The 55,315-nt window shown below is 71.7% G+C and carries 53 protein-coding genes and 1 pseudogene (1 of these 54 cut by a window edge); 21 read left to right on the plus strand and 33 right to left on the minus strand.

Annotated elements, in window-relative coordinates:
* Positions 1–578: 578 nt before the first annotated feature.
* A complete protein-coding gene (gene trpS / locus ACIQHQ_RS31875; RefSeq protein ID WP_402618596.1) occupies positions 579–1,613 on the plus strand; it encodes a tryptophan--tRNA ligase in 1,035 nt (344 codons plus the stop codon).
* A gap of 46 nt (positions 1,614–1,659) precedes the next feature.
* Here the strand turns inward: trpS and proC are convergent, their stop codons facing one another.
* From proC to ACIQHQ_RS31900, 5 genes are all read right to left on the minus strand, one after another.
* Positions 1,660–2,472, minus strand: coding sequence for a pyrroline-5-carboxylate reductase (proC, locus tag ACIQHQ_RS31880; RefSeq protein WP_402618599.1), 813 nt, complete (start codon positions 2,470–2,472; stop codon positions 1,660–1,662).
* 110 nt (positions 2,473–2,582) lie between these two features.
* Positions 2,583–3,362, minus strand: coding sequence for an ABC transporter permease (locus ACIQHQ_RS31885; protein WP_402618602.1), 780 nt, complete (start codon positions 3,360–3,362; stop codon positions 2,583–2,585).
* Positions 3,359–4,180, minus strand: a complete 822-nt coding sequence (locus tag ACIQHQ_RS31890; RefSeq protein ID WP_402618605.1) for an ABC transporter ATP-binding protein — start codon at positions 4,178–4,180, stop codon at positions 3,359–3,361. Before ACIQHQ_RS31890 ends, ACIQHQ_RS31885 begins: the two co-directional genes overlap by 4 nt.
* 60 nt (positions 4,181–4,240) lie before the next feature.
* Complete coding sequence (locus ACIQHQ_RS31895; RefSeq protein WP_402618607.1) at positions 4,241–5,068, minus strand: class I SAM-dependent methyltransferase; 828 nt, start codon at positions 5,066–5,068, stop codon at positions 4,241–4,243.
* A gap of 233 nt (positions 5,069–5,301) precedes the next feature.
* Positions 5,302–5,895: a dihydrofolate reductase family protein gene (locus ACIQHQ_RS31900; protein WP_402618609.1), complete on the minus strand. Its 594-nt coding sequence runs from the start codon at positions 5,893–5,895 to the stop codon at positions 5,302–5,304.
* A gap of 71 nt (positions 5,896–5,966) precedes the next feature.
* On the opposite strand from ACIQHQ_RS31900, the gene ACIQHQ_RS31905 reads away from it, so the two are divergent.
* On the plus strand, positions 5,967–6,545 hold the full coding sequence (locus tag ACIQHQ_RS31905) for a TetR/AcrR family transcriptional regulator (protein WP_402618612.1): 579 nt from the start codon (positions 5,967–5,969) through the stop codon (positions 6,543–6,545).
* A gap of 60 nt (positions 6,546–6,605) precedes the next feature.
* On the opposite strand, the gene ACIQHQ_RS31910 is transcribed toward ACIQHQ_RS31905, so the two are convergent.
* From ACIQHQ_RS31910 to ACIQHQ_RS31920, 3 genes are read right to left on the minus strand one after another with little or no spacing between them, the layout of a single operon-like run.
* A complete protein-coding gene (locus ACIQHQ_RS31910; RefSeq protein ID WP_402618615.1) occupies positions 6,606–7,118 on the minus strand; it encodes an EamA/RhaT family transporter in 513 nt (170 codons plus the stop codon).
* Positions 7,119–7,161: 43 nt separating this feature from the next.
* Positions 7,162–7,473 (minus strand): hypothetical protein, encoded by a 312-nt coding sequence (locus tag ACIQHQ_RS31915; RefSeq protein ID WP_402618618.1) that lies wholly within the window; start codon positions 7,471–7,473, stop codon positions 7,162–7,164.
* Positions 7,474–7,531: 58 nt separating this feature from the next.
* Entirely contained in the window at positions 7,532–7,852 is a 321-nt protein-coding gene (locus ACIQHQ_RS31920) for an SH3 domain-containing protein (protein ID WP_402618621.1), read from the minus strand.
* A gap of 181 nt (positions 7,853–8,033) precedes the next feature.
* Between ACIQHQ_RS31920 and ACIQHQ_RS31925 the strand changes: the two genes are divergently transcribed.
* On the plus strand, positions 8,034–10,160 hold the full coding sequence (locus ACIQHQ_RS31925; RefSeq protein ID WP_402618624.1) for a serine/threonine-protein kinase: 2,127 nt from the start codon (positions 8,034–8,036) through the stop codon (positions 10,158–10,160).
* Positions 10,161–10,224: 64 nt separating this feature from the next.
* Here the strand turns inward: ACIQHQ_RS31925 and ilvD are convergent, their stop codons facing one another.
* The 4 genes from ilvD to ACIQHQ_RS31945 form a co-directional block, all read right to left on the minus strand.
* Positions 10,225–12,078 (minus strand): dihydroxy-acid dehydratase, encoded by a 1,854-nt coding sequence (gene ilvD, locus ACIQHQ_RS31930; protein WP_402618627.1) that lies wholly within the window; start codon positions 12,076–12,078, stop codon positions 10,225–10,227.
* Between the two features lie 141 nt (positions 12,079–12,219).
* The gene (locus ACIQHQ_RS31935; RefSeq protein ID WP_402618630.1) at positions 12,220–12,852 is read right to left on the minus strand and encodes a TetR family transcriptional regulator; all 633 of its coding nucleotides are present in this window, start codon (positions 12,850–12,852) and stop codon (positions 12,220–12,222) included.
* A complete protein-coding gene (locus tag ACIQHQ_RS31940) occupies positions 12,849–13,673 on the minus strand; it encodes a sugar phosphate isomerase/epimerase family protein (RefSeq protein ID WP_402618633.1) in 825 nt (274 codons plus the stop codon). The genes ACIQHQ_RS31935 and ACIQHQ_RS31940 overlap by 4 nt, the downstream gene beginning before the upstream one ends.
* An 82-nt stretch (positions 13,674–13,755) precedes the next feature.
* Positions 13,756–14,688 carry a Ppx/GppA family phosphatase gene (locus tag ACIQHQ_RS31945; protein ID WP_402618636.1) on the minus strand — a complete coding sequence of 311 codons (933 nt, stop codon included), beginning with the start codon at positions 14,686–14,688 and terminating at the stop codon, positions 13,756–13,758.
* Positions 14,689–14,759: 71 nt separating this feature from the next.
* Here ACIQHQ_RS31945 and ACIQHQ_RS31950 point away from each other — a divergent pair, with 71 nt between their 5' ends.
* Both ACIQHQ_RS31950 and ACIQHQ_RS31955 read left to right on the plus strand, forming a co-directional pair.
* Complete coding sequence (locus ACIQHQ_RS31950) at positions 14,760–15,557, plus strand: hypothetical protein (RefSeq protein ID WP_402618639.1); 798 nt, start codon at positions 14,760–14,762, stop codon at positions 15,555–15,557.
* 14 nt (positions 15,558–15,571) lie between these two features.
* Positions 15,572–15,706 carry a hypothetical protein gene (locus tag ACIQHQ_RS31955; RefSeq protein ID WP_402619135.1) on the plus strand — a complete coding sequence of 45 codons (135 nt, stop codon included), beginning with the start codon at positions 15,572–15,574 and terminating at the stop codon, positions 15,704–15,706.
* 149 nt (positions 15,707–15,855) lie between these two features.
* On the opposite strand, the gene ACIQHQ_RS31960 is transcribed toward ACIQHQ_RS31955, so the two are convergent.
* A complete protein-coding gene (locus ACIQHQ_RS31960) occupies positions 15,856–17,565 on the minus strand; it encodes a hypothetical protein (RefSeq protein WP_402618642.1) in 1,710 nt (569 codons plus the stop codon).
* A 196-nt stretch (positions 17,566–17,761) separates the two neighbouring features.
* On the opposite strand from ACIQHQ_RS31960, the gene radA reads away from it, so the two are divergent.
* Positions 17,762–19,156 (plus strand): DNA repair protein RadA, encoded by a 1,395-nt coding sequence (gene radA, locus ACIQHQ_RS31965; RefSeq protein ID WP_402618644.1) that lies wholly within the window; start codon positions 17,762–17,764, stop codon positions 19,154–19,156.
* Positions 19,157–19,251: 95 nt separating this feature from the next.
* On the plus strand, positions 19,252–20,376 hold the full coding sequence (gene disA / locus ACIQHQ_RS31970) for a DNA integrity scanning diadenylate cyclase DisA (RefSeq protein ID WP_402618647.1): 1,125 nt from the start codon (positions 19,252–19,254) through the stop codon (positions 20,374–20,376).
* Between the two features lie 75 nt (positions 20,377–20,451).
* Here disA and ACIQHQ_RS31975 read toward each other — a convergent pair whose 3' ends face one another.
* On the minus strand, positions 20,452–21,306 hold the full coding sequence (locus ACIQHQ_RS31975; protein WP_402618650.1) for a hypothetical protein: 855 nt from the start codon (positions 21,304–21,306) through the stop codon (positions 20,452–20,454).
* Positions 21,307–21,886: 580 nt separating this feature from the next.
* Between ACIQHQ_RS31975 and ACIQHQ_RS31980 the strand changes: the two genes are divergently transcribed.
* The 5 genes from ACIQHQ_RS31980 to cseC all read left to right on the plus strand — a co-directional run bounded on the left by ACIQHQ_RS31980 (position 21,887) and on the right by cseC (position 26,485).
* Positions 21,887–22,831: an A/G-specific adenine glycosylase gene (locus tag ACIQHQ_RS31980; RefSeq protein WP_402618653.1), complete on the plus strand. Its 945-nt coding sequence runs from the start codon at positions 21,887–21,889 to the stop codon at positions 22,829–22,831.
* Positions 22,832–23,115: 284 nt separating this feature from the next.
* A complete protein-coding gene (locus ACIQHQ_RS31985; RefSeq protein WP_030251439.1) occupies positions 23,116–23,655 on the plus strand; it encodes a SigE family RNA polymerase sigma factor in 540 nt (179 codons plus the stop codon).
* Positions 23,643–24,296, plus strand: a complete 654-nt coding sequence (locus ACIQHQ_RS31990) for a hypothetical protein (RefSeq protein ID WP_402618655.1) — start codon at positions 23,643–23,645, stop codon at positions 24,294–24,296. Before ACIQHQ_RS31985 ends, ACIQHQ_RS31990 begins: the two co-directional genes overlap by 13 nt.
* 129 nt (positions 24,297–24,425) lie before the next feature.
* Complete coding sequence (gene cseB, locus ACIQHQ_RS31995) at positions 24,426–25,127, plus strand: two-component system response regulator CseB (protein WP_402618658.1); 702 nt, start codon at positions 24,426–24,428, stop codon at positions 25,125–25,127.
* 8 nt (positions 25,128–25,135) lie between these two features.
* Positions 25,136–26,485, plus strand: coding sequence for a two-component system sensor histidine kinase CseC (gene cseC, locus ACIQHQ_RS32000; RefSeq protein WP_402618660.1), 1,350 nt, complete (start codon positions 25,136–25,138; stop codon positions 26,483–26,485).
* 13 nt (positions 26,486–26,498) lie between these two features.
* Here cseC and ACIQHQ_RS32005 read toward each other — a convergent pair whose 3' ends face one another.
* From ACIQHQ_RS32005 to ACIQHQ_RS32015, 3 genes are all read right to left on the minus strand, one after another.
* Entirely contained in the window at positions 26,499–26,945 is a 447-nt protein-coding gene (locus ACIQHQ_RS32005; protein ID WP_033310356.1) for a VOC family protein, read from the minus strand.
* A 65-nt stretch (positions 26,946–27,010) separates the two neighbouring features.
* Positions 27,011–27,445: a helix-turn-helix transcriptional regulator gene (locus ACIQHQ_RS32010; protein WP_402618664.1), complete on the minus strand. Its 435-nt coding sequence runs from the start codon at positions 27,443–27,445 to the stop codon at positions 27,011–27,013.
* Between the two features lie 109 nt (positions 27,446–27,554).
* Complete coding sequence (locus ACIQHQ_RS32015) at positions 27,555–29,138, minus strand: MDR family MFS transporter (protein ID WP_402618666.1); 1,584 nt, start codon at positions 29,136–29,138, stop codon at positions 27,555–27,557.
* A 135-nt stretch (positions 29,139–29,273) separates the two neighbouring features.
* Between ACIQHQ_RS32015 and ACIQHQ_RS32020 the strand changes: the two genes are divergently transcribed.
* Positions 29,274–29,870, plus strand: coding sequence for a TetR/AcrR family transcriptional regulator (locus tag ACIQHQ_RS32020; RefSeq protein WP_402618669.1), 597 nt, complete (start codon positions 29,274–29,276; stop codon positions 29,868–29,870).
* 22 nt (positions 29,871–29,892) lie between these two features.
* Here the strand turns inward: ACIQHQ_RS32020 and ACIQHQ_RS32025 are convergent, their stop codons facing one another.
* Positions 29,893–30,597, minus strand: a complete 705-nt coding sequence (locus tag ACIQHQ_RS32025) for a M23 family metallopeptidase (protein WP_402618672.1) — start codon at positions 30,595–30,597, stop codon at positions 29,893–29,895.
* 439 nt (positions 30,598–31,036) lie between these two features.
* Between ACIQHQ_RS32025 and ACIQHQ_RS32030 the strand changes: the two genes are divergently transcribed.
* Together ACIQHQ_RS32030 and ACIQHQ_RS32035 are read left to right on the plus strand one after the other, a co-directional pair.
* On the plus strand, positions 31,037–31,669 hold the full coding sequence (locus tag ACIQHQ_RS32030; protein WP_402618675.1) for an HAD family acid phosphatase: 633 nt from the start codon (positions 31,037–31,039) through the stop codon (positions 31,667–31,669).
* Between the two features lie 60 nt (positions 31,670–31,729).
* On the plus strand, positions 31,730–34,789 hold the full coding sequence (locus ACIQHQ_RS32035) for an NACHT domain-containing protein (RefSeq protein WP_402618678.1): 3,060 nt from the start codon (positions 31,730–31,732) through the stop codon (positions 34,787–34,789).
* 111 nt (positions 34,790–34,900) lie between these two features.
* Here ACIQHQ_RS32035 and ACIQHQ_RS32040 read toward each other — a convergent pair whose 3' ends face one another.
* Positions 34,901–37,426 (minus strand): ATP-dependent Clp protease ATP-binding subunit, encoded by a 2,526-nt coding sequence (locus tag ACIQHQ_RS32040; RefSeq protein WP_402618680.1) that lies wholly within the window; start codon positions 37,424–37,426, stop codon positions 34,901–34,903.
* 441 nt (positions 37,427–37,867) lie between these two features.
* Between ACIQHQ_RS32040 and ACIQHQ_RS32045 the strand changes: the two genes are divergently transcribed.
* Complete coding sequence (locus ACIQHQ_RS32045; RefSeq protein ID WP_402618683.1) at positions 37,868–38,608, plus strand: SCO3374 family protein; 741 nt, start codon at positions 37,868–37,870, stop codon at positions 38,606–38,608.
* Positions 38,609–38,617: 9 nt separating this feature from the next.
* On the opposite strand, the gene ACIQHQ_RS32050 is transcribed toward ACIQHQ_RS32045, so the two are convergent.
* From ACIQHQ_RS32050 to ACIQHQ_RS32095, 10 genes are all read right to left on the minus strand, one after another.
* Positions 38,618–38,953 carry an Lsr2 family protein gene (locus ACIQHQ_RS32050; RefSeq protein WP_402618686.1) on the minus strand — a complete coding sequence of 112 codons (336 nt, stop codon included), beginning with the start codon at positions 38,951–38,953 and terminating at the stop codon, positions 38,618–38,620.
* Between the two features lie 265 nt (positions 38,954–39,218).
* The gene (locus ACIQHQ_RS32055; RefSeq protein ID WP_283967923.1) at positions 39,219–39,752 is read right to left on the minus strand and encodes an amino-acid N-acetyltransferase; all 534 of its coding nucleotides are present in this window, start codon (positions 39,750–39,752) and stop codon (positions 39,219–39,221) included.
* Between the two features lie 9 nt (positions 39,753–39,761).
* Positions 39,762–40,232 (minus strand): BlaI/MecI/CopY family transcriptional regulator, encoded by a 471-nt coding sequence (locus ACIQHQ_RS32060; protein ID WP_402618690.1) that lies wholly within the window; start codon positions 40,230–40,232, stop codon positions 39,762–39,764.
* 145 nt (positions 40,233–40,377) lie between these two features.
* Positions 40,378–40,566, minus strand: coding sequence for a hypothetical protein (locus tag ACIQHQ_RS32065; RefSeq protein ID WP_402618692.1), 189 nt, complete (start codon positions 40,564–40,566; stop codon positions 40,378–40,380).
* Between the two features lie 18 nt (positions 40,567–40,584).
* The gene (locus ACIQHQ_RS32070) at positions 40,585–41,244 is read right to left on the minus strand and encodes a hypothetical protein (protein ID WP_402618695.1); all 660 of its coding nucleotides are present in this window, start codon (positions 41,242–41,244) and stop codon (positions 40,585–40,587) included.
* Positions 41,245–41,504: 260 nt separating this feature from the next.
* Positions 41,505–42,302 (minus strand): type III pantothenate kinase, encoded by a 798-nt coding sequence (locus ACIQHQ_RS32075; protein WP_402618697.1) that lies wholly within the window; start codon positions 42,300–42,302, stop codon positions 41,505–41,507.
* A 14-nt stretch (positions 42,303–42,316) separates the two neighbouring features.
* Positions 42,317–43,291 (minus strand): carboxylating nicotinate-nucleotide diphosphorylase, encoded by a 975-nt coding sequence (gene nadC / locus ACIQHQ_RS32080; protein ID WP_402618699.1) that lies wholly within the window; start codon positions 43,289–43,291, stop codon positions 42,317–42,319.
* A gap of 5 nt (positions 43,292–43,296) precedes the next feature.
* Positions 43,297–45,006 carry an L-aspartate oxidase gene (locus tag ACIQHQ_RS32085; RefSeq protein WP_402618702.1) on the minus strand — a complete coding sequence of 570 codons (1,710 nt, stop codon included), beginning with the start codon at positions 45,004–45,006 and terminating at the stop codon, positions 43,297–43,299.
* A complete protein-coding gene (panC, locus tag ACIQHQ_RS32090; protein ID WP_402618705.1) occupies positions 45,003–46,004 on the minus strand; it encodes a pantoate--beta-alanine ligase in 1,002 nt (333 codons plus the stop codon). Before panC ends, ACIQHQ_RS32085 begins: the two co-directional genes overlap by 4 nt.
* Entirely contained in the window at positions 46,001–46,930 is a 930-nt protein-coding gene (locus tag ACIQHQ_RS32095; protein WP_402618707.1) for a Rossmann-like and DUF2520 domain-containing protein, read from the minus strand. The genes panC and ACIQHQ_RS32095 overlap by 4 nt, the downstream gene beginning before the upstream one ends.
* Before the next feature lie 180 nt (positions 46,931–47,110).
* Between ACIQHQ_RS32095 and ACIQHQ_RS32100 the strand changes: the two genes are divergently transcribed.
* Positions 47,111–48,295, plus strand: a complete 1,185-nt coding sequence (locus ACIQHQ_RS32100; RefSeq protein WP_402618710.1) for a threonine aldolase family protein — start codon at positions 47,111–47,113, stop codon at positions 48,293–48,295.
* A 4-nt stretch (positions 48,296–48,299) separates the two neighbouring features.
* On the opposite strand, the pseudogene ACIQHQ_RS32105 reads toward ACIQHQ_RS32100, so the two are convergent.
* Positions 48,300–48,491, minus strand: a pseudogene (locus tag ACIQHQ_RS32105) (hypothetical protein); the annotation flags it as partial.
* A 159-nt stretch (positions 48,492–48,650) separates the two neighbouring features.
* On the opposite strand from ACIQHQ_RS32105, the gene ACIQHQ_RS32110 reads away from it, so the two are divergent.
* Entirely contained in the window at positions 48,651–49,796 is a 1,146-nt protein-coding gene (locus tag ACIQHQ_RS32110) for a DUF5937 family protein (RefSeq protein WP_402618713.1), read from the plus strand.
* An 18-nt stretch (positions 49,797–49,814) separates the two neighbouring features.
* Here ACIQHQ_RS32110 and ACIQHQ_RS32115 read toward each other — a convergent pair whose 3' ends face one another.
* The gene (locus tag ACIQHQ_RS32115; RefSeq protein WP_107460327.1) at positions 49,815–50,483 is read right to left on the minus strand and encodes a response regulator transcription factor; all 669 of its coding nucleotides are present in this window, start codon (positions 50,481–50,483) and stop codon (positions 49,815–49,817) included.
* Positions 50,484–50,535: 52 nt separating this feature from the next.
* Positions 50,536–51,726, minus strand: coding sequence for a sensor histidine kinase (locus tag ACIQHQ_RS32120; RefSeq protein WP_402618716.1), 1,191 nt, complete (start codon positions 51,724–51,726; stop codon positions 50,536–50,538).
* Positions 51,727–51,844: 118 nt separating this feature from the next.
* Between ACIQHQ_RS32120 and ACIQHQ_RS32125 the strand changes: the two genes are divergently transcribed.
* Positions 51,845–52,837, plus strand: coding sequence for an SAM-dependent methyltransferase (locus tag ACIQHQ_RS32125; protein WP_402618719.1), 993 nt, complete (start codon positions 51,845–51,847; stop codon positions 52,835–52,837).
* A gap of 3 nt (positions 52,838–52,840) precedes the next feature.
* Here ACIQHQ_RS32125 and ACIQHQ_RS32130 read toward each other — a convergent pair whose 3' ends face one another.
* On the minus strand, positions 52,841–53,992 hold the full coding sequence (locus ACIQHQ_RS32130) for an NADH-quinone oxidoreductase subunit D (RefSeq protein ID WP_402618722.1): 1,152 nt from the start codon (positions 53,990–53,992) through the stop codon (positions 52,841–52,843).
* Positions 53,993–54,023: 31 nt separating this feature from the next.
* Between ACIQHQ_RS32130 and ACIQHQ_RS32135 the strand changes: the two genes are divergently transcribed.
* The gene (locus ACIQHQ_RS32135; protein WP_402618725.1) at positions 54,024–54,554 is read left to right on the plus strand and encodes a PH domain-containing protein; all 531 of its coding nucleotides are present in this window, start codon (positions 54,024–54,026) and stop codon (positions 54,552–54,554) included.
* Positions 54,551–55,315 carry the 5' portion of a PH domain-containing protein gene (locus ACIQHQ_RS32140; protein WP_402618728.1) on the plus strand. It continues 570 nt past the right edge of the window, so only the first 765 of its 1,335 coding nucleotides appear in the window; its start codon is at positions 54,551–54,553; its stop codon lies off the right edge, out of view. The genes ACIQHQ_RS32135 and ACIQHQ_RS32140 overlap by 4 nt, the downstream gene beginning before the upstream one ends.

Below are 55,315 nucleotides of genomic sequence, written 5' to 3' on the forward strand. Positions count from 1 at the left end.
ATCTTTTCTCGACCCGATTTCCTCGGTGCTTTCCAGGTTTCCGCTTTCGCGTTTCCCTTTCCGGCGGTTCCGACTCTATCAGATCCTTTCGGGCCCGATCCTCAGTCGGCGGGGTTTGTCTTCGCGGCTGTTGGGCCGTTCCGACGAGTGAGACTTTAGCGGATTCCCAGGCTCCCGAGCCAATCGGGGGTCTCGTCCTTTCGAACGTGGATTCCTCATTCCGTAAATACACACGCCAATGAAACGACGACAGACGTACTGCACGTCGAATAGTGGTTGGTACCTGCGGATTGGCTGCCCGGGGACCGACCGGGGTCGGCGCTCACGTCGGGCAACTCGGAGAACAGTACGGACGGGGTCTGAGCGTGTCAACTCAAGGGCGGACGGCACTCCGGGGGCGTACTCTGAGCCGCATGACGACGCGTACGTGCACCCAGCTGTGGTGGGCCGCCTGACGGCGGCCGTCCCCACGTATGCACGCGACGGCCGCCGCTTCGGCGGCCGTTTTCGTTTCTCCCTCCGGCACTACGGAGGGGCGGCCGCCCGAAGGCGGCGGTCCCGACCTAGGAGGAGGAGAGATGACACGGGTCTTCAGCGGGGTCAAGCCGACGGGACATCTGACGCTGGGGAACTACCTGGGGGCCATGCGGCGGTGGGCCGCGGTCGATCAGCACGAGGCCGACGCCTTGTTCTGCGTCGTCGATCTGCACGCCCTGACCGTGGACCACGATCCCGCGCGGGTGCGCAGGCTGAGCCGGCAGTCGGCGACGCTGCTGCTGGCGGCCGGACTGGATCCGGAGCTCTGCACGGTGTTCGTGCAGAGCCATGTGGACGAGCACGCCCGGCTGTCGTACGTACTGGAATGCGTGGCCACCGACGGTGAGATGCGGCGGATGATCCAGTACAAGGAGAAGGCCGCGCGGGAGCAGCGGCGGGGCGGGAGTGTGCGGCTGTCGCTGCTGACGTATCCCGTGCTGATGGCGGCGGACATCCTGGCGTACGGGGCCGACGAGGTGCCGGTGGGGGACGACCAGGTGCAGCACGTCGAGCTGACGCGGGATCTGGCGGTGCGGTTCAACCAGCGGTACGGGCATACGTTCGTGGTTCCGCAGGCCACGCGGCCGTCGGTGGCGGCGCGGGTGATGAATCTGCAGGATCCGGCGTCGAAGATGGGCAAGAGCGATGACGTCGGGCCCGGCATCGTCTACTTGCTGGACGAGCCGGACGTGGTGCGCAAGAAGGTGATGCGGGCCGTGACCGACAGCGGGCGGGAGGTCGTGTACGACCGGGAGGCCCGGCCGGGGCTCGCCAACCTGCTGGAAATCCTCGCGGCCTGCACGGGCGGGGAGCCCGAATCGTTGAGTGGTGCGTACACGTCGTACGGGGCCCTGAAGAAGGATGCCGCGGAGGCCGTGGTCGAGGTGCTCCGGCCCCTGCGGGTCAGGCACCAGGAGTTGTGCGCCGATCCCGGTTATGTGGAGGGGGTGCTGCGGGACGGTGCGGAGCGGGCCCGGGGGATGGCCCGGCCGACGGTGGATGCCGCGTATCGCGCGATCGGGCTGCTGCCCGCCCTTACGGAGGCGGCCGGTGCCGGGGCCGGGGCGGCGGTGTGAGATGACGTCGCCGCGGGGGGGCGAGAACGGGCCCGCCCCCCGGTGGTCAGCTGTTGTTTCCGGAGGCCAGGGCGCGGCTGCGGTCGCGGGCGGCTTCGAGTGCGGCGATGAGGGCGGCCCGTACGCCGTGGTTCTCGAGTTCGCGGATGGCGTTGATCGTCGTGCCGGCGGGGGACGTGACGTTCTCGCGCAGCTTGACCGGGTGTTCGCCGCTGTCGCGGAGCATCGTCGCGGCGCCGATGGCGGACTGGACGATCAGGTCGTGGGCCTTGTCGCGGGGCAGACCGAGGAGGATGCCGGCGTCGGTCATGGCTTCGACCAGGTAGAAGAAGTAGGCCGGGCCGGAGCCGGACAGGGCGGTGCAGGCGTCCTGCTGGGACTCGGGGACGCGGAGCGTCTTGCCGACGGCGCCGAAGATCTCCTCGGTGTGGGCGAGGTGGTCGGCGGTGGCGTGGGTGCCGGCGGAGATGACGGACATCGCCTCGTCGACGAGTGCGGGGGTGTTCGTCATGACGCGGACGACCGGGGTGCCGGGGGCGAGGCGTTCCTCGAAGTAGGCCGTGGGGATGCCGGCGGCGCCGCTGATGACCAGACGGTCGGCGGGAACGTGGGGGGCGAGCTCGTCGAGCAGCGTGCCCATGTCCTGCGGTTTGACCGTGAGGATCAGGGTGTCGGCGGTCTTGGCGGCTTCGGGGTTGGTGACCGGGGTGACGCCGTAGCGGGTGCGGAGTTCCTCGGCTCGTTCCGGGCGGCGGGCGGTGACCAGGAGGTCGGCCGGGGTCCAGCCGGCCCGGATCACTCCGCTGAGCAGGGCTTCGCCGATCTTGCCGGTGCCGAGGACTGCGACTTTCTGGGTCATGGCTTTCGGTGCCCTCCGGGGGTTGCGTCGTCCGGTTCATCCTCGCACTCGGGGGTGCCGGGTGCGGGTCGTGTCCGGTGGGCGGGATGTGGGCGTCCTCGCCTGGTGATCTACGCCGTCCGGCGCCTGAGGGTCGCGGCGCCCAGGGTCAGGACCAAAAGCGCGCAGCCCGCGACGATCAGGACGTCGCGGACGAACGTGGCGGTCATGTCCGTGTGGCGGAGGACCTCGTTCATGCCGTCGACGGCGTAGGACATGGGGAGGACGTCGGAGAGGGCCTCCAGGGCCGGGTGCATGTTGTCGCGCGGGGTGAACAGGCCGCACAGGAGGAGCTGGGGGAAGATCACCGCCGGCATGAACTGGACCGCCTGGAATTCCGAGGCCGCGAAGGCCGAGACGAAGAGGCCGAGGGCCGTGCCGAGGAGGGCGTCGAGGAGGGCCACCAGGAGGAGGAGCCAGGGGCTGCCGGTGACGTCGAGGCCGAGGAACCAGACCGCGAGGCCCGTGGCCAGGGCGGACTGGATGATCGCCAGGGTGCCGAAGGCGAGGGCGTAGCCGGCGATCAGGTCGCCCTTGCCGAGGGGCATGGCGAGGAGGCGTTCGAGGGTGCCCGAGGTGCGTTCGCGCAGGGTGGCGATGGACGTCACCAGGAACATCGTGATCAGCGGGAAGATCCCGAGGAGGGACGCGCCGATGCTGTCGAAGGTGCGAGGGCTGCCGTCGAAGACGTAGCGCAGCAGGAACAGCATCAGGCAGGGGATGAGGATCAGCAGCGCGATGGTGCGGGGATCGTGGGTGAGCTGGCGCAGGACCCGGGCGGCGGTGGCGCCGGTGCGGGAGGCGCTCAGGCCCTTCGGTGGGGTGGCCGGCCTGGTGGCGGTGGTGGTCATCGGGTCGTCTCCTTGGTGCGGTCCGCCGCTGCTGCCTCGTCGACCAGGTGGAGGAAGGCCTCCTCGACCGTGGCGGCGCCGGTGCGGGCCCGCAGGGCGTCGGGGGTTTCGTCGGCGAGGAGTTGGCCGTCGCGCATGAGGAGGAGGCGGTGGCAGCGTTCGGCCTCGTCCATGACGTGGGAGGAGACGAGGATCGTCGCGCCGCGGTCGGTCGCGATGTCGTGGAAGAGGTTCCACAGGTCGCGGCGCAGGACCGGGTCGAGTCCGACGGTCGGTTCGTCGAGGACCAGGAGTTCGGGGGTGCCGAGGAGTGCGACGGCCAGGGAGACGCGGTTGCGCTGGCCGCCGGAGAGGTTTCCGGCGAGGGCGTCGGCGTGGGTGGTGAGGTCGACGTCGGCTATCGCGCGGGTGACGTCGGCGTCGCGGCGATCGGCGGAGGTGCGGCCGGGGTGGAGGATCGCGGCGAAGTAGTCGAGGTTCTGGCGGACGGTCAGGTCGTCGTAGACGGAGGGGGCCTGGGTGACGTAGCCGATGCGGGTGCGCAGGGCGGGGTGGCCGGCGGGGTGGCCGAGGACGTCGAGGGTGCCGGTGACCTTGGCCTGGGTGCCGACCAGGGCGCGCATCAGGGTCGACTTGCCGCAGCCGGAGGGGCCGAGGACTCCGGTGATCCGGCCCCGGGGGACGGTGAAGCCGAGGTCGCGCAGGACCGTGCGGGGGCCGCGGACGACGGTGAGGTTCCCGGCGTGGACGGCCGGCGTGTCCGGGTACGGGCGCGTGTCCGGGCCCGGGCGTGGCGAGCCGGGAGCATTATTCATCATGTGATGAATAATGCTCCCGGGGGTCGGACGCGTCAAGCGGCCGCGGCGGTCGGGTGCGCCTCAGGCCGGGGTTTTCGCGTGGAGGAGGACGACCTCGTAGACCTCCTCCACGAAGCCGTCCGGGAAGGCGCTCAGGAGGAGCTCGCGCTCCGCCGCCAGGAACGCCGCGGTGTGTTCGGGGGCGTGCACCAGGAAGACGGAGTGGCTGCCGATGTTGGCGAGGTGCGTGTCGACCGGGACGTGACGGCTCCAGCGGACCGTGCGGCGGGTGAAGTCGAGCAGGCCGGTCGGGTCGGCTGCGCGGGCGTTGACGTTGCGCTTCTCGGCAAAGACATCGATCCCGAAGTGGCGGCCGGTGCGGGCGGCGGCCTCGGCGATCCAGGGGACGTCGAGGGCGTCGGTGTTCCACCACAGGGCGAGGGCGCCGCCGGGGCGCAGAACGCGCAGGGCCTCCGGGACGGCGCGGGCGGGGTCGGTCCAGTGCCAGGCCTGGGCGTAGGTGACGAGGTCGACGGAGGCGTCGGCGAGGGGGAGGTCGTCTCCCGTGCCGCGGATGATCGGGATGCCGGGCAGGGTGCGGCGGAACTGGGCCGCCATGCCGTCGCCGGGTTCCACGGCGACGACGCTCGCGCCTCGCGCGTGGAGGAGGGCGGTGGCGATGCCGGTGCCGGCACCGATGTCCGCGACGCGGGCGCCGGTGAGGGGGCGGCCGGTCAGGTCTTCTATCGCGTCGAAGAGGGCCGGGGGGTAGGAGGGGCGGTTGGCCGCGTACTGGGCTGCGGCGGCGTTGAAGGAGTGGGCTCGGGCGGCTCGGGCGGGGTGGCCGGCTGGGGGTTCGGTGGTGAGGTCGGCTCCGGTGGGGTGGTCGGCGGAGGGAGGTGTGGTCATACCGCCATCGTCGCCGGGGGTGGAGTGCGGTGCGGTGAGATTTCGGTGAGATCGGCGGGGGTTGGGCGCGGGTGGTTCGGCTCCGCTGGGGGGCCGGGCCGTTTCGGCGATCGACACGTCCGGCCGGACGTGTCGTGGCGGACGACCAGCACCAGGCCGTGTCGTCCGGACGAAGAGCGCCGTCGGCCACCTCACCTCGGTGTCCGTTCGAGGGAGAGCCTGGATTCCTGCCTCTAGCGGCGGGCGAGGCGCGTGAGGGTGACGCCGCTGGGGAAAGCGGTGCGCTCGGCGACATCGAAGACGGTGGGGTCGAAAGCGCCGTCGAAGGCCGGTATCCCGGCGCCGGCGACCACCGGGTAGTGCTTGACGACCAGCTCGTCGATCTCGGGCAGGAGGGCGCCGGCGAGCTTGCCACCGCCGCAGAGCCAGACGTGCAAGCCGGTGCCCTGCTCCCGCTTGAGCTCGCGGACGAGAGCGAGCGGGTCGCCCGGAACGACGGTGACGGCCGGGTCGACGTCGGGGTCGAGCGTGCTGGACACCACGTACTGGCGCAGGTGCGCGTAGGGGCTGGTGATCCCCTGGTCGAGGGCTGGGCGGTAGGCGCCGAGGCCCATGACGACGGTGTCGAAATGCCGGCGGGGTGCGTCGGCGAGGCCGACGGCGGCGCGGTGGGCGGTCGGCACGGTCTCGGGGTAGAGGGCGTTGGCCCAGGCGAGGTAGGCGGCGCTCTGCTGTTCGTCACCGGTGGGGAAGAAGTCGTACTCGCCGCCGGGGCCGGCGATACGGCCGTCGAGTGTGACGGCGATGTAGTACACGAGCTTTCGCATCTCTGGTAACTCCATACGTAGTACTCTCCTTGAAGTAGTTTGAAGGTAGTACTACAACTGGAGTGGTGTCAATGGTGCGACGGAACGACCAACGGCGCGCGGCGCTCGTCGACGGGGCGATCGAGGTACTGGCCAGAGAGGGCGCACGGGGTCTGACGTTCCGGGCGGTGGACGCCGAGGCCGCCGTACCGGCCGGGACCGCGTCCAACTACTTCGCCAGCCGGGACGACCTGCTCACCCAGGCCGGTGCCCGTGTCTACGAGCGGCTCCAGCCCGACGACGCGACGATCGCGCGCCAGCAGGCGGCCGGCCGCGACCGGGAGACCTACGCCGTACTCATGCGGGAACTGGTCGGCCGCGTCGCCGCCTTCCGCACCGGCTATCTCGCCCTGCTCGAACTGCGCCTCGAGGCCACCCGCCGACCCGAACTGCGCAGGGTCCTCACCGAGCGGGTCCGCGCCGACGTGGAGGCCAACGTCGCCTACCACGAGGCGTCCGGGCTCCCCGGCGACGCCATGGCCGTCAAACTGCTCATTCTGACCCTGAACTGGCTGATCGTCGAGCAACTCACGCTGCCGGACGTCTTCACCGAGGCGGAGCGCGAAGAACTGGTGACGGCGGCGGTCGAGCGCATCGTGGCGGCACACTAGGCGGCCGGGGCCCCTGGGCGCGCTGCGCGGGAGGCGGGCCGGCTGCGGTACGTCAAAGGGTTATGCGCTGCGGCGGTTCTTCGGGTTGCCCGAGCGACGGGTCGTGCGCTTCTCGTACTGCCCCCGGGCCTTTTCGTACTCCTCGCGGTGGAGCTTCTCTCCGGGCGCCTCGATGAGGGAGCGGAAGAAGTAGGCGAGGAGGGAGCCGACGAAGCCCACGGTCAGCAGACCGCGCAGGGATGCCTGGCGGTCGGGGTCGTGGCGGCGGGTGAAGCCGTCCCAGGTGTGGCGGAAGGCCATCGCGCTGCAGATCGCGAACATCGCGACCATGAGGACCGTGACGAAGCCGCCGATCGCGGCGATCTGGAGGCCCTGGTAGGCGAGGCGGAGCACGAGGCAGGAGACGGCCGCGGCGGCGAGGGAGCCGACGGCCACGGCGGTACGGCGCGCGGTGTAGCCGTTGTCGTGGTCCAGCCAGGTCGTGCCGAAGAAACGCAAGGGCTCGGGGCGGGGCCCGCGGCCCTCGGCCTTGGAGCCCGCGGGGGTGGCTGGGGTGGTGTCGGCTGCACTCACGGGTCGATTATGCCTCCCTGCCGGGCCGCGGGCTCCGGGCGGCTCAGCCGCAACGCGAGGCCATGTAGCCGTCGCTGCCCGTCTTCACGTAAGCGTCCGCGACGAACTCGCCGTTGCTGATGTCGTCCCAGATGTTCGACGTGCCGTACGTGCCGGTGACGGTGGTCCCGGGGGTCTGGCAGTAGATCGGCACCTGGGCGCCCACCGGAAGGTAGCGGACGCCGTAGGAGGTGCCGGGGCCGGTGCGGACGGCGAGGCTGACGCCCGGCGCGACCGGGTAGTAGCGCACGGCCGCGGTGGCCTCCGCGGTGGCCGCGCCCACCATGAGGAGGGCTCCGGTAAGCCCGGCGAGCATCACGGATCTGCGTTTCAGGGACGTGGTCGTGAGCAGTCCCGGCGTGGTGGCCGTCGGATCAGGAGCAGCGCGGGCGGACGTAGCCGTCGCTGCCGGTGTTCACATAGGCGTCCGCGACGTACTCGCCGTCGTCGATGTTGTCCCAGATGTTCGAGCTGCCGTACGGACCCGCAACCGTTGTGCCGGGCCTCTGGCAGAAGATGGTGACCCTGGCTCCCTCGGGCAGGACGCGGACGATGGCGTAGCCGGTGCCGGGGCCGCTGCGGACGTTCACGCGGACGCCCGGGGCGACGGCGTACGAGCGCAGGGCCGACGCCGCCATGGTGACGGCCTCTCCCTCGGCTCTTCCTTCGAGTTCCCCGACATGGTCGACAGACATGAAAATTCTCCCCCGTTGAGCCCCATGACTGCCATGGGGTCCCGTTGATTCCCCCGAATCACACCATGAAACACATGTGCGCAACTCGTGCGTGGAGGCTAGCAAGCCGCCTCTGTCCCGTACGAGTCTTCGACTAGGCTCCGTGCGTCGCGCGCGCGGACGAACAGCACGGGGGGGTCCCATGGCGCCACAGCGGAACGCCGGAGCGGGCGCGGAAGCGGAACTTCCCGAATACGCCGGTCACTATCGTCTGGAGTCCTGCCTGGGCTCGGGCGGCATGGGTGTCGTGCATCTGGCCCGGAGCACCTCCGGGATGAAGCTCGCGGTGAAGGTCGTGCACGCCCAGTTCGCCAACGACCCCGACTTCAGGGGGCGTTTCCGGCAGGAGGTGGCGGCGGCGCGAAGGGTGAGCGGCGCCTTCACGGCACCCGTCGTCGACGCCGACCCGGACAGCGAGCGACCCTGGATGGCCACGCTGTTCATCCCGGGGCCGACCTTGTCCGAACAGGTCAAGCGGAACGGCCCCATGGAGCCGGCTCAATTGCGGCGCCTGATGGCGGGGCTGGCCGAGGCGCTACGGGACATCCATCGTGCCGGGGTCGTCCACCGGGACCTGAAACCGAGCAACGTCCTGCTCGCCGATGACGGACCGAAAGTCATCGACTTCGGTATCTCCCGGCCGCTGGACAGCGAACTGCGCACCGAGACCGGAAGGTTGATCGGGACGCCGCCCTTCATGGCACCCGAGCAGTTCCGGCGCCCGCGCGAGGTGGGGCCGGCCGCCGACATCTTCGCGCTCGGGTCGGTGATGGTGCACGCGGCCACGGGACAGGGGCCGTTCGACTCCGACAGCCCGTACATCGTCGCCTACCAGGTGGTGCACGACGAGCCCGACCTGACCGGCGTGCCGGACGAGATCGCGCCGCTGGTACTGCGGTGTCTCGCGAAGGAGCCGGAGAAGCGGCCGACGCCGGACGAGTTGATGCGGGAGCTGCGATCCGTCGCGGCTTCGTACGACACACAGACGTTCATACCGGCTCAGCGGACCGGGGACACCGAAGGTTCCTGGCCGCCCGCCGAAAAACCCGTGCGCGCCGTGGAGGCCGGTCGTGAGGTGGAAGCCGGTCGTGGCAGGGGACGGCGGTTCGGCAGGCGGGTGGTCCTGGGAGCCGGGGCGTTCGGCCTGGCCGTAGTGGGTGCTCTGGCCTCACTCCCACTGCTCGACGGCGTCGGCGGCTCACCACAGCCCGCCTCCCCGCGGACCACGTCCGCCGCGTTCAGCGGGTGGCAGACGACTCCGGCGGCCGGGGACAGCGCACCCCTGTGCTCCCACGGGGCCGGACGGCTGCTCTGCGCCACGTCCGGACTGGTCTTCGCCCTGGATCCGTCCGACGGGCACCTGCTGTGGCGGCACCCCGTCGGCAAGGGGCCCCGGAGGGAACCGCCGGTGCTGGCGGGTGGACTCGTACAGCCCTCGACGGACCAGGGGCGTCGCCTGGAGGCGCTCGATCCGGCCTCGGGCAAGGCGCGCTGGCATCGGGACATGTCCGAGGCCGGCAGTGCGGTGTACGCCGGCGGCATGCTCCTGGTCACCGATGCCGGCGGGAAGGTCACCGGCGTGGACGGTGCCTCCGGTGACCCGCGGTGGAGTCACCGGATCCCCGGCCATGAGGTGCCCTACCTCGCCGCGTTCGCCGGTGACCCGCTGGCGTACGCCGCCAGCGCGTCGGGGGACGGGAAGAGCACCCGGCTCAGCGTGGTGGATCCGCGGACGGGCGACGTGCGGTCGGACGCCCGGCTCGACGGGACGCTGAAGCCCTTCGGCGCGACGGGCGGATCGGTGTTTCTCCTGTCGGTCGACGCGGTGCACGGCGACGCGCGTGCCGTGGTCCGCTACACCCCACGTACGGGTGAGACCCGACGGGTGCCCCTCGCCGTCCCCCTCCAGCAGGCCCATGGCGCCGTGCGCGGGAACCTGGCCTATCTGATGGGGACCGGGGGATCGTTGGTGGCCGTCGATCTCGAGGCGCGTGAGCAGCTGTGGAATCTGGAGACGGGCACGATGCGGGGGTCCACCCCGGTCGCCGATGACCGGCACGTGTACGTGACCGCGTCGGACGGGCGGCTGCTCGCCGTCGACGCGCGGCGCGGGAGGGTCGCCGGGCAGACGTCTCCCCGGCTGGGCGACCGGTCGGACCGGATCCCGGCCGCCCTGCCCGAGCCCGTGATCGTGGGCGCCCGGGTCTACGGCAGTGCGCCGGACGGGACCGTCTTCGCCGTGAACGGGCGCGATCCGGCGGCCTGGTGACCGGCGGGCATGCGCGAGGGCCGCCCCCGGCAGCGCGGGAGATGGCCCTCGGCGTGAGAAGGGGTCACCCCAGCTTCGAAACGTCCCGCACGGCGCCCTTGTCCGCGCTGGTCGCCATCGCCGCGTAGGCCCGCAGCGCCGCCGAGACCTTGCGCTCGCGGTTCTTCGGGGCGTACACGCCGTTCAGCGCCTGCTCACGGCGGGCCAGCTCGGCGTCGTCCACCAGCAGCTCGATGGAACGGTTCGGGATGTCGATGCGGATGCGGTCGCCGTCCTCGACGAGGGCGATGGTGCCGCCCGCGGCCGCCTCGGGCGAGGCGTGGCCGATGGAGAGGCCGGAGGTGCCGCCGGAGAAACGGCCGTCCGTGACCAGCGCGCAGGTCTTCCCGAGGCCGCGGCCCTTCAGGTACGAGGTCGGGTAGAGCATCTCCTGCATACCGGGGCCGCCCTTGGGGCCCTCGTAGCGGATGACGACGACGTCGCCGTCCTTGACCTGCTGGGTGAGGATCTTCTGGACGGCCTCCTCCTGCGACTCGCAGACGACCGCTGGCCCCTCGAAGGTCCAGATGGACTCGTCGACACCGGCCGTCTTCACGACGCAGCCGTCCACGGCCAGGTTGCCCTTGAGGACCGCGAGGCCGCCGTCCTTGGAGTAGGCGTGCTCCGCGGAGCGGATGCAGCCGCCCTCGGCGTCCTCGTCCAGGGCCTCCCAGCGCTCGGACTGGGAGAAGGCCTCGGCGGAGCGGACGCAGCCGGGGGCCGCGTGCCACAGTTCGACGGCCTTCGCGGAGGGGGAACCACCGCGCACGTCCCAGGTCTTGAGCCAGTCGGCGAGGGACGGGCTGTGCACGGAGTGGACGTCCTCGTTGAGCAGGCCGGCCCGGTGCAGCTCGCCGAGCAGGGCGGGGATGCCGCCGGCGCGGTGCACGTCCTCCATGTAGTACGTGCGGTCCTTGGCGACGTTCGGGGCGACCTTGGCGAGGCAGGGCACGCGGCGGGAGACCTCGTTGATCTCCGTGAGGCCGAAGGGGACGCCCGCCTCCTGGGCGGCGGCCAGCAGGTGCAGGATCGTGTTGGTGGAGCCGCCCATGGCGATGTCGAGGGCCATGGCGTTCTCGAAGGCCGCGAAGGACGCCACGCTGCGGGGCAGGACCGTCTCGTCGTCCTGCTCGTAGTAGCGGCGGGTGATGTCCATGACCGTGTTCGCCGCGTCGACGTACAGCTGCTTGCGGGCGGTGTGCGTGGCGAGGACCGAGCCGTTGCCCGGGAGGGACAGGCCGATGGCCTCCGTCAGGCAGTTCATCGAGTTGGCGGTGAACATGCCGGAACAGGAGCCACAGGTCGGACAGGCGTTCTCCTCGATGCGGAGGATGTCCTCGTCCGAGATCTTGTCGTTCACGGCGTCGGAGATCGCGTCGACCAGGTCGAGCGTGCGGACCGTGCCGTCGACGAGCGTGGCGCGGCCGGACTCCATGGGCCCGCCGGAGACGAAGACCGTGGGGATGTTCAGCCGCAGCGCGGCGTTCAGCATGCCCGGGGTGATCTTGTCGCAGTTGGAGATGCAGATCAGGGCGTCGGCGCAGTGTGCCTCGACCATGTACTCCACGCTGTCCGCGATCAGGTCCCGGGAGGGCAGGGAGTAGAGCATGCCGCCGTGGCCCATGGCGATGCCGTCGTCGACGGCGATCGTGTTGAACTCGCGCGGGATCCCGCCGGCCGCGACGACCGCCTCACTGACGATCCGGCCGACCGGCGCCAGGTGCGTGTGCCCCGGCACGAACTCCGTGAAGCTGTTGGCGACCGCGATGATCGGCTTGCGGCCGATGTCCGCACCCGGTACACCGGAGGCGCGCATCAGGGCGCGGGCGCCCGCCATGTTGCGGCCGTGGGTGACTGTGCGGGACCTCAGCTCGGGCATCGTCGCTCGCTCCTTCGACAGACGGCGTCAGAGGATTCGGAGATTTCTGACTGCTACCGAGCGTACGCCCGTCATCCAGGGGGCGGGACGGAGTGTCCGGAATGCGGGATGACCGTCTCGGACGACGGCACCCGGCGGGTCTCACGGATCGGTCAGATGCCCCTGGACGACCGGGGCCAGCCGCGCGATGACCTGCTCCGGGTCCGCCGAGGCCAGCGGCTCGACCTTGATGACGTACCGCAGGATGGCGGTCCCCACGAGCTGGGCGGCCGCCAGCTCGGCCCGCAGCTCGGCGTCCGGCAACTCCAGCCGTACGGCGATGCGGCGCAGCACCTGGGTGGCGACGATCCGCCGGAAGACTGCCGCCGCCGTGTCGTTGGTGAGGGCGGAGCGGACGATGGCGAGCAGGGGCGCGCGGGTCGCCGGGTTCTCCCAGACGCCGAAGAAGAAGCGGGTCAGGCGCTCCCCCACCCCGTCGAGCGGGCCCTCCTCGATGGCCTTGGGTGCCTGGAGGGCCGGCCCGAAGGACTGGGTGACCGCCGCCTCGAAGACCTGCTCCTTGGTGCCGAAGTAGTGGTGCACCAAGGCCGAGTCGACGCCGGCGGACTTGGCGATGGCGCGGACGGACGTCTTCTCGTAACCGCGCTCGGAGAACTCGTCGCGGGCGGCGGTCAGGATGCGCTCGCGGGTGCCGGCCGACTCGGTGCGCGGGGGGCGGCCGCGGCGGCGGGCGGCGGTGCCGGACCCGCCGTCGGCCGGGGGCGGGCCGGTCATCTCCGCGGCACCTTCACGGCCGAGGCCAGGTGCAGGCGGGTGAAGGCCAGGGCCTCCGCCAGGTCGGCCTCGCGCTCCGCGCTCGACATGGCGCGCCGGGTGTTGACCTCGATGACGACGTGCCCGTCGAACCCGGTCAGGGCGAGCCGCTCCAGCACCTCGGCGCAGGGCTGGGTGCCGCGGCCGGGCACCAGGTGCTCGTCCTTGGCGGAGCCCCGGCCGTCGGCGAGGTGGACGTGGCCGAGGCGGTCCCCCATGCGGCCGACCATGTCCAGCGCGTCGGAGCGGGCCGTCGCGGTGTGGCTGAGGTCGATCGTGAAGTGCCGGTAGTCGTCCTTCGTCACGTCCCAGTCGGGGGCGTACGCGAGCATCTCGCGGTCGCGGTAGCGCCAGGGGTACATGTTCTCGACGGCGAACCGTACGTCCGTCTCGTTCGCCATGCGCCAGATGCCGGTGACGAAGTCCCGGGCGTACTGGCGCTGCCAGCGGAACGGGGGGTGGACGACGACCGTGCTCGCGTCGAGCTTCTCGGCGGCCGCGCGGGCCCGCTGGAGCTTGGTCCAGGGGTCGGTGGACCAGACGCGCTGCGTGATGAGCAGACAGGGGGCGTGCACGGCCAGGATCGGGATGCGGTGGTAGTCGCTGAGTCTGCGCAAGGCCTCGATGTCCTGGCTGACCGGGTCGGTCCAGACCATGACCTCGACTCCGTCGTAACCGAGGCGCGCGGCGATCTCGAAGGCCGTGGCCGTCGACTCCGGGTAGACCGAGGCCGTCGACAGGGCGACCTTCGCGTCCGGGATCTTCACGGCTGGCTCTGCCATGCAGGACAGATTACGGGGTGTGGTCGGGGTGAGGTGGGGGTCCTCTTCGCCGTTGTGGTGTTTGCCATAGCGGCTGGGCCCCCTACACGGACTCCATGTGATCCAGGCGACGCAGGATCACGCCCTCCCGCAGCGCCCAGGGGCATATGTCGACGCGCTCCACGCCGAAGAGGTCCATCGCGGCCTCGGCCACCAGTGCGCCCGCCAGGAGCTGGCCGGCCCTGCCCTCCGACACGCCGGGCAGCTCCGCGCGCTCCCGCTCCGTCATGGCGGCCAGGCGCGGAACCCAGCCCTCCAGGGACTCCCGCTTGAGCTCGCGCTGGACGTAGAGGCCCTCGGCGGAGCGGGCCGCGCCGGCGATGCGGGCCAGCTGCTTGAAGGTCTTGGACGTGGCGACGACGTGGTCGGGGGCGCCGAAGCGGCTGAACTCGCCGACCGTGCGGGCGATCTCGGTGCGCACGTGGCGGCGCAGGGCGCGGACGTCGTCCGGGGCGGGCGGATCGCCGGGCAGCCAGCCGGCGGTGAGGCGGCCGGCGCCCAGCGGCAGCGAGGCGGCCGCGTCGGGCTCCTCGTCCATGCCGTAGGCGATCTCCAGGGAGCCGCCGCCGATGTCCAGGACCAGCAGCTTTCCGGCCGACCAGCCGAACCAGCGGCGGGCGGCGAGGAAGGTGAGGCGGGCCTCCTCCTCGCCGGTGAGGACCTGGAGCTCGACGCCGGTCTCGGTGCGCACCCGTGCGAGGACGTCGTCGGCGTTGCCGGCCTCGCGTACGGCGGAGGTGGCGAAGGGGAGCATCTCCTCGACGCCCTTGTCCTCGGCGGCCTGGAGCGCCTCGTGGATGACCGAGACCAGCCGGTCGACGCCGTGCGGGCCGATCGCGCCGTCCTCTTCGAGGAGCTGGGCGAGGCGCAGTTCCGCCTTGTGCGAGTGCGCGGGCAACGGGCACGCGCCGGGATGCGCGTCCACCACGAGCAGATGCACCGTGTTCGATCCCACGTCGAGGACACCGAGTCTCATGGACGGCACGCTACTGCCCGCGGGGCCGTCCGCCGTCCTCGGCGGGGGTACAAGGCCCGTACCCTGGACTCGTGCCAAAGACGAAAAAGGCGAAGCGCGACAAATCACCGGGCCTCGTCCCCGACGAGAAGGGGCTCGACTTCGCTCGCGCGTGGGTGGAGTTCCCTGATCCGTCGGACGACGAGCAGGTCTTCCGCTGCGATCTGACATGGCTGACCTCGCGCTGGAACTGCATCTTCGGCAGCGGCTGCCAGGGCATCCAGGCGGGCCGCGCGGACGACGGGTGCTGCACGCTGGGTGCGCACTTCTCCGACGAGGACGACGAGAAGCGTGTCGCCGGGCATGTGGCCAGGCTCACGCCGGACATCTGGCAGCACCACGCCGAGGGCACACGGGGCGGCTGGGTCTCCGAGGACGAGGACGGCGAGCGGCAGACGCGGCCCTTCCAGGGCTCGTGCATCTTCCAGAACCGGCCCGGCTTCCCGGGCGGCATGGGCTGCTCGCTGCACATCCTCGCCCTGAAGGAGGGCCGCGAGCCGCTGGAGACCAAGCCGGACGTGTGCTGGCAGCTGCCGGTGCGCCGGACGTACGAGTGGATCGACCGGCCCGACGACACCCGCGTCCTGCAGGTGTCGATCGGCGAGTACGACCGCCGGGGCTGGGGACCGGGCGGCCACGACCTGCACTGGTGGTGCACCTCGGCGACCTCGGCGCACGGCGCGGGCGATCCCGTCTACGTCTCCTACCGCCCGGAGCTGATCGAGCTGATGGGCAAGGCCGGCTACGACCGGCTGGTCGAGCTGTGCGAGGAGCGACTGGCCTCCCAGCTGCCGTTGCTGGCCCCGCATCCCGCGGATCCGGTCACCTGAGGCTCGGCTACGACGTGGCCGGACTCGGGTCGCCGCTGATCGAGCTGACGGGCAAGACCGGCTACGACCGGCTGGTCGAGCTGTGCGAGGAGCGACTGACCTCCCAGCTGCCGTTGCCGACCCCGCATCCCGCGGATCCGGTCACCTGAGGCTCGGCTACGACGTGGCCGGACTCGGGTCGCCGCTGATCGAGCTGACGGGCAAGGCCGGCTACGACCGGCTGGATGCGAGGAGCGACTGGCCTCCCAGCTGCCGTTGCCGGCCCCGCATCCCGCGGATCCGGTCACCTGAGGCTCGGCTACGACGTGGCCGGACTCGGGTCGCCGCTGTCCGAGGGCGGTGGCGTCGAGCCGGTCGGATCGGTCGGGCCCGCGTCCGTGGGCGTGGGGTCCGGGTCGGGCGACGGGGGCGGCGTGGTCGGCGTCGGGTCCGGGTCCGGGGCGGAGGTCGTGGGCGTCGGGTCGGGCCGGGTCGGACCCGGGTCGCTCGGACCGCTGGGCCGGGGGTCCGGACCGGGGCCGGAGGGGCCGGGCGCGGTGCCGTAGCCCTCGATGCGGACGACGGCGCCCCCCGGTGCGACCGCCACCCGCGCCTGCCAGGGGCCGGCGGGCTCTCGCAGATGGTCGACGTACACCTTGATCGTCACCGATTCGCCGGGTCTGAGCGTTCCCGACGACTGGCTGAGGTAGAGCCACGGGGCTCCCGTGGAGGCGGACCAGCGGACCGGGGCGGGGCCGGTGGCGGTCAGAGTGACGAGGGTGGTGTCGCCGCTGTTGTCCGCCGTGACCTCCAGGGCGGTCGTGCGGCCGGCTCCCGCGACGCCGATGACCTCCACGGAGACGTCGGCCTTGCCGTCCTCGCCGAACCGGGGACCGGGCCGGGTGCTCGCGTTGCCGGTGTTCTCGTAACCGCCGCCCGCCATCTCGCCGTCCAGTCCGAACGGGTCGTCCGCCTCACGCGCGGAGGCCGAGCGGCCGTCGTGCCCCTCGCCGACCGGGGTGCCCCGGTAGGCCGCCCACAGGGCGAGCACGGGGGCGGCGACGACGGTGGCGATCACGGTCGTGGTGATGGCACGCGCGCGCAGGCGGTCCCTGCGGGCGGCGTGGTCCTTGGGGTCCATCGGGAAGCCGCGCCGGTCGAAGCGGGGCGTGACGCTCCGGGGATGGTGCGCCATGGCCATGTGCAGGGCCGCCCGGGGCGCCGGCAGGACGGGCAGTTCGGCGGGCGTGACGCTGGTGCCGGGCCAGCGGCCGGGGATGGCGCGCTCGGCGGTGCGGCGGCAGCGCGGACAGTCGTCGACGTGCCGGACGAGTTCGCGGCGCAGGGCCGTGCCGAGCACGAGCCGGTCGTCGCCGGCGAAGTGCGCCACGCTCGGACAGGCCCCGGTCTCGACCACGGCGAGGGCCGCACGCGTGCGTTCCACCTCGCAGGCGGCGGAGGCCAGCAGGTCACGGGCGGCGTCCGGGGCCATGCCGAGGACGGCGGCGACCTCCCGGGCGGCGAGGTGATGGCGCACGGCCAGTTCGAGCGCCTCCCGCTGCTCCGGGGTGGTGCCGGCGGCCTCCGGCCAGGCGAGCAGGGCCAATTCGCGACGGCGCCGCTCCTGGACCTCCTCGCAAGGGGCCGGGGCGGCCGGGCGGTCGGGGCGCTGCCGCCCGGTGCGGCCCACGGCGTGGCCGCTCTGACGTTTCTGCTTGGCCTCGGCCAGCTTGCGCAGGCACGCCCAGCGGGCCAGCGCGTACAGCCAGGCCCTGCGGTCCGCGGGTGCCTCCGGGACGTGCCGGCCGCGGCGCTCGGCGAGCGCGAGGACCTCGCCCAGGGCGGCGGTCGCGGCCTCGTGGTCGCACAGCACGGACAGGCAGTAGGTGAACAGGCCGTCCAGGTAGGGCTCGTAACGTGCCGGCGGACGCTGCGCCAGTGTGCGCGCAGCCCCGCGGTCGCGCGCTTCCCGGTGCGCCCGGTGCGCGCCGGCCGTGCGGGTCGAGATCTCCGGAGTACTGCTCGTCATTCGGCGACCGTAGGGGGCCGGGAGTGGCGCCTTCCGCCAGCTTGAGCACATTTAATCCGTACGGGTGAAACGATCCCTCAATCGGGGACATGAACCGGTGGCTCCACGGCTGGCGCGGTGTGGCGGACCCCTGGCGCGCAGCCGGCCGCCGTCGGCCCGTCCCGCGATGTCAGTGGCGGCGGCTACGGTTTCGTCCATGGCTGCCCGTACGAAGACCACCAAGGACCGACCGTCCTACCGCTGCACCGAATGCGGCTGGCAGACGGCGAAGTGGCTCGGCCGCTGCCCCGAGTGCCAGGCCTGGGGGACGGTCGAGGAGTACGGCGCGCCCGCGGTGCGTACGACGGCACCGGGCCGGGTCACCACCTCCGCCCTGCCCATCGGCCAGGTGGACGGCCGTCAGGCCACCGCTCGCCCCACCGGCGTGCCGGAGCTGGACCGCGTGCTCGGCGGCGGACTGGTGCCCGGCGCGGTGGTGCTGGTCGCGGGCGAACCGGGCGTCGGCAAGTCGACGCTCCTGCTCGACGTGGCGGCCAAGTCCGCGAGCGACGAGCACCGCACGCTGTACGTCACGGGTGAGGAGTCGGCGAGCCAGGTCCGGCTGCGCGCCGACCGCATCGGCGCCATCGACGACCACCTGTACCTGGCGGCCGAGACGGATCTGGCGGCCGTGCTGGGCCACTTGGACGCGGTGAAGCCGTCGCTGCTGATCATGGACTCGGTGCAGACGGTGGCCTCCCCCGAGATCGACGGCGCGCCCGGCGGGATGGCCCAGGTGCGGGAGGTCGCGGGCGCGCTCATCCGGGCCTCCAAGGAACGTGGCATGTCCACCCTGCTGGTGGGCCATGTCACCAAGGACGGCGCGATCGCGGGCCCGCGCCTGCTGGAGCACCTCGTGGACGTCGTCCTGTCCTTCGAGGGCGACCGGCACGCCCGCCTGCGTCTCGTGCGCGGCGTCAAGAACCGCTACGGCACCACCGACGAGGTCGGCTGCTTCGAGCTGCACGACGAGGGCATCACGGGCCTCGCCGACCCGAGCGGCCTCTTCCTGACCCGCCGGGCCGAACCCGTCCCGGGCACCTGCCTGACCGTCACGCTGGAGGGCCGCCGCCCCCTGGTCGCCGAGGTCCAGGCGCTGACGGTGGACTCGCAGATCCCCTCCCCGCGCCGCACCACCTCGGGCCTGGAGACCTCCCGCGTCTCGATGATGCTCGCGGTGCTGGAACAGCGCGGGCGGATCAGCGCCTTGGGCAAAAGGGACATCTACTCGGCGACGGTGGGCGGTGTGAAGCTCTCGGAGCCCGCCGCGGACCTGGCCGTGGCGCTCGCCCTGGCGAGCGCGGCGAGTGACACACCTCTCCCGAAGAATCTCGTCGCGATCGGCGAAGTGGGCCTCGCGGGCGAGGTGAGACGGGTCACCGGAGTGCAGCGCAGGCTGGCCGAAGCCCACCGTCTGGGCTTCACACACGCGCTGGTCCCGGGCGACCCGGGCAAGGTCCCGGCGGGCATGAAGGTCCTGGAAGTCGCGGACATAGGGGACGCTCTGCGGGTCCTTCCCCGGTCCCGTCGCAGAGAGGCCCCACAGGAGTAGGAGGGGCGCCGGTAGACTTTGCCCTGGTCTCGCCCGTCCGTGCGAACCGAGCGCGCGACACGGGGGCGCCCAGAACCTGCGACCGGAGGAGTGCAGTGGCAGCCAACGACCGGGCATCTGCTCCCGGAAAATCCGGCGGGAGCGCCGGTACCGATGGCCTGATGCGCGCCTCCCTGAGCGCCGTGGCACCCGGCACCCCCCTGCGTGACGGCCTGGAGCGCGTGCTCCGCGGCAACACCGGCGGGCTCATCGTGCTCGGCTCCGACAAGACGGTCGAGGCGCTGTGCAGCGGCGGCTTCGTGCTGGACGTCGAGTTCACCGCGACCCGTCTGCGCGAGCTGTGCAAGCTGGACGGCGGCATCGTGCTGTCCTCGGACCTGTCGAAGATCCTGCGCGCGGGCGTGCAGCTGGTCCCGGACCCGACGATCCCGACGGAGGAGACCGGCACCCGGCACCGCACCGCGGACCGCGTCAGCAAGCAGGTCGGCTTCCCGGTCGTCTCGGTCTCGCAGTCGATGCGGCTGATCGCCCTGTACGTCGACGGCCAGCGCCGTGTCCTGGAGGACTCGGCGGCGATCCTGTCCCGCGCCAACCAGGCGCTCGCCACCCTGGAGCGCTACAAGCTGCGCCTCGACGAGGTCGCGGGCACCCTGTCGGCCCTGGAGATCGAGGACCTGGTGACCGTCCGGGACGTCTCGGCGGTCGCCCAGCGCCTGGAGATGGTGCGCCGCATCGCCACGGAGATCGCCGAGTACGTGGTGGAGCTGGGCACGGACGGCCGGCTGCTGGCCCTCCAGCTCGACGAGCTGATCGCGGGCGTGGAGCCCGAGCGCGAGCTGGTCGTGCGGGACTACGTCCCCGAACCCACGGCCAAGCGCTCCCGCACGGTCGACGAGGCCCTCGCCGAACTCGACGCCCTCACCCACGCCGAGCTGCTCGAGATGTCCACGGTGGCACGGGCGTTGGGCTACACCGGCGCGCCCGAGACGCTGGACTCGGCGGTGTCCCCGCGCGGCTTCCGCCTCCTCGCCAAGGTGCCCCGGCTCCCCGGCGCGATCATCGACCGCCTCGTCGAGCACTTCGGCGGGCTGCAGAAGCTGCTCGCCGCGAGCGTCGACGATCTGCAGGCGGTGGACGGCGTGGGCGAGGCCCGGGCGCGCAGCGTCCGCGAGGGGCTGTCGCGGCTGGCTGAGTCGTCGATCCTGGAACGGTACGTCTGACGCGGACGGCGGACCCGGCTGGAACGGCTGAGGGCGGTACCCGGCAAGAGGTACCGCCCTCCGGCTTCTCCGCGTCTAGTCGGCGGAGAGCACGAACGACGTCTGCACCTTCGCGAAGCCCGGGGCCTTCGCCTCCACCAGGTACGTGCCCGCCTTGGCCGAACCCGCCGCAGGCGTGGCGCACTCGGGGGCGCTCGGCTTGCGGTCCCACTTCACGGTGTAGGTGATGCCGCTGCCGGCGGCGACCCGGTACAGCTGGTGCGCGGCGGCCTTGGGGCAGTCCTTGGAGGACCAGTAGTCGTCGTCGCTGCTGGCCGGAGCGATCGTGAACACCGCGTTCTTCGGCCCGAGATCGATCTTGCAGTCGCTGCCGGAGATGTTCCGCGCGGTCAGCATGAAGGTGGGCGTCTGCTCGGGGTCGTAGGTGTTGTGCCGGCTGCGCAGGCTGAACTTGACCGCGCTCGCGGTGCAGTTGGGCAGGGTGGAACCGGCCGGCAGTGTGTCGCCCTCGGCGACGCCGCCCGCGGTGGTGCCGCTTCCCGAGCCGCCGGAGCCGCCGGATCCCTCGGACCCGGCCGAGCCGGAACCGTCGCCGGAGCCGGAACCGTCTCCCGCCCCGTTGCCCGAGCCGTCACCCGAACCGCCGCCGGACCCGGACGAGGAGCCGCCGGACCCGCCGCCGCTCGACTCCTCGCGTCCGCCGGGGGCTTGGCTGATGGCCGGTCCCGAACTCGACGGGCCGGGCGTGATGGAAGGCGCGGGATTCTTGCCGTCGGCGCCGTTGTCGCCATCCTTGCCGCCCCCGCCGCCCATGGTCACGATCCAGGCGGTCAGCAGCGCCAACAGGGCGACCACAGACACCAGTACGACCCTCCGACGCCAGTAGATGGAGGAGGGAAGCGGCCCGACCGGATTGCGCAGAGATCCCACGGCGCAAACCTTACGAGAGATCGGCGCGTTCGCCTGTCCCACCCGCCGCTCGGAGCCACAACTTTTCCGGATCATCATTCCGGAAATCGCGTCCCCACCCTTGCCTTTCGTCAGGTACGGGAGGAGATGATCACAGAGTGCGACGATTCAGCCCCGTCGCCTACCGTCCGTGACGATGACCTTCGAAGACATCGCACGCGACGTGGACAACGGTCGAACTGCTCTCCGGCGCTCGTGCGGCGCCAGTCTCCCTCGCACGAGACGCCCGTGCGCCGACGAGCCGGGCCGCACGGCGCACCGCCGGCCCGAGACGCCCGCGCGCCCCCGGCCGGCACCTTCGCCGGATCGTCCGCCCGGCATCGCGGCACGCTGAAGTGATGGGTCTCGCCCGGCAGTTCATGGCGGAGCCCGGCTGAACGGACTCCGGCGGGAGGGCCAGTCGGGGAGGACCAAGGAGGCCGAAGCAGCGTCCCTCCACGGTCAGCCGCTCGAACAGGAGCCTCCCGATCGTCGGGTCACCGCCTCGGTGGGGTGGCGGAGTGCCCGATTCGGCACCTCTGCGTGGCACCATCGAAGGGCCATGACTGCTCCCACGAAGCTCCCGCGCCCCGCCGCCCCCGCCGCCGCCTCCACCCCCTCCGGCCCGCCCCTCGGAGAGAACCTGCACTCCCCCGTCATCGACTGGTTCGGCGACAACGCCCGTGACCTGCCGTGGCGGCGCCCCGAGGCCGGGGCGTGGGGAGTGATGGTCAGCGAGTTCATGCTGCAGCAGACGCCGGTGAGCCGCGTCCTGCCCGTCTACGAGCAGTGGCTGGCGCGCTGGCCGCGCCCCGCCGACCTGGCCAAGGAGGCGCCCGGCGAGGCCGTCCGCGCCTGGGGCCGGCTCGGTTACCCGCGCCGCGCGCTGCGGCTGCACGGCGCCGCCGTCGCCATAACGGAACGGCACGGCGGTGACGTACCGGCCGACCACGCGCAGTTGCTGGCGCTTCCCGGCATCGGCGAGTACACGGCCGCCGCCGTCGCCTCCTTCGCGTACGGGCAGCGGCACCCGGTGCTGGACACCAACGTGCGCCGGGTCCTGGCCCGCGCGGTCACCGGCGTGCAGTACCCGCCGAACGCCACCACCGCCGCCGAGCGCAAGCTGGCCCGCGCGCTGCTGCCCGAGGACGAGCCGACCGCCGCCCGCTGGGCCGCCGCCTCCATGGAGCTGGGCGCGCTGGTGTGCACGGCGAAGAGCGAGTCGTGCCACCGCTGCCCGATCGCCGCGCAGTGCGCGTGGCGGCTGGCGGGCAAGCCGGAGCACGACGGTCCGCCGCGCCGCGGGCAGACCTACGCGGGCACCGACCGGCAGGTGCGCGGGCGGCTGCTCGCCGTGCTGCGGGAGGCGCACGGGGCCGTTCCGCAGGCGGCCCTGGACCGGGTGTGGCACGAGCCGGTGCAGCGGGCCCGTGCGCTGGACGGTCTCGTCGCCGACGGTCTGGTGGAGCCGCTGGAGGGCGGTTCGTACCGGCTGCCGCTGACCTGACGCACAGACAGATCACAGCCGCGGATCGCCGACCGTCACAGAACTCAGGGTGGACAAAACACCCCGAACCGCCCTCAACACCCCCACCCCTTTACCCCGTTCCGACTTCCGTTACACAACCGACGGACAGCCGAGCGCTGGCCGCAGGCTGCTTCGGACAGCTCCGTGACAACCCCTCCGTACCTTCAGTTGCGTTCCCGGAAGACACGGGGCGACGGAAGACACAGGCAGTACACGGGCCGGCGGGGAGCCGGCCCGCACGGGGAAACGGGAGGCGGTTCACCATGGCGCAGGGCGAGGTGCTCGAGTTCGAGGAGTACGTCCGCACCCGGCAGGACGCGCTGCTGCGCAGTGCCCGCCGCCTGGTCCCGGACCCGACGGATGCACAGGACCTGCTGCAGACGGCGCTGGTACGGACGTACGGCCGCTGGGAGACCATCGAGGACAAGCGGCTGGCCGACGCCTACCTGCGCCGGGTCATGATCAACACCCGTACGGAGTGGTGGCGGGCGCGGAAGCTGGAGGAGGTCCCGACCGAGCAGCTCCCGGACGCCTCGGTCGACGACGCCACCGAGCAGCACGCGGACCGCGCCCTGCTGATGGACATCCTGAAGGTGCTCGCCCCGAAGCAGCGCAGTGTCGTGGTGCTGCGACACTGGGAGCAGATGTCCACGGAGGAGACGGCCGCCGCCCTCGGCATGTCGGCCGGAACGGTCAAGAGCACGCTGCACCGGGCGCTCGCCCGGCTCCGCGAGGAGCTGGAGTCCCGCGATCTGGACGCACGCGCGCTGGAGCGTGAGGAGCGGGAGCGGTGCGCGGCCTGACCGGCGAGGGTTCCGCGCGGACCCGGGGCGGTATCCAGGCGGTGGGCGCGGCATTGGCCGTGCCCGCCGCCCTCGCCCTTTTGGTGTCCGGGTGCGGTGCCGGTGGGACCGGTGCCCGAGACGAGGGCCCGGCGCACGCGGACTCGGTGGCGGGTGCCGCCGCCAGCGAGTCCGCGGCTCCGTCGAAGACGCCCGACACCGTGAACGCGATCAAACTCGTCAAGGACGACCCGAAGGTCGCGCCCGGGGTGAAGCGCGAGCTGAAGCCGTGCGTCGCCGACGAGTACCCGGTCGACGTCTCCTACGGCAACCTGACCGGCGGCTCCGCGGACGACGTCGTCGTCAATGTGCTGACCTGCGGTGACGCGGTGGGTGTGGGCAGTTACGTGTATCGCGAGCAGGACGGCTCGTACGAGAATGTGTTCAAGGCCGAGGAGCCTCCCGTCTACGCGGAGATCGACCGCGGCGACCTGGTGGTGACCAAGCAGGTGTACGAGAAGGGCGACCCGGTGTCGAGCCCCTCCGGGGAGAACGTGATCACGTACAGATGGACCGCCGGCCGCTTCACGGAGAAGTTCCGCACACACAACGATTACGGGAAGGTCGTCGGCGACAGCCCGACGCCGGCGCCCACGAGCTGACGTGGGCGGAAGGCCGCGTGAACCGATCGGGCCGCTCGGACCGATCACTCGGTGAACGCATCGCACGGACCGTGCGTCCCAGCAGAGAGAACGCACCCCCACGGACCACGAAGGACTGAGAGCACCGGGATGGCAGATCAGACCCACGTCTTGTTCGTCGAGGACGACGACGTCATCCGCGAGGCCACGCAGCTCGCCCTGGAACGGGACGGCTTCGTGGTCACCGCCATGCCCGACGGGCTGTCGGGCCTGGAGGCCTTCCGCGCGGACCGCCCCGACATCGCGCTGCTGGACGTCATGGTGCCCGGCCTCGACGGGGTCAGCCTGTGCCGCCGCATCCGGGACGCGTCGACCGTGCCGGTGATCATGCTGTCGGCGCGGGCCGACTCCATCGACGTCGTGCTGGGCCTGGAGGCGGGCGCGGACGACTACGTGACCAAGCCGTTCGACGGGGCCGTGCTGGTCGCCCGGATCCGCGCGGTGCTGCGCCGCTTCGGGCACGCGGGCGGTGGCCGGGGTGAGGAGGCGACCGCCCCGGCGAGCGGCGGGATGCTGGCCTTCGGGGACCTGGAGGTCGACACCGAGGGCATGGAGGTGCGCCGCGCCGGTCATCCGGTGGCGCTGACCCCGACCGAGATGCGGCTGCTGCTGGAGTTCTCCTCCGCGCCGGGCACGGTGCTCTCCCGCGACAAGCTGCTGGAACGCGTCTGGGACTACGGCTGGGGCGGGGACACCCGGGTGGTCGACGTGCACGTGCAGCGGTTGCGGCAGAAGATCGGCCAGGACCGGATCGAGACGGTCCGCGGCTTCGGCTACAAGTTGAAGGCCTGAGCAGGGGTATGAGGGGGCAGTTCCGGCGCCTGGTCGCCGCGGTCTTGGAGCGTGCGGGCATCCGCACCGGTCTCAGATGGAAGCTGAGCGCGGCCATCGCACTGGTCGGGGCGCTGGTGGCGATCGCACTGAGCCTGGTCGTGCACAACGCCGCCCGGGTCTCGATGCTGGACAACGCGCGCGACCTCGCCGACGAGCGGATCATGATCGCCCAGCGCAACTTCGAGCTGTCGGGGCGGATGAACTTCCCCAACACCAAGATCAACGACCCGAACCTTCCGCAGGCGCTGCGGGACCGGGTCGAGGCCGGCCGGCGGGCGACCTACGTGGCCGACCGGCCGGGCGACGTGCCCGACATATGGGCCGCCGTGCCGCTGAAGAACGGGCAGGTGATGTCCCTGCACTCGGGCTTCACCGACCGCAGCTCGGACATCCTCCAGGACCTTGACCAGGCCCTGCTGATCGGGTCCATCGCCGTCGTCCTCGGCGGGAGCGCCCTCGGGGTGCTCATCGGCGGGCATCTCTCACGGCGGCTGCGCAAGGCGGCCGTCGCGGCCAACCAGGTGGCGGGCGGCGAGACGGACGTGCGTGTGCGGGACGCCATGGGCGGAGTCGTCCGGGACGAGACGGACGATCTGGCGAGCGCGGTGGACGCCATGGCGGACGCGCTACGGCAGCGCATCGAGGCCGAGCGGCGGGTCACCGCCGACATCGCGCACGAGCTGCGCACCCCGGTGACCGGGCTGCTGACCGCCGCCGAGCTGCTGCCGCCCGGACGCCCGACCGAGCTGGTGCTGGACCGGGCGAAGGCCATGCGCACGCTGGTCGAGGACGTGCTGGAGGTGGCCCGCCTCGACGGGGCCTCCGAGCGGGCGGAGCTGCAGGACATCATGCTCGGGGAGTTCGTCGCCCGGCGGGTGGCGGCCAAGGATCCGGCCATCGAGGTGCGGATCGTGCACGAGTCGGAGGTCACCACCGACCCGCGCCGCCTGGAGCGCGTGCTGTTCAATCTGCTGGCCAACGCGGCCCGGCACGGCAAGCCGCCCATCGAGGTCAGCGTCGAGGGCCGGGTCATCCGCGTGCGCGACCACGGCCCTGGCTTTCCCGAGGACCTGCTCGCCGAAGGGCCGAGCCGCTTCCGCACCGGCAGCAAGGACCGCGCCGGGCACGGCCACGGACTCGGCCTGACCATCGCGGCCGGGCAGGCCCGGGTGCTGGGCGCCCGGCTGACCTTCCGCAACGTCCGCACCCCGGGGACACCGGAACATCTTCCGGCCGAGGGCGCGGTCGCCGTGCTGTGGCTGCCGGAGCACGCGCCGACGAACACCGGGAGCTACCCGATGCTGCCGGGGTCGTAGACCGCCCGCTCGTTCAGCAGGTCCAGTCCTGGTCCATGTCGAGGCCGCCCTCGCGGGGCTGGGTGAAGGAGAACCAGTTGCCGGAGTCGTCCCGGAACAGCGCCTCCGTACCGTAGGGGCGCTCCTGCGGCTCCTGGAGGAACTCCACGCCCCGGTCCTTGAGCTTCTTGTAGTCGCCGTGGATGTCGTCGGTGGTCAGCACGCCCGCGCCGAGCGCGCCCTTCGTCACCAGCTTGCGGAGCATCTCGGCGGACTCGGGGTCCATCGCGGGCCCGCCGGGCACCATCAGCGTCAGCTCGACCTCGGGCTGGTTCGGCGAGCCGACCGTGAGCCAGCGCATGCCGCCCTCGCCCATGGTCATGTCCGTACGGACCTCCAGGCCCAGTTTCTCCGTGTAGAACTCCTTGGCCCGGTCCTGGTCGAGGACCCAGACGGTCGAGATGGCGAGACCTTTGATCATGGCGTGCTCCTGCTCTGGCTTCGCGGCCGGTTGTGCCTGCCCTGCCACGGTATGCAGCGGGGGTGTCAGCACGCTTCTCCGGAATTGCGCCGCCTGCCGGCGCCGGGCGCGGGGCGGAAGCCGCCGGCCCAGAGCATGGCGTAGCAGCCGGGTATGAGGGCGGCTCCCCGGCCCACGTGCTTGGTCCGGTATTCGCTGGGCGTCAGACCGGTCCAGGCCTTGAAGCGCGCCGAGAACGTGCCGACGCCGCTGTAGCCGACCAGGTGGCAGATCTCCGTCACCGACAGGTTCGCCGTGCGCAGCAGGTCCTCGGCCCGCTCCATGCGGCGGTGCGTCAGGTACTGGCCGGGGGTCTCGCCGTACGCCTCCTTGAAGGCGCGGATGAAGTGATAGCGCGAGTACCCGGCGTGCGCGGCCACGGTGCCCAGGTCGAGCCCGGGGTCTGCCCAGTCTCGGTCCATGGCGTCCTTGGCGAGCCGGACCTGGCGCGTCTTGTCCATACGACCGATGGTGGCACGGGTGTCTGACAACGCCCCCGGGCTCGCGGCCGGGCAGGACGAAGGCCCTCGGGCGGACACGGCGGCTTCCGGGGGCCTCGTGCGGTGCCGGTCAGACGGCCTCGGCCATGGGCGACTGCACCGCCGGGGCGTCCGGCGTGCCGTCCTCCTTCGGTCCCGCTCCCTTGAGCGGCACCTCCTTGACGAACACGGCCGCCGCGAGTGCGACCACCGCCACCACGGCCCCGAGCAGGAACGCCGAGTGCGTACCTGCGGACACCGCGTGCTGGTACGCCTCCCGGACCAGCACCGGGAGCTTCTCCAGGCTCTTCGCGTCGAGCTGCGCCGACTGCTCGGTCACCTTGGACCCCAGCGCACCGGCCCGCTCGGTCATGACGTCCTGGACGCGGTGGTTGAACAGGGCGCCCATGATCGCGACGCCGAAGGAGGAGCCGAGCGTACGGAACAGGGTGGTCGACGAGGACGCCACGCCCATGTCCTTCATCTCCACGCTGTTCTGCGCGACCAGCATGGTGATCTGCATCAGGCAGCCCATGCCGAGCCCGACCACGGCCATGAAGACACCGGAGGTCAGCCGGGAGGTCCCGGTGCCCATGGTGGACAGCAGGTAGAGGCCGACGATCATCAGCGCGCTGCCGGCGATCGGGAAGACCTTGTACCTGCCGGTGTTCGTGGTCACCCGCCCGGCGATCATCGAGGTCACGAGCATCGCACCGAGCATCGGCAGGAGCAGCAGCCCGGAGTTCGTCGCGGAGGCTCCCTGCACGGACTGCTGGTACAGCGGCAGGAAGAGCGTGGCGCCGAACATCACGAAGCCGGTGATGAAGCCGATGATCGACATCAACGTGAAGTTCAGGCTGCGGAAGATGTGCAGCGGTACCACCGGCTCGGCCGCCTTGGTCTGCCAGAACACGAACCCGACGAGCGCGGCGACCCCGATGCCGATCAGTTCCATGATCCGCACGGAGCTCCAGGCGTACTCCGTCCCGCCCCACGTCGTGACGAGCACGATCGCGGTGATGCCGACGGTCAGCAGCCCGGCGCCCAGATAGTCGATCCGCGCCTTGGAACGCTTCTTCGGCAGGTGCAGCACGGCACTGACGGCGACCAGCGCGACCGCGCCGAGGGGGAGGTTGATGTAGAAGGCCCAGCGCCAGCCCCAGTTGTCGGTGATGGTGCCGCCGACCAGCGGACCGCCGATCATCGCCAGCGCCATGACGCCGGCCATCATGCCCTGGTACTTGCCGCGCTCCCGGGGCGGGATCAGGTCACCGATGATCGCCATGACGCCGACCATCAGACCGCCCGCGCCGAGGCCCTGCACGGCGCGGAAGCCGATCAGCTGGCCCATGTCCTGGGCCATGCCGCTGAGCGCGGAGCCGACCAGGAACAGGACGATGGACGACAGGAACGTGCCCTTGCGGCCGTACATGTCGCCGAGCTTGCCCCACAGCGGGGTGGAGGCCGCGGTGGCGAGGGTGTAGGCGGTGACGACCCAGGAGAGGTGTTCGAGCCCGCCCAGCTCACCGACGATCGTCGGCATCGCCGTACCGATGATCATGTTGTCGAGCATCGCGAGCATCATCGCGATCATCAGCGCGAGCAGGACCACCCGCACGCTCTTCGGCTGTTTCATCCCGGCATCGGCCGCCGGTGCGTCCGTCGTGTCCGCCATCGCTCCCACTCCCCCAGCCACCGCTACTCACCACTGCCACTTACTTGCCGACCGGCTAGTGACTACACTCGGAAGCTAGCCGTGGAACTAGCCGGGCGTCAAGTAAGTTTTAGGGAAAGCGGGCGGCGTAGGAGGATGGGCGGCACCATGGACGGCACCAAGCAGCGGCGCCGCGGGGACACCCGTCGGCGCATCCAGGACGTAGCCCTCGAACTCTTCGCGGAGCAGGGCTACGAGAAGACGTCCCTGCGCGAGATCGCCGAGCACCTGGACGTCACCAAGGCGGCGCTCTACTACCACTTCAAGACGAAGGAAGAGATCCTCGTCAGCATCTTCGAGGACCTCACGCAGCCGATCGAGGACTTGATCGAGTGGGGCCGGCAGCAGCCGCACACCCTCGCGACCAAGCAGGAGATCGTCCGCCGCTACGCCGACACGCTCGCCCAGGCGGCCCCGCTGTTCCGCTTCATGCACGAGAACCAGGCGACGGTACGGGAACTGCGCATCGGCGACTCCTTCAAGGAGCGCATCCGCAGCCTGCGCGACATCATCATCGACCCGGACGCGGACATGGCCGACCAGGTCCGCTGCGTCAGCGCGCTCTTCACACTGCACGCCGGGATGTTCCTGATGCAGGACATGGAAGGCGACCCCGAGGAGAAGAACAAAGCCGTCCTCGAGGTCGCCACGGATCTGGTGACCCAGGCCCACCGGGGAGCCGGGGGCTCCTAGGGCCTGGGCGACCCGGGGCCGGTCAGACCTTCACGCCCTTGGCGCGCAGGAACTTCACCGGGTCGACCGCCGAGCCGTAGTTCGGGGTCGTACGGATCTCGAAGTGCAGGTGGGGACCGCTGGAGTTGCCGGTGTTGCCGGACTTGGCGATCTCCTGACCGGTCTTGACGATCTGGCCGATCCGCACGGTGACCTTCGACAGGTGGGCGTACTGGGAGTACGTGCCGTTGCCGTGCTTGATCACGACGGCGTTGCCGTAGGCGGGGCCGTCGCCGGCGCCGTTGCCACCGGCCTTGACCACGGTGCCGCCGTGGGTGGCGACGACCTGGGTGCCGCTCGGCACGGCGAAGTCCTGACCGCTGTGGGTGGACTGCCACATGCCGCCGTTCTGGGCGAAGCTCGCGGACAGCGTGTACTTCTTCACCGGGTCGACCCAGGAGGGCTTGGCCTTCTTGGCGGCGGCCTTCTTCGCGGCCGCCTTCTTCGCGACCGCCTTCTTCGCGGCAGCGGCCTTCTCGGCCTTCACGGCCTCGGCCTTGGCGGCCTTGGCCTGGGCGGCGGCCTGCGCCTGGACGGCGGTGGCGGCACCGGACGCGGCCGTGGTGTCGGCGGCGGACGCGACCCCGGCTCCCAGTGCGACCGAGACACCAAGGCCGGCGGCCAGCACGGTCGCACGGGTGCGGAGCTGGGACGTACGGGAAGAACGGGACGTGACGCGCTGGGACATCGAAACCTCGTGTGGAAGGGGACGGAGAAAACCACCCGGCGCACTGACGCCCGCCGCATGGCCATCCCTTGGTAACCCGAAGTCCGACAAACGCCCAAAAGCGTGATCTACGACGCTAATTAGTAATGTGGTTCAGTGTTCTACGTCTCTTGACACAGCAGTCATTCGGCATGAATCAGGGCACCAGCCGCATTTCTGCCCTCACTCTGAGGCAAGAATCCCTTTTGTCCCGGCTCGTTATCCACTATTCCGGCTAGTACCGGACATATCGCCTGTGCGGCATGTCACCGGGCGCCCTCTCCGGCCCGTACGGAAATGTGGCGCACGCCTCTAGGCACCTACCGTCCGGTAACCCTACGGTTCCCCTCGCGCCACCCTCGAGCACGAGCATGCACACGACATGTTGGCAGCGTCACGGACGTGAGAGGACCCCCACGACATGCAGATCCGACGCCCCTGGTTGCGCCGTGCATCAGTGACCGCCGCCTCGGCGGCAGCCCTCGTGGCAATGGCCGCACCGGCCGACGCCACGACCGCCACCCGCGCTTCCACGGCCGCCGCCACGGCCGCGGCCGCCGACGTCGACTACGGCACCTGGCAGAAGGACTGCCGGGCCGTGATGGACCAGGCGCTGCCCTATCTGAAGCAGCGGATCGCGGCCACGAAGCCCGGCGAGAAGCAGGCGATCGTCTTCGACATCGACAACACGGCGCTGGAGACCGACTTCGGCTTCAGCTACCCCCAGCCCGCCAACAAACCGGTCCTGGAGGCCGCCAGATACGCGCAGGAGCGCGGGGTCGCCCTGTTCTTCGTGACCGCCCGCCCGGACATCATCGCCTCGTTCACCCAGCACAACCTGAAGCAGACCGGCTACCAGGTCTCGGGGCTCTACGTCCGCAACTTCATCGACCTGTTCAAGAACGTCGCCGACTACAAGACAGCCCAGCGCGTCGACATCGAACGCAAGGGCTACACGATCATCGCGAACATCGGCAACAGCGACACCGACCTGTCCGGCGGCCACGCCGAGAAGACGTACAAGCTGCCGGACTACGGCGGGCAGCTTTCCTGACCGGCCTGGTCAACTGCGGGTAGTCTCACCCCCGTTCGCGCGATCACGGGGGTGAGGCGGTTGGATCCGACGGTACTCGGCGGCAAGCTGGCGTCCTCACTGGTCGCCCCGCTGCTGAAGAAACTCTTCCACCCGGACGGACCGGGAGCGGGCCTGGTCGAGAGGCCCGTACGCCTGTCCGCTCTCGTGTCCTTCCGGGGCGAGCAACGCACCCTGGACGAACGGGATGTCCGGAAACTCGCCGCGCAGGTCGTGACGCGGGCGGTGGACTCCCCCGGCGAGCCGCCCTTCCCGCCCGGCGAGCAGATCGCCGTCACCGACACGTTGGCCCGCAGACTGCTCTCCCTCGGCGACCTCGACATGGACGACGTCCAGGCGGTCCGCCTGGGTCACCGTGAGCTGGCCAGGAAACTGCACCACGCGGCCCCGGCGCCCGACGGCCTGTGTGCGGACTCCTGCCATTTCCTCGACCACGCGACCGAGTGGGCGTGCCTGAACATCCTGGAGTTCTTCACCCGCCGCTCCACCTTCGTCGCCCGTTCCCTCGTCGAGCAGACCCGGGCCCAGGCGGAACTGATCGCCAAGGTCGACGAACTGATCACCCGCACGCCCCGCCCGGACGCCCGCGACCGCGCCTTCGAACGCCGCTACCTGCCGTTCGTCGCCGAGCGCCACAACCACATCACCATCTACGGCATCGACCTGCGGGACTCCCCGGACCGCTGGCCGCTGGAGGTCGCCTATCTGACGCTGGAGGCGACCGCCGAGCGGGAACCCGAGCGGGCGGCCGCGCCCGGCGAGGATCCGCCGGCCCGCACCGGGCGGATGCCCGCCGACGAGACGCTGGACAAGGACTCCAGGGTGCTGCTGCGCGGCGACGCGGGCTCCGGGAAGACGACACTGGTGCAGTGGCTGGCGGTGACCGCGGCACGCGAGGGCACGCACATCCCCTACGTCCTCCCGCTGCGCACCCTGATCCGCACCGGCCCGCTGCCCGCACCGGCCGCTTTCCTGAGCGCCGTCGGCTGCCCGCTGTCCCCGCCGGACGGCTGGACGGAACGCGTGCTGACCGCGGGCCGGGCGCTGGTCCTCGTCGACGGTCTGGACGAGATCCCGGCAGGCGACCGCCACGGCACCCGTGACTGGCTGCGGGCCCTCATCCACGCCTTCCCCGGCAACCGCTGGCTGCTGACCACCCGGCCCACCGCCGTACGCGCCGAGTGGCTGTCCCAGGAGGGGTTCCGGGAGCTGTCGCTGGCACCGATGGGCCGGGGGGAGGTCGCCACCTTCGTCCACCGCTGGCACCGGGCGGCGCGCGCCCCGGAGTACGAGCAGCGGCTGCTGGACTCTCTGCGCACCAAGCGGGACCTGGCCCGTCTCGCCACCAATCCGCTGATGTGCGGCCTGATCTGCGCCCTTCACCGCGAGCGCCGCGGCTACCTGCCCGCCGGGCGCAAGGAGCTGTACGACGCCGCCCTCACCATGCTGCTTGCCCGTCGCGACCGGGAGCGCGGCATGAACACGGCCGAGGGACCGGAGCTGGGCGAAGCCGCCCAGCTCGAACTTCTCCAGCGCCTGGCCTACGCCCTGGTGCTGAGCGGCCGGACCGAAATGACCCTGAAGCGCGCCGAGAGGATCGTGGAGAGCGCGCTGCCCACGCTGGCGCCGGGGACAGGGAAGGGGGACGCGTCACACATCCTGCGGATCCTGCTGCTGCGCAGTGGCGTGCTGCGCCGTCCGGCCGAGAACGTCGTGGACTTCGTTCACCGCACCTTCCAGGACTACCTGGGCGCCCGGTACGCCGTCGAAGAGGGCCACCTCGACGTCCTCACCAGGCATGCCGACGACACCCAGTGGGAGGACGTCATCCGCATGGCCGTGGCCCACGCCCGGCCCACCGAACGGGTCTTTCTGCTGGGGGAACTGCTGGCCAGGAACACGCCCCGGCTCACGCTGCTGGCGCTGGCCTGCCTGGAGCACGCGACCGCGCTGGACCCCGCGGTGCGCACAGGGGTGGAGGAGCGGGCCGCCGCGCTGATCCCGCCACGCACGACCGCGGCCGCGAGGGAGCTGGCGGAGGCCGGTCCGCTGGTGCTGGAGCTGCTGCCGGGACCGGAGAGCCTGACGGACCAGGAGGCACGGGGAGTCACGATCACCGCCTCGGTCCTGGCATCGGAGGAACCCGACGGAGCCCTCGCCGTGCTGCGCCGCTTCCGGGACCACCCGGACCACGACGTCCGGCGGCAGCTGGCGGGCACCTGGCACCGGTTCGGCGCCGAGCAGTACGCCGTCGAGGTACTGGACCACCTCGACCGCTCGGACCTCTTCCTCACCTGCGAGTCGCCCGCCCAGCTGACGGCCCTCGCCCGGATGCGTCCCTGGCCCGATCTGGCCTTCGAGGGCCCGCACAGCGCCGAGGACGTCGTGGCCGCCGTACCGGAGCCCGGGACCGTGACCACGCTCGGCATCATCCGGAACCGGCGCCTGACGGAACTGGGCGCCCTGCGGCGCTTCACCGCGCTGAACCGGCTGACGGTTCTCGAGTGTCCGGACGCAACGGGCCTGGAGCGGCTGCGGCCGCTGCCGCTCACCGAACTCGTCCTCAACCGCGTCGCCGACCTGACGGGACTGCGGTCCCTGCCGTCACTGACACTGCTCGCCATGGCCCAGGAACTGCCAGGTGCCACCCTCACCGACACCCTGCCGGCCGAGGCCCCACTGGGCTTTCTCTCCCTGGGCCGGCACAGCACCGACACGACCGGGCTGCGGGGGCTGGGCCACTGGAGGACACTGCACACGCTCAGACTCGGACCGCTGACCACGGAACTGACGGCGGCCGACTGGCGGGAGGTCGCCGCCCTTCCCCGACTCACCTGCCTGTATCTGAACGCTTCGATCATCCGGGACCTGCCGGCCTCCATCGGCTGCATGCCCGAGCTGCCGGGGGTCGAGGTGCTGCGGATCCCCTCGATGGACGGCACCGAGCATCTCGCCGCGCTGGCGTCCCGGCTGCCCGGGTTGCACTCGGTGATCCTGGGGAACCGGCCCGGACACTTCTTCCCGGTGTCCGGCTTCCAGCCGCTCTTCCCGGACGCGGACCTCACCCTGGACCCGGGCTGAGGCGAGAGCCGGAGCACAGGGGCGGCCGACGGACGGGCCGGGCGAAGCACGACGTGGGGCCACCGCCCGAAGGCAGTGGCCCCACGTGGTGTCAGGAGCGTCCCCGCAGGGTCACGCGTCCTTGCTCAGGTTCGGACCCGAGCCACCCGCCGCCTGCTCGATCGGCGGGACGTCCGGAAGAGCCGCCTTCTCCTCGCCTCGGAAGGTGAAGGTCTTGGTCTCGCCCTCGCCCTCCGTGTCCACGACCACGATGTGACCGGGGCGCAGCTCGCCGAAGAGGATCTTCTCCGACAGCGAGTCCTCGATCTCGCGCTGGATGGTGCGACGCAGCGGACGCGCACCCAGCACCGGGTCGTAACCCTTCTTGGACAGCAGCTCCTTGGCGGACGGGGAGAGCTCGATGCCCATGTCCCGGTCCTTCAGGCGCTCGTCGACCTTGTCGATCATCAGGTCGACGATCTTGAGGATGTCGTCCTGGCTGAGCTGCGGGAAGACGACCACGTCGTCGACGCGGTTGAGGAACTCGGGCCGGAAGTGCTGCTTGAGCTCGTCCGAGACCTTGTTCTTCATGCGCTCGTAGTTGGACTTGGTGTCGCCCTGGGCCGCGAAGCCCAGGTTGAAGCCCTTGGAGATGTCCCGGGTGCCGAGGTTGGTCGTCATGATGATGACCGTGTTCTTGAAGTCCACGACCCGGCCCTGGGAGTCGGTCAGGCGGCCGTCCTCCAGGATCTGCAGCAGCGAGTTGAAGATGTCCGGGTGGGCCTTCTCGACCTCGTCGAAGAGCACGACGGAGAACGGCTTGCGGCGGACCTTCTCGGTCAGCTGGCCGCCCTCTTCGTAGCCCACGTAGCCGGGGGGCGAACCGAAGAGACGCGAGACCGTGTGCTTCTCGCTGAACTCCGACATGTCGAGGGAGATCAGCGCGTCCTCGTCGCCGAAGAGGAACTCGGCGAGCGCCTTGGACAGCTCGGTCTTACCGACACCGGACGGGCCGGCGAAGATGAACGAGCCACCGGGACGCTTCGGGTCCTTCAGACCGGCACGCGTACGGCGAATCGCCTTCGACAGCGCCTTGACGGCGTCGTTCTGGCCGATGACGCGCTTGTGGAGCTCCTCCTCCATACGCAGCAGGCGGGAGGACTCCTCCTCGGTCAGCTTGAAGACCGGGATGCCGGTGGCGGTCGCGAGGACCTCGGCGATCAACTCGCCGTCGACCTCGGCGACGACGTCCATGTCGCCGGCCTTCCACTCCTTCTCCCGCTTGGCCTTGGCGGCCAGGAGCTGCTTCTCCTTGTCGCGCAGGGAGGCGGCCTTCTCGAAGTCCTGCGAGTCGATCGCGGACTCCTTGTCGCGGCGGACGCCGGCGATCTTCTCGTCGAACTCACGCAGGTCCGGCGGCGCGGTCATCCGGCGGATGCGCATCCTGGAGCCGGCCTCGTCGATCAGGTCGATCGCCTTGTCCGGCAGGAAGCGGTCCGAGATGTACCGGTCGGCCAGGGTGGCGGCCTGGACCAGCGCCTCGTCGGTGATGGAGACGCGGTGGTGGGCCTCGTACCGGTCACGGAGACCCTTGAGGATCTCGATCGTGTGCGGCAGGGACGGCTCCGCGACCTGGATGGGCTGGAAGCGGCGCTCGAGGGCCGCGTCCTTCTCCAGGTGCTTGCGGTACTCGTCGAGCGTGGTCGCGCCGATGGTCTGGAGCTCACCGCGGGCCAGCATCGGCTTCAGGATGGAAGCCGCGTCGATGGCGCCCTCGGCGGCACCCGCACCGACCAGCGTGTGGAGCTCGTCGATGAACAGGATGATGTCGCCGCGGGTGCGGATCTCCTTGAGGACCTTCTTCAGGCGCTCCTCGAAGTCACCGCGGTAGCGGGAGCCGGCGACCAGCGCGCCGAGGTCCAGTGTGTAGAGGTGCTTGTCCTTGAGGGTCTCGGGCACCTCGCCCTTGACGATGGCCTGGGCGAGGCCCTCGACGACGGCGGTCTTGCCGACGCCGGGCTCACCGATCAGCACCGGGTTGTTCTTGGTACGGCGGGACAGCACCTGCATGACCCGCTCGATCTCCTTCTCGCGCCCGATGACCGGGTCGAGCTTGGACTCACGAGCGGCCTGGGTGAGGTTCCGGCCGAACTGGTCGAGGACCAGGGACGTGGAGGGCGTGCCCTCGGCAGGACCGCCGGCGGTGGCGGTCTCCTTGCCCTGGTAACCGGAGAGCAGCTGGATGACCTGCTGCCGCACGCGGTTCAGATCGGCGCCCAGCTTGACGAGGACCTGGGCGGCGACGCCCTCGCCCTCGCGGATCAGGCCGAGCAGGATGTGCTCCGTGCCGATGTAGTTGTGGCCCAGCTGAAGGGCCTCGCGGAGCGACAGCTCCAGGACCTTCTTGGCACGGGGGGTGAAGGGGATGTGGCCGGACGGGGCCTGCTGGCCCTGGCCGATGATCTCCTCCACCTGCTGGCGGACCGCCTCGAGCGAAATCCCGAGGCTCTCAAGGGCCTTGGCGGCGACACCTTCACCCTCGTGGATCAGGCCCAGGAGGATGTGCTCAGTGCCGATGTAGTTGTGGTTGAGCATCCGGGCTTCTTCCTGAGCCAGGACGACAACCCGCCGCGCGCGGTCGGTGAACCTCTCGAACATCGTTAATCGCTCCTCAGAGCGGTCAGGCAGTGGGGGGAACTTCCCCTCCCTGTCCTTCCGCAGCTTAGTCCCGCAAGCGGGGACCGCTCATTCCAACTGCCGACACCGGACCGAGAACCAACACTGCCTCCTGACCCCGAACGCCGACATCTGCTCCAACCCGATGGTGCGAGACGATGTTCCCGCAGGCCAGACAGATACCCCACTCGCCAGTACGCCGATGGCGAACGTGAGACGTCCTTTCCTGCGTGTCGCCCCCTCCCACTAGGGATGTCTTACCCGCACGGACCGGAAGACCATGCCGAGTGCCCCCGTTCCCTCCGCTACGGGCGAACAACCTTGCGTCTCCCCGCACCCGCGGCACGCCCCCTTTTCGACACCCTGTGCGCGCGTGACGCCACCCAGCGTAACCCGCACGTCCATCCGGCTGTTGCGCTTGGCATGTTCGGCGCTCCTCCGCCCGTGATCACATCCTCCGCCCCCGTCGTCCCGCTTCCCCGCCGGCCGCTCGACCCGGCCGGCGCGAGCGGTCAGGTCCGGCGGTGGTACGAGAACGAACTGGGGTGGCCGACGGTGCCCGGCGAACCGCCGCGGCTGGTGGTGGGGGTGCGGTACGACGTCCTGGACGTGCCGGCGGAGGCGGGGCACGCGGCACTGCGGCGCTCGACGGCGGGCTTCCCCGTCGCCGTTCACGGCGACCGGATGCTGCTCCTGGTGGCCGCGGGCAGCGCGGAGGAGATTCCCGGGCTGCTGGAGTGGCTCGACTGGGGATCCCTGCCGCTGGACCTGGTGCCGATCGGTGCGGGCGGCCTCATCGGGGCGCCGTCGCCTCCGGTGCCCGACGAGCAGAGGGCGGCGCCGGCACCCTGCGGGCCGAACGCCGTCGCGCCCTGCGGGACGCGGACCCCCTCGCCCCCCGGCGCGGACACACCCCTCAGGGACGCGCTGCCGCCGCCCGGTCCCCCGGGACGGGGCGGCTCCCAGGGGGCCGCCGTCTGGCTGCGGCCCCCCGAGCCGGGATGCGAGGTCGAGGCCTCGCTGCCGACGCTGTCGGCGCCGGGGTGCGCCGGGGACGCCCCCGATCTCGTGCGGCTGGTGAACACGGTGGCGACCCAGTGCCACCGGGTCCGGCTGCGGCATGCGTACGCCCAGCCGCCGGCCCTGCGTGCGCAGGGTCGGTAGTGCCGCTTTTCAGCCGTTGGCCTTCTCGTAAGCCTCGCGGATGGTCGCGGGAACGCGGCCGCGGTCGTTGACCTCGTAGCCGTTCTCCTTCGCCCAGGCGCGGATCGCCGCGGTGTCCTGGCTGCCGCTCGCAGCGGCGCGCACCTTTCCACGCCCGCCCGAAGCACGGCCTCCGGTACGACGACCGCCCTTCACGTAAGGCTCGAGAAGGCCACGGAGCTTGTCCGCATTGGCGGTGGTGAGATCGATCTCGTACGTCTTGCCGTCCAGCGCGAACGTCACGGTCTCGTCCGCCTCGCCACCGTCGAGGTCGTCGACAAGAAGGACCTGAACCTTCTGTGCCACCGGATTTCCTTTCATCGATATCTTCAGGGCCGGGGGTGAGCCGGCGTCCGCCGTATCGCCGTCCCCTGTTATATGCAGTACTGCAGTACGTCGGAAAGCAAACCGCTTTTGCCGGAAAAACACAAACCCCCGGCAGAGACCGGCAGCCCGGGCTCGGTCCGGAAACGTGCGCGTTTCGGACATAGGGCACCTGGGCAGGGTCGGGCGCAGCGAATATGCCTGGACGAACCGAGCGGTCCTCTTGCGAGTGTCTTGCGGCCGACGATCACAGATGCAGAAGCATCCGGCTGTTGCCCAAGGTGTTCGGTTTCACTCGTTCGAGTCCGAGGAACTCCGCGACGCCCTCGTCATAGGAACGCAGCAGCTCCGCGTAGACATCCGTGTCGACGGGCGTCTCACCGATCTCCACGAAGCCGTGCTTGCCGAAGAAGTCGACTTCGAAGGTCAGACAGAAAACGCGACGAACACCGAGCCAGCGGGCGGTCTGCAGCAACTTCTCCAGCACCCGGTGCCCGACACCCGCGCCCTTCAGGCCCGGCTTCACGGCGAGAGTGCGGACTTCCGCGAGGTCTTCCCACATCACGTGCAGCGCGCCGCAGCCCACGACCTCGGCGTTGTCGTCCCGTTCCGCGACCCAGAACTCCTGGATGTCCTCGTAAAGCGTCACCGTTGCTTTGTCGAGCAGGATGCCGCCGCGGACGTAGGCGTCGAGGAGGCGGCGCACGGCCGGGACATCGCTGGTGCGGGCCCGTCGGACGGTGATGGCTTTTGCGGTGGCTTCGGGGCTCTTCGCGGACATGACGGGACGCTATCGCCCGCCGTGGCCCCGAGCGGAGGCGGGGTTCTCCGGGGGGCCTTCCCGGGGTTCCGCGTGTTCGGGTTCCGCGGATTCCGACGGTTCGGTCGGTTCCAGGGTTTCCGGGCCTTGGACGATGCGGACGGCATCACTGAGGGACCGCCGCTGTTCCTCGCTCATCATGCCGAAGAAGGCGACGAGAGCGGCGGCGGGGTTGTCGCTCTGGGACCAGGCGTCGTTCATCAGGGCGGCCGCGTAGGCGGCGCGGGTGGAGACCGCCTCATATCGATAGGCGCGGCCTTCCGCCTCGCGGCGCACCCAGCCCTTCTGATGGAGATTGTCCAAAACGGTCATCACGGTGGTGTACGCGATGGACCGCTCCTTCTGAAGATCTTCCAGGACTTCTCGAACGGTCACCGGGCGGTTCCACTTCCACACCCGCGACATGACCGCGTCTTCGAGTTCTCCCAATGGGCGAGGCACAGCTCAGAACAATAGTGGGAGATCCCGGCAATGGCGTGGCGGACGTGCGCTTCACCGGCGAACGGGAACAAAAAGGGCGCACGACCCGAAGTGCGGGCGCCGCGGGGTGCGGGCTCGCCGAGTCGTACGCCCTCAAAGGATGAGGTCAGGCTTCGGCCTTCGGCGGCGTGGCGGTGGGCCGGCGGGCGTCCTCCACGCGTGCGAGGGCGGCATCCACGGCCGCGTCCTCCTTGGCTTTGTTGGCGCCACCCTGTGTCTTCACGATCACCCGGATCACGCCGATGAAGAAGACGGCCATGACGGCCGGGGGCAGGAGCGCGGAGACGTAGTCCATGGACCCAGGGTAGCCACGTCAGCCCGCGGCGAGCTGCTGGGGGTTCGCCGGGGGTGGCGGTGTCGGCTTGCGGCGCGGGAAGACCTCGCCAGGGGTGGGGATGGGGCGGGAGGGCTTCGGGGTGCCGGGCGCGGGGGACGGGGCCGGGGCGGGCTTGGGGGCGGCCGGCTTGCGAGCGGGTTTCTTCTCCGGCTGCTTTTCCGGGCCGTTCCCGGCGGCGCCAGCGGGGGCGCGGCGGCCTCCCGGGAGGGCCAGGAGGCGGTTGCGGGAGCCGGGAACAGCGGCTGCGGGGCCGGTGGCGGCGCCGACGGGGGTGGCCGCGCAGCGGTCCAGCAGGGCCGCCGCGGTGGGGTTGCCGCGCAGGGCGCCCAGGGCGGCGAGGTCGTCGGGGAGGGGTCGGTAGCCGGCGCCCAGTGCCTCGTCCAGGAGTGCGAGGTAACCGGCGGCGGTGCCGGGGAGGGCGGCGCGGTAGCGGCCCAGGTCGGCCACGAGGAAGGCGCGCAGCCTGGCCCCCTCCCGCATCGCCTCGTCGAGCGACTCTGCGAGGCGGAGACAGTCCTGGACGTCGTCGGCCGAGGCGGGGGTGGGGTGGAGGGCGAGGGCGAGAGCGCGGCGGAGCACACGCAGCTCCTCCACGCCGAACGCCATGCCGCCGCGGGATCCGTATGGCGTGGGCATGCGGCGACGATACGCGCTAATCAGACAAATTCGACATAAGGGGCGGGTGTGGCGTGGGGGACCACCCGTCCCGCCTAGGGCCTCCCCGACGGTACGTCGTCCCCGGAGCGGGCCCCGCGGCGTCCCGTGCGGCGGGAGTCCCGGCCGCATGTCACGGGCGGGCGGGGCTTCGCCGTCCTCCCGGCCCTGCCGCGGGCGTGGCGTCCCACGGTGGGCACCACGCCCGCGACGGGGGCGGGACGCCCCCGGCCCGCGGCGGCTCACATCCGCGAGACGTTCCGCTCGTACACCAGCCTCAGCCCGATCAGCGTCAGCCACGGCTCGTGCTCGTCGATCACCGACGACTCACCCAGGACCAGCGGCGCGAGACCGCCCGTCGCGATGACGGTGACGTCGTCGGGCTCCTCCGACAGCTCGCGGGCCATGCGGTTGACCACCCCGTCGACCTGGCCGGCGAAACCGTAGATGACGCCCGACTGCATCGCCTCGACCGTGTTCTTGCCGATGACGCTGCGGGGCCGGGCCACCTCGATCTTGCGGAGCTGGGCGCCGCGGACGCCCAGGGCCTCCACGGAGATCTCGATGCCCGGCGAGATGACCCCGCCGACGTACTCCCCCCGCGCGCTGACCGCGTCGAACGTCGTCGCCGTACCGAAGTCGACGACGATGGCGGGGCCGCCGTAGAGCTCGACCGCCGCGACCGCGTTGATGATGCGGTCGGCGCCGACCTCCTTGGGGTTGTCCATGAGGATCGGGACGCCCGTCTTGACGCCCGGCTCGACCAGGATGGCGGGCACGTCGCCGTAGTAGCGCCGTGTCACCTCGCGGAGCTCGTGCAGGACCGAGGGCACGGTCGCGCAGATGGCGATGCCGTCGATGCCGTCGCCCAGCTCGTCGCCGAGGAGCGGGTGCATGCCCATCAGGCCCTGGAGGAGGACCGCCAGTTCGTCGGCGGTGCGGCGGGCGTCCGTGGAGATGCGCCAGTGTTCGACGATCTCGTCGCCGTCGAACAGGCCGAGGACGGTGTGGGTGTTTCCGACGTCGATCGTGAGCAGCATGACCCCTACCCGCCCTACTCCGCCGACCGCAGGTCCAGGCCGATGTCCAGGATCGGCGAGGAGTGGGTGAGGGCGCCGACGGCGAGGTAGTCGACGCCGGTGTCCGCGTACGCCTTGGCGTTGCCGAGGGTCAGGCGGCCCGAGGCCTCCAGGAGGGCGCGGCCCTGGACGATCGCGACGGCCTCCGCGCACTCGGCCGGCGTGAAGTTGTCCAGCAGGATCAGGTCGGCCCCGGCGTCCAGGACCTCGCGGAGCTGGTGCAGGGTGTCGACCTCGACCTCGATGGGGACGTCCGGGAAGCGTTCGCGGACCGCCTGGAACGCCTGGGCGACACCGCCCGCGGCGACCACGTGGTTGTCCTTGACCAGGGCCGCGTCCGAGAGGGACATGCGGTGGTTGACGCCGCCGCCGCAGCGGACCGCGTACTTCTCCAGGGAGCGCAGGCCCGGGGTGGTCTTGCGGGTGTCGCGGACCTTGGCCTTCGTGCCGTCCAGGACCTCCGCCCACGCGCGCGTGGCCGTCGCGATGCCCGACAGGCGGCACAGGATGTTCAGCGCGCTGCGCTCGGCCGTGAGGAGGTCACGGGTGCGGGTGGTGACGGAGAGGAGCTTCTGGCCCGCTTCGACGCGGTCGCCGTCCTCGGCGTGGCGTTCGATCTCCAGCTCCTCCTCGCAGACCACCGAGATGACCGCCTCGGCGACGCGCAGGCCGGCCACCGTGCCCGCCTCGCGGGCGGTGAAGTCGGCCGTGGCCACCGCGTCCTCGGGGATGGTCGCCACCGTCGTCACGTCCACGCCGTGGGCCAGGTCCTCCTGGACGGCCACGTTGGCGATGTCCTCGACCTCGACGGGGTCGAGGCCGGCGTCGGCCAGGAGCTGCGCGAGTGCGGGGTCCAGGCCGCACTCCAGGTATGCCTCGTCGTCCGCGCCGCAGGCGCAGCCGTCTGAGCAGCCTCCGGGGGAGGCGAGGGGAAGGTCGGGAGTGCTCACGTCGGTCACTGCTCCTGGGGGGCCTGGGTGGGGAGGGTTGTGGGGAAGTGTGTGGTGTCCGTGGTGTGCACGGCCAGCGTGCGGTCCGGGTTGAGCCGCACGACGATGTGGCGGCGCCAGGTGGTGTCGTCGCGCTCGGGGCGGTCCTCGCGCCAGTGGCAGCCCCGGGTCTCCTCGCGCAGCAGGGCGGCGGCGACCAGGACGCGGGCCACGCACAGGAGGTTGGTGGCCTCCCAGGTGTCGACGCCGGCCTCGGCCGTCTTGCCGTTCTCGGCGAGGGCTTCCCGGGCGTCGGTGTGCAGTCGCTGGAGCTGGTCGGCGGCCTTGCCGAGTGATCCTGCCGAGCGCAGGACGCCCGCCCCGCTCGTCATGATCCGCTGGATCGCGAAACGGGCCTCCGGGGTCTGCAGGGGGTGCTCGGGGATCTCCGGATGCGGGACCGGCTCGGGCACGCGCGCGTGCAGGCCGTTCGCCGCGATGTCGGCCGCGATGCGCTCGGCGTAGACGAGGCCTTCGAGCAGGGAGTTGGACGCCAGGCGGTTGGCACCGTGCACACCGGTGCAGGCGACCTCACCGCACGCGTACAGGCCGGGGACGGTGGTGCGGCCGTGGGAGTCGGTGCGGACGCCGCCGGAGGCGTAGTGGGCGGCCGGGGCGACCGGGACGGGGGTGGTGACCGGGTCGATGCCGTGCGCGCGACAGGCGGCGAGGATCGTCGGGAAGCGGTGTTCCCACATCTCGGCGCCGAAGTGACGGGCGTCGAGGAACATGTGCTCGGCGTCCTGCTCCTGCATGCGGCGCATGATGCCCTTGGCGACGATGTCGCGGGGGGCGAGTTCGGCGAGTTCGTGCTGGCCGACCATGAAGCGCACGCCGTCGGCGTCGATCAGGTGGGCGCCCTCGCCGCGCACCGCCTCGGAGACCAGGGGCTGCTGGCCCTCCGCGTCCGGGCCGAGGAACAGCACGGTCGGGTGGAACTGTACGAACTCCAGGTCGCTGACCTCCGCGCCCGCCCGCAGCGCGAGCGCCACGCCGTCGCCCGTCGACACCGACGGGTTGGTGGTCGCCGAGAAGACCTGTCCCATGCCACCGGTCGCGAGGACCACCGCGGGGGCGTGGACGGCCCCGACGCCGTCGTGCTGGCCCTCTCCCATGACGTGCAGGGTTACGCCGGCGGTGCGGCCCTCGGCGTCCGTGAGGAGGTCCAGGACGAGCGCGTTCTCGACGGTGCGCATGCCCCGCGCGCGGACGGCCTCGACCAGGGCGCGGGAGATCTCGGCGCCGGTGGCGTCGCCGCCGGCGTGGGCGATGCGGCGGCGGTGGTGGCCGCCCTCGCGGGTGAGTTCCAGGCCGCCCTCGGTGGACTCGTCGAACCGGGCACCGGTCTCGATGAGGCGGCGCACGGCGTCAGGGCCCTCGGTGACCAGCAGGCGGACGGCGTCCTCGTCGCACAGGCCGGCACCCGCGACCAGGGTGTCGTCGAGGTGCTGCTCGGGGGTGTCGCCGTCGCCGAGGGCCGCGGCGATGCCGCCCTGGGCCCAGCGGGTGGAGCCGTCGTCGAGACGGGCCTTGGTGACGACGACCGTCCGCAGGCCCGCGGCCTCGCAGCGCAGGGCGGCGGTCAGGCCGGCGACGCCGGAGCCGACGACGACCACGTCCGCGGCGATGGACCACCCGGGGGCGGGCGCGTGCAGTCGTATGCCTGTGGTGGTCACGAGGCGGCTCCGAAGCTTGCGAAGGTGAGGGGGATGTTGTCGATCAGCCGGGTCGTGCCGACCCGGGCGGCGACGGCGAGGACGGCGTCGCCGGTGAAGTCGTCCCCGATCTCGGTGAAGTCCGAGGGGTCGACCAGGGCGAGGTAGTCCAGGTCGAGCGGCGGATCGAGGCGGGCGGCCTCGTCGAGGACCTGGCGTGCGGCCGCGCGCACGGCCGCCGGGCCGCCCGGGACGGCCGTCGCCACGGCGTGCGCGTCGGCCGCCGCGCGGGACTCCCCCATGGCGCTGAGCGCCTCCGCCCGCGCGCGTGTGGCGGGCACTTCGCGGGCCCGGGCGCGCAGCGCCTCTTGCGCGGCATGCCGGTCCTGGCCCGCGAACAGAGCCCCGGACAGGGCGAGGGCGGTGCGCCGCTCCGCCGCCGAGAGGTAGCGATTGCGGCTGGACAGCGCCAGGCCGTCCTCCTCGCGGACGGTGGGCACACCGACGATCTCCACGCCGAAGTTCAGGTCCCGCACCATGCGGCGGATCAGGGCGAGCTGCTGGGCGTCCTTCTGGCCGTACAGGGCGACGTCGGGGCGGGTGAGGTGCAGCAGCTTGGCGACGACGGTGAGCATGCCGTCGAAGTGGCCGGGGCGGGAGGAGCCCTCCAGGCGCTCGCCCATGGGACCCGCGGTGATGCGGACCTGGGGCTCGCCCCCGGGGTACACCTCGTCCACGGCGGGGGCGAACACCACGTCGGCGCCCGACTGTTCGGCGAGCTTGATGTCGGCGTCCAGGGTGCGCGGGTAGCGGTCGAGGTCCTCGCCCCGGCCGAACTGCAGCGGGTTGACGAAGACGGTGACGACGACCTCGCCGTCCGGCCCGGCGATGCCGCGCGCGGTGCGGATCAGCGTGGCGTGGCCCTCGTGCAGGGCGCCCATGGTCATCACCACGGCGCGGCGGCCCGCACGCGTGCGTGCGCGCAGTTCCTTCGCGGTGCGCAGCAGGGTGGTGGTCATCGGGCGTCCCCTTCGGTGCCGTCGGTCCCGTGGGCGAGTACCCCGAGGAGGTCCTCGGCGAGTTCCGGCTTCAGCAGGCCGTGGGCGAGGGCCCGGTCGGCGGTCGCGCGGGCCATCGCCAGATAGCCGGCGACGGTCTGCGGGGCGTGCCGGCGCAACTCCGTGACGTGCGCGGCGACCGTGCCCGCGTCCCCGCGCGCGACCGGGCCGGTCAGGGCCGCGTCGCCGGAGCGCAGGGCGTTGTCCAGGGCCGCGCCGAGCAGCGGGCCGAGCATCCGGTCGGGGGCCGACACCCCGGCCGCGCTCAGCAGCTCCATGGACTGCGCGACCAGCGTGACCAGGTGGTTGGCGCCCAGGGCGAGCGCCGCGTGGTAGAGCGGCCGGTTCTCCTCGGCGATCCACTCCGGTTCGCCGCCCATCTCGATGACCAGGGCCTCGGCGGCCAGGCGCAGCTCCTCGGGGGCGGTGACGCCGAAGGAGCAGCCGGCCAGCCGCTGGACATCCACGGGTGTGCCGGTGAAGGTCATCGCGGGGTGCAGGGCCAGCGGCAGGGCGCCCGCGCGCAGGGCGGGGTCGAGCACCCGCGCACCGTACCGGCCGGAGGTGTGGACGAGCAGCTGCCCGGGCCGCACGGACCCGGTGTCGGCGAGACCGGTGACCAGCTCGGGCAGGGCGTCGTCGGGAACGGTCAGCAGCACCAGGTCGGCCCGCTCCAGGACCTCGGCGGGCGGCATCACCGGCACGTCGGGCAACAGCTGCGCGGCCCGGCGCCGGGAGGTCTCCGAGACCGCCGAGACGGCGACCGGGCGGTGTCCGGCGAGTTGCAGGGACGCCGCCAGGGCGGGGCCGACGCGGCCGGCGCCGACGACGCCGACGGTGAGCCGCGCGGGGCGGTCCTTGGGGTCTGGCTGTGGGGTTGTGTTCACTCGACGGCGGCCTTCCCGTTCCAGTCCGCTCCGGGTACCGGACGATTTCTCGTCATGTTAACGCGATCGGTTCGAGGGGCGTCCGGTCGTCCACAGGCTGTGCACGCCCGTGCGGCGTTCCCGGGACGGCGTACGGAAATGCGGATGCCCGGCGACGCGCGTGCCAGGGAGGATCCGGTCATGACTGATACAGCAACGGAACAGGACGGACAGCCGGCGGAGGAGGGCCGGGGGGCACGACTGCGGAAGCGGCGGCTGGCCGCCCACCGCGCGGCACGGCGCGTGTTCGTGCGCTTCGGCTTCCACCTCACCCTCCGGGAACGTCTGGCGGTGCTGGAGGAGGCGGCGGGCGTCCACGACCTGGACGAGCTGTCCGACCTGTACGGCGACGGTGTCGTCGAGGCGCTGGAGACGAAGGTCGCCGGGCTGCTCGGCACCGAGGCCGCCGCGTTCTTCCCGACGGGCACGATGGCGCAGCAGGTGGCCCTGCGCTGCTGGGCCGGCCGCACCGGGAACCCGACGGTCGCCCTGCACGCGCTCAGCCATCCCGAGGTACACGAGCGGAACGCGTTCCGCGAGGTCGGCGGTCTGCGCCCGGTGCGGCTGACGAGCGAGCCGCGGCTGCCGACCGCCGCGGAGGTACGCGACTTCGAGGAGCCCTTCGGGGCACTGATGCTGGAACTCCCGCTCAGGGACGCCGGTTTCCTGCTGCCCACGTGGGAGGAGCTCACCGCGGTCGTCGAGGCCGCGCGGGAACGGGACGCCGTGGTGCACTTCGACGGGGCCCGCCTGTGGGAGTCCACCGTCCACTTCGGCCGCCCCCTGGAGGAGATCGCGGGCCTGGCCGACAGCGTCTACGTGTCGTTCTACAAGTCCCTGGAGGGGTACGGCGGCGCGGCGCTCGCCGGCCCCGCGGAGCTCGTCGCGGAGGCGAAGACCTGGCGGCACCGGTACGGCGGGCTGGTCTTCCAGCAGTTCCCCACGGTGCTGTCGGCGCTGGTCGGGCTGGAGCGGCAGCTGCCCCGGCTGCCGGAGTACGTGGCCCACGCGCGCGTGGTGGCGGCCGCCCTGCGTGAGGGGTTCGCGGCGGCCGGGGTGCCGTGGGCGCGCGTGCACCCGGAGGTACCGCACACCCATGACTTCCAGGTCTGGCTGCCCTACGAGCCGGACGTCCTCGGGGAGGCTGCGGTCCGCACGGCCGAGGAGACGGGGGTCATGCTGTTCGGCAGCGGCTGGGACCGGGGCGGTCCCGGGCTGGCCCGCACGGAGGTGCATGTGCGGGCCGAAGGACTGCAGTGGACCGCCGAGGACGTGAAGGCGGCGGTGGCCGAGTTCGTGGCCCGGCTGCCGGAGCAGGTCGGGTAGCGCGCCGCCGCCACCGCCTCTGGGCGTCCCGGAACCGGTGGCGGGCCGGGCGGCCCGCCAGGACCGCGCGCAAGCGCCGTCCGTCGCGCCACTCCCGCACCACCTTCCGGTCGTGGGCGCCGGGCGCGGGCGGGGCTGGCTCGCCGAGGGAGCGGGCGCGGTAGGCGTCGAGGAGGTGCTGCTGCGTGATGCTCATGGTGGATCGCCTCCGCGGGACGGGGTGATGGAGGTCCGAAGGCTCCGCGGCTGCCCCGGTGGTCCCACCGTGGGCCCGCGGCGGCGGCCGCGTCGCGTCGATTGACGTGGCCCGTCAATCGGCGGGGGCGTTGCCGGTGGCGGGGTGCACCATGAGGTCATGAGCGTGCACATCGACATCGCGGGGCTGGGGCCGATGGGGGCGCCCTCTGTTCGAGCGGAGCCGGGGGCGTGGGGGAAGGTCGCCGTCGTGCCGTCGCCCCTGGCCGAGCTCGGCATGGCGCTGCACGCGCTGTCCGAGCCGGCGCACCACCCGGGTCTGCAGGGCTGGGTGACGGGCGTGACGGCCCGGCTCGATCCGCATCTGGCCGACCGGATGTGCGAGGCGGACTTCCTGTGGCGGACGACGTTCTCGGACCTGTTCCTGCCCTGGGCGGGCCTGCCCGACCGCGGGGCGTTCCCGGGTGCCACCCTCGCCGAGGAACTGGACCAGCTCGACAAGCTGTCCGACGAGCAGTTCGTGGACGCGGCGCTGGAGTTCACCTGTGCCCTCGGCTACGGCGGATGCGGGCCGACGGCACTGTCCGACCCCGGGACGCGCCGCCGGGTGCTGGATCTGGCCGCCGCGCGCGGACCGCGGCAGATGCGCTTCAGCGAGCGGCTGCTGGCCGACCCGCCCAGGATCCGGGCGTGGCTGCGGCAGTTCCTCCGGGACTGCGACGAGGCGTTCTTCGCGGAGGCCTGGTCCCGCCTGCGCCACCAGCTCGCGGCGGACGCCCGGCACAAGACGGACCTGCTGCGGCGCAAGGGCCTGGCCGAGGCGCTGGCCGCGGTCTCCCCGGCGATCACGCTCGACGAGGAGGCAGGTCGGATCACGGTCGACAAGCTGGGCGACGGCCGTACGGCCACGGGTGGCGGCCGCCTGCTGCTCGTCCCGACCAGCCTGGGATGGCCCCATCTGATGGTCCTGCACCGGCACGGCTGGCAGCCGGTGCTGCACTACCCGGTCGGCTCGCCGGAGCTCACCGCACCGCAGACGCTCGAACAACTGGCGATGCGGATGACGGCGCTGTCCCACCCCGTCCGGATGCGCATGTGCCGTCATCTGGCCCGCAGTGCGCACACCACCAGCGAGCTGGCGCAGGTGCACGGCATGACGGCGCCGGAGATATCCCGGCATCTGGCCGTGCTGAAGAAGGCGGGTCTGATCACGACCCGCCGTCGCGGCCGCTACGTCCTGCACCAGCTGGACGTGACGGTGGTGGCCCGGCTCGGCAGCGAGTTCCTGGAGGGGATCCTCAGGTAGCGGGCCCGCGCGTGCGGGTCAGCCGTGCCCGCCGGCCCGCACCAGCCCCGTCTCGTAGGCCAGCACCACGACCTGCACCCGGTCCCTGAGGCCCAGCTTGGTCAGGATGCGGCCCACGTGCGTCTTCACGGTCGCCTCCGACAGCACCAGCCGCGCCGCGATCTCACCGTTGGACAGGCCCTGCGCGACCAGCATCATGACCTCGCGCTCGCGTTCGGTGAGCCGCTCCAGCTCCTTGTGCTGGGGCTGCTTGGTGCCCGGCAGCATGGGCGCGAAGCGGTCCAGGAGCCGCCGGGTGGTCGAGGGTGCGACGACCGCGTCACCACTGTGCACGGCCCTGATCGCGGCCAGCAGCTCGGCCGGCGGCACGTCCTTGAGCATGAAGCCGGAGGCGCCCGCCTTCAGCCCGGAGAAGGCGTACTCGTCGAGGTCGAAGGTGGTCAGGATGAGCACCTTCGGCGGGTCGGTGTCCGCGCAGATCCGCCGGGTCGTCTCCACCCCGTCGAGCTTCGGCATGCGGACGTCCATCAGCACCACGTCGACCTCGGCCGTGCGCAGTTCCTGCAGGGCCTCGACCCCGTCGCCCGCCTCCGCGACGACCTCCATGTCCGGCTGGGCGGCGAGCACCATCCGGAACCCGGTGCGCAGCAGCACCTGGTCGTCGACGAGCATCACGCGGATCGTCATCAGGCCTCTTCCGTAGGGGTCGTGACAGGTGTCAGCAAGGGGCGTGCCGGTGTCAGTGCGCGGGTTTGAGCGGCAGCAGGGCACTGATGCGGAATCCTCCGCCCGGGCGCGGGCCCGCGTCCAGGGTGCCGCCGACCATACCGACCCGCTCGCGCATGCCGATCAGGCCGTGGCCCTGGCCGTCGAAACCGCCCTCCTCGTACAGCTCGTGCGGGGCGCCCTTGCCGTCGTCCTCGACGAGGAGGCCGAGGCCGTCGTCGAAGTAGACCAGGCGCACGCTCGCGCCCGCGTTGGCGCCGCCGTGCTTGCGGGTGTTGGTGAGCGCCTCCTGCACGATGCGGTAGGCGGTGAGCTCGACGCCGCTGGGCAGCGGGCGGGGCGTGCCCTCGACCTTGAAGTCGACGGGCAGTCCGGACCCGCGGCACTGCTCGACGAGGTCCTCGATCTGCCGCACATCGGGCTGCGGCACGTACTCGCCGGCCTCCTGGTGCTCACCGGTGCGCAGCACGCCCAGCAGGCGGCGCATCTCGGCGAGGGCCTGGCGGCCGGTGGAGGAGATGGTCTCCAGCGCCTTCTTGGCCTGGTCGGGCGCGGCGTCCAGGACGTAGGCGGCCCCGTCGGCCTGGACCACCATCACCGAGACGTTGTGCGCGACGACGTCGTGCAACTCGCGGGCGATGCGAGCGCGTTCGGCGGCGACGGCGACCTTGGACTGCGCCTCGCGCTCCTTCTCCAGGCGGGCGGCCCGCTCCTCCAGCTGCGCGAAGTAGGCGCGGCGGGTGCGGATGGAGTCGCCCAGCACCCAGGCGAGGGCGAACGGCACGGTCATGAAGACCGTCAGGACGATGTTGCCGAAGACGGAGGTCTCGTCGTTCGGCCAGCGCACCTGGGCCAGGGGGGCCGCGCACAGGCCGGCGCCCAGCGCGAAGCGGGAGGCCCAGCGCGCGCCCTCCGCGGCGACCGTGTAGACGATCACCAGCATGGCGAAGTCGGCGGGGCCGATCTCCACGTCGGTGATCAGCTGGGCCACCCCGGCCGCGGCCGCGAGCACCAGCATCTTCTCCGGCATCCGCCGGCGCAGCGCGATCACCAGGCACAGCAGCAGGGTGAGCGGAACGGCGGCGGCCGGAGATCCGTAACCGCCCGCCACACCGCCCACCAGCGACATCCCGAGGAGGACGACGGCCCAGGTGCCGTCGACCCACGTCGGGTGCCTGCGGAGGAAGTCGTAGAGGCGCTGCACGTAACCCAGCGTAGGGAAGCGGGATAGGTGCAGGGGTCAACCGGAGGGCCGATCCGTACCCGCCGCGCATACTCCGCAAGGTGGAGTTGCGTACGTTGCGTGCGCATAGCCTGGGCCGGTGACAGCGGGAACCGGGGACCAGTGGCGCGGGTGGCGTGCGGCGGCGCAGGACGCCTTGTACGCGCCGGGGGGCTTCTATCGGCGCACGGAAGGGCCGGCCGGACATTTCCGGACATCCGTGCATGCGTCGGCGCTGTTCGCCGGGGCCGTGGCGCGGCTGCTGTGCCGGGTCGACGAGGCCCTGGGGCGGCCCGCGGTGCTGGATTTCGTCGACATGGCGGCCGGGCGGGGCGAGCTGGCCGGCGGTGTGCTCGCCGCGCTCCCCGCCGATGTGGCGGCCCGCACGCGCGCGTACGCCGTCGAGATCGCCGAGCGGCCCGCGGGGCTGGATCACCGGATCGAGTGGCTGGCCGAGCCCCCGCGGGGGACGTCCGGGCTGCTGTTCGCCAACGAGTGGCTGGACAACGTCCCCGTGGAGGTCGCCGAGGTGGACGCCGCGGGCGTCGCACGGCTGGTGCTGGTCCGGGAGGACGGGACCGAGCGGCTCGGCGAGCCGGTGGACGGGCCGGCGGCGCGGTGGCTGGAGCGGTGGTGGCCGCTGCCCGGCGAGGAGGGGCTGCGGGCCGAGATCGGCCTGCCCCGCGACGAGGCCTGGGCCGCGGCGGTCGCGACGGTCGGCCGGGGACTCGCCGTCGCCGTGGACTACGCGCACACGACGGGCACCCGGCCGCCGTTCGGGACGCTCACCGGCTTCCGCGGGGGCCGCGAGACCACACCGGTGCCGGACGGCTCCTGCGACCTCACCGCCCATGTCGCCCTGGACGCGTGCGCCCTGCCCGGCGGGCGGGTGCTTCCCCAGCACGAGGCGCTGCGCGCCCTGGGCGTGACCGGCGCCCGCCCCCCGCTCACGCTGGCCTCCACCGACCCCGCCGCGTACGTGCGCGCCCTCGCGAGCGCCGGAGAGGCCGCCGAGCTCACCGCCGCGGGCGGGCTGGGCGACTTCGGCTGGCTGGTACAGCCGGTCGCGATCCCGGACCCGTTGCGGGAATGAGCCCTACTTGTCGATGTCCCCGACCACGAAGAACATCGACCCCAGGATCGCCACCATGTCCGCCACCAGCGTCCCCGGCAGCAGCTCCGTCAGCGCCTGGATGTTGTTGTACGACGCCGAGCGAAGCTTCAGCCGGTACGGGGTCTTCTCGCCCTTGCTGACGAGGTAGTAGCCGTTGATGCCGAGGGGGTTCTCGGTCCACGCGTACGTGTGGCCCTCGGGCGCCTTCAGGACCTTCGGGAGCCGCTGGTTGACCGGCCCGGGCGCCAGCTCGGCGAGCCGGTCCAGGCAGGCGTCGGCCAGGTCCAGCGCGTTGTGCGTCTGCTCCAGGAGGCACTCGAAGCGGGCCAGGCAGTCGCCCTCCTGCCGGGTGACCACCTTCAGGGTGTCCTGGAGCTCGCCGTAGGCGAGGTACGGCTCGTCCCGGCGCAGGTCGAAGTCGACGCCCGAGGCGCGCCCGATCGGCCCGCTCACCCCGTACGCGTGCACGGCCTCGGCGGTGAGGGTGCCGACGCCCCGGGTGCGGCCCCGGAAGATCTCGTTGCCGAGCACCAGGTCGTCGAAGCGGTCCATCCGCGAGCGCACATCGGCGACGGAGGCACGCGCGCGCGTGGTCCACCCGGCCGGCAGGTCCTCCTTGAGGCCGCCCACCCGGTTGAACATGTAGTGCATCCGCCCGCCGGAGACCTCCTCCATGACGTGCTGGAGTTCCTCGCGCTCCCGGAAGGCGTAGAAGATCGGGGTGATGCCGCCCAGTTCCAGCGGGTACGAGCCGAGGAACATCAGGTGGTTGAGCACCCGGTTCAGCTCGGCGAGCAGCGTGCGCAGCCACACCGCGCGCTCGGGGACCTCCATGCCGAGCATCCGCTCCACGGCGAGGACCACGCCCAGCTCGTTGGAGAACGCCGACAGCCAGTCGTGGCGGTTGGCGAGCATGATGATCTGGCGGTAGTCGCGCGCCTCGAACAGCTTCTCCGCGCCGCGGTGCATATAGCCGATCACCGGCTCCGCGTGCCTGATGCGCTCGCCGTCCAGGACGAGCTTCAGCCGCAGCACGCCATGGGTGGACGGGTGCTGCGGCCCGATGTTGAGCACCATGTCGGTGCTCTCCGCGGCGCCGCCGATTCCGACCATGGTCTCCGTCGTAGGAGTCATGGACACAGTCTCTCCTACGTACGCTGGCCCCATGGATACGGGGAGTCCGCACGAGGCGGGGCCGGACGGGCCGCGGGGCACGATCGAGACGGCCGGGGGCGAGCCGGTGTGGATCGCGCTGCCGCCCGGCCTGCTGAGGATGCGCCGGCTGCTGCTGGTGGTGTGGCTCGGGCTGATCGCCCTGGCCGCCGGGTTGCTGCCGGGGCTGCTGGCCGGGCCCGCCTGGGCCGCCTTCGCGCTGCCGCCGCTGGCACTGATGGCCTGGGGCTGGGTGATGATCGAGCGCAACTGGCGTTCCTGGCGGTACGCCGAGCGGGCCGACGACCTGCTGATCAGCCGTGGCGTGCTGTGGCGCGAGGAGACGGTCGTGCCCTACGGGCGGATGCAGCTGGTCGAGGTCACCTCCGGGCCCGTCGAACGGCACTTCGGGCTGGCCAGCGTGCAGTTGCACACGGCCGCCGCGGCCACCGACGCGACCATCCCCGGCCTGGACCCGGCCGAGGCGGAACGGCTGCGCGACCGGCTCACGGAGCTGGGCGAGGCCCGATCGGCGGGGCTGTGACGGCGTCCGGGGCCGCCGAGACCTCACCGGCCGCCGTCGAGGTCACCGAACGGCGGCTGCACCCCGTCACACCGCTGCGCCGCGCCTGGGCACCGGTGGCCGTGCTCATCGGCTGGGCCGTGCACGACCCCGACGGGGCACAGCGCCATCTGACCCGGCTGACGACGACCACCCTGCTGATCGGCCTCGCCGTGCTCGTCCCGGCCGCCGCCCTCTACGGCTTCTGCTCCTGGTGGTTCACGCACTTCGCGGTGACCGAGACCGAACTGCGCATCCGTACCGGACTCGTCTTCCGGCGCACCGCCCACATCCGGCTGGAGCGGATCCAGGCCATCGACATCACCCAGCCGCTGCTGGCCCGGGTCGCGGGCGTCTCCAAGCTCAAACTCGACGTCATAGGCACCGACAAGAAGGACGAACTGGCCTTCCTCGGCGCCGATGAGGCCCGGTCGCTGCGGGCCGAACTGCTCGCCCGGGCGGCCGGTTTCGCCCCCGAGACCGCGCACGAGGTCGGGGAGGCCCCGTCCCGGCAGCTGCTGCGCGTGCCGCCCGGCGTGCTCGCCCTGTCGCTGGTGCTCACGGGGGCGACCTGGGTGTCGCTGGCCGCGGCGCTCGTCGTCCCGCCGGTGCTGTGGCTGCTCACCCACAGCCTGTGGACGGTCCTCGCGGTCGCCCTGCCGCTGCTGGGCGCGGCGGGCGCGAGCAGCGTCGGGCGGTTCGTCGCCGAGTACGACTGGACGGTGGGCGAGTCGCCCGACGGG

This window comes from Streptomyces sp. NPDC092370, assembly GCF_044755265.1.
In the GTDB taxonomy this organism is placed as follows: domain Bacteria; phylum Actinomycetota; class Actinomycetes; order Streptomycetales; family Streptomycetaceae; genus Streptomyces.

Excerpts from the sequence above, each read along its gene's own strand:
- trpS (WP_402618596.1), top strand. The coding sequence starts at position 579 with ATGACACGGGTCTTCAGCGGGGTCAAGCCGACGGGACATCTGACGCTG.
- proC (WP_402618599.1), bottom strand. The coding sequence starts at position 2,472 with ATGACCCAGAAAGTCGCAGTCCTCGGCACCGGCAAGATCGGCGAAGCC.
- ACIQHQ_RS31885 (WP_402618602.1), bottom strand. The coding sequence starts at position 3,362 with ATGACCACCACCGCCACCAGGCCGGCCACCCCACCGAAGGGCCTGAGC.
- ACIQHQ_RS31890 (WP_402618605.1), bottom strand. The coding sequence starts at position 4,180 with ATGATGAATAATGCTCCCGGCTCGCCACGCCCGGGCCCGGACACGCGC.
- ACIQHQ_RS31895 (WP_402618607.1), bottom strand. The coding sequence starts at position 5,068 with ATGACCACACCTCCCTCCGCCGACCACCCCACCGGAGCCGACCTCACC.
- ACIQHQ_RS31900 (WP_402618609.1), bottom strand. The coding sequence starts at position 5,895 with ATGCGAAAGCTCGTGTACTACATCGCCGTCACACTCGACGGCCGTATC.
- ACIQHQ_RS31905 (WP_402618612.1), top strand. The coding sequence starts at position 5,967 with ATGGTGCGACGGAACGACCAACGGCGCGCGGCGCTCGTCGACGGGGCG.
- ACIQHQ_RS31915 (WP_402618618.1), bottom strand. The coding sequence starts at position 7,473 with ATGCTCGCCGGGCTTACCGGAGCCCTCCTCATGGTGGGCGCGGCCACC.
- ACIQHQ_RS31920 (WP_402618621.1), bottom strand. The coding sequence starts at position 7,852 with ATGTCTGTCGACCATGTCGGGGAACTCGAAGGAAGAGCCGAGGGAGAG.
- ACIQHQ_RS31925 (WP_402618624.1), top strand. The coding sequence starts at position 8,034 with ATGGCGCCACAGCGGAACGCCGGAGCGGGCGCGGAAGCGGAACTTCCC.
- ilvD (WP_402618627.1), bottom strand. The coding sequence starts at position 12,078 with ATGCCCGAGCTGAGGTCCCGCACAGTCACCCACGGCCGCAACATGGCG.
- ACIQHQ_RS31935 (WP_402618630.1), bottom strand. The coding sequence starts at position 12,852 with ATGACCGGCCCGCCCCCGGCCGACGGCGGGTCCGGCACCGCCGCCCGC.
- ACIQHQ_RS31940 (WP_402618633.1), bottom strand. The coding sequence starts at position 13,673 with ATGGCAGAGCCAGCCGTGAAGATCCCGGACGCGAAGGTCGCCCTGTCG.
- ACIQHQ_RS31945 (WP_402618636.1), bottom strand. The coding sequence starts at position 14,688 with ATGAGACTCGGTGTCCTCGACGTGGGATCGAACACGGTGCATCTGCTC.
- ACIQHQ_RS31960 (WP_402618642.1), bottom strand. The coding sequence starts at position 17,565 with ATGACGAGCAGTACTCCGGAGATCTCGACCCGCACGGCCGGCGCGCAC.
- radA (WP_402618644.1), top strand. The coding sequence starts at position 17,762 with ATGGCTGCCCGTACGAAGACCACCAAGGACCGACCGTCCTACCGCTGC.
- ACIQHQ_RS31980 (WP_402618653.1), top strand. The coding sequence starts at position 21,887 with ATGACTGCTCCCACGAAGCTCCCGCGCCCCGCCGCCCCCGCCGCCGCC.
- ACIQHQ_RS31985 (WP_030251439.1), top strand. The coding sequence starts at position 23,116 with ATGGCGCAGGGCGAGGTGCTCGAGTTCGAGGAGTACGTCCGCACCCGG.
- cseB (WP_402618658.1), top strand. The coding sequence starts at position 24,426 with ATGGCAGATCAGACCCACGTCTTGTTCGTCGAGGACGACGACGTCATC.
- cseC (WP_402618660.1), top strand. The coding sequence starts at position 25,136 with ATGAGGGGGCAGTTCCGGCGCCTGGTCGCCGCGGTCTTGGAGCGTGCG.
- ACIQHQ_RS32005 (WP_033310356.1), bottom strand. The coding sequence starts at position 26,945 with ATGATCAAAGGTCTCGCCATCTCGACCGTCTGGGTCCTCGACCAGGAC.
- ACIQHQ_RS32010 (WP_402618664.1), bottom strand. The coding sequence starts at position 27,445 with ATGGACAAGACGCGCCAGGTCCGGCTCGCCAAGGACGCCATGGACCGA.
- ACIQHQ_RS32015 (WP_402618666.1), bottom strand. The coding sequence starts at position 29,138 with ATGGCGGACACGACGGACGCACCGGCGGCCGATGCCGGGATGAAACAG.
- ACIQHQ_RS32020 (WP_402618669.1), top strand. The coding sequence starts at position 29,274 with ATGGGCGGCACCATGGACGGCACCAAGCAGCGGCGCCGCGGGGACACC.
- ACIQHQ_RS32025 (WP_402618672.1), bottom strand. The coding sequence starts at position 30,597 with ATGTCCCAGCGCGTCACGTCCCGTTCTTCCCGTACGTCCCAGCTCCGC.
- ACIQHQ_RS32030 (WP_402618675.1), top strand. The coding sequence starts at position 31,037 with ATGCAGATCCGACGCCCCTGGTTGCGCCGTGCATCAGTGACCGCCGCC.
- ACIQHQ_RS32040 (WP_402618680.1), bottom strand. The coding sequence starts at position 37,426 with ATGTTCGAGAGGTTCACCGACCGCGCGCGGCGGGTTGTCGTCCTGGCT.
- ACIQHQ_RS32045 (WP_402618683.1), top strand. The coding sequence starts at position 37,868 with ATGTTCGGCGCTCCTCCGCCCGTGATCACATCCTCCGCCCCCGTCGTC.
- ACIQHQ_RS32055 (WP_283967923.1), bottom strand. The coding sequence starts at position 39,752 with ATGTCCGCGAAGAGCCCCGAAGCCACCGCAAAAGCCATCACCGTCCGA.
- ACIQHQ_RS32065 (WP_402618692.1), bottom strand. The coding sequence starts at position 40,566 with ATGGACTACGTCTCCGCGCTCCTGCCCCCGGCCGTCATGGCCGTCTTC.
- ACIQHQ_RS32070 (WP_402618695.1), bottom strand. The coding sequence starts at position 41,244 with ATGCCCACGCCATACGGATCCCGCGGCGGCATGGCGTTCGGCGTGGAG.
- ACIQHQ_RS32075 (WP_402618697.1), bottom strand. The coding sequence starts at position 42,302 with ATGCTGCTCACGATCGACGTCGGAAACACCCACACCGTCCTCGGCCTG.
- panC (WP_402618705.1), bottom strand. The coding sequence starts at position 46,004 with ATGACCACCACCCTGCTGCGCACCGCGAAGGAACTGCGCGCACGCACG.
- ACIQHQ_RS32100 (WP_402618710.1), top strand. The coding sequence starts at position 47,111 with ATGACTGATACAGCAACGGAACAGGACGGACAGCCGGCGGAGGAGGGC.
- ACIQHQ_RS32110 (WP_402618713.1), top strand. The coding sequence starts at position 48,651 with ATGAGCGTGCACATCGACATCGCGGGGCTGGGGCCGATGGGGGCGCCC.
- ACIQHQ_RS32115 (WP_107460327.1), bottom strand. The coding sequence starts at position 50,483 with ATGACGATCCGCGTGATGCTCGTCGACGACCAGGTGCTGCTGCGCACC.
- ACIQHQ_RS32130 (WP_402618722.1), bottom strand. The coding sequence starts at position 53,992 with ATGACTCCTACGACGGAGACCATGGTCGGAATCGGCGGCGCCGCGGAG.
- ACIQHQ_RS32135 (WP_402618725.1), top strand. The coding sequence starts at position 54,024 with ATGGATACGGGGAGTCCGCACGAGGCGGGGCCGGACGGGCCGCGGGGC.